Genomic DNA, 57671 nt, shown 5'->3' with positions numbered 1-57671 from the left:
ATTTCAGTGAAAACCCGATCAGTGAAACGCTTACAAAACGGCTGAATTACAATGTAGGCATTGACAATGACACTCGTGCCATGGCATATGGCGAATATATGAAGGGTGTGTCGGAAGGGGAACAGAATGTCATTTTTGTAAATATTTCCTGGGGGTTGGGTATCGGTATTATTATCGACGGGAAGCCCTATTACGGGAAATCAGGTTTTTCCGGTGAATTCGGCCATTTTCCGATTTTCGAGAATGAGATTCTTTGTCATTGTGGGAAAAAAGGATGCCTCGAAACAGAAGCATCCGGTGTGGCAATACACAGAATGGTGATGGAGCGTATCGCAAAAGGAGAAAGTACTCTCCTCACAGAGCAGATAAAAGATATCAATAAACTCACCCTTACCGACATTATCAAGGCTACCAATATGGAAGATCCTCTCTGTATCGAGATCGTGGAGGAGGTGGGGTATAAATTGGGAAAATATATTGCCGGCCTCATCAATATCTTCAATCCGGAGCTGGTGATTATTGGCGGACAAGTAGCCGAAACAGAAGGGTTTATCATGCTACCCATACGGAGTTCCATCCGAAAACACTCCCTGAATCTGGTAAATAAGGATACCCGCATCGTAACATCAAAACTGAAGAACAAGGCCGGGATCATCGGTGCCTGCATGATTGCCCGAAGCCGCCTGTTTAACGAATAAGTTCAATTACATTAGACTATTTCTCGCAATGGCATAGCTCAAGCAAGCTTGGCTCTGCCCATATTGCTTAACGAAATAGTTCCAACTCTTCTATCAGATGGCCGGCTCCTGCGAACTTATCGATGACAAAAAGCACATACCGGATATCTACGATGATACTTCTCTGGTAATCGGGTAAATACTGTATATCCCCTCCTACTCCTTCCCAGTTCCGGTCGAAATTGAGGCCAATCAATTCTCCTTTGCCGTTCAACACAGGGCTTCCGGAATTGCCTCCTGTAGTATGGGTGGTAGCTGCAAAATTAACCGGCATATTACCATCAGGCAGGGCATAATTGCCAAAATCCTTTTCCCGGTAAAGAGTTTTCAGCTTTTCTGCCACCACAAACTCCCAGTTATCGGGATCCTCTTTTTCCATCACACCTTTCAAAGTGGTCTGATGGGCATAAGTGACTGCATCACGTGGATGGTAGCCTTTCACCTGTCCGTATGTCAAACGCAGTGTCAGATTAGCATCAGGAAAATGGGTATAGGACCCATCCATAGCCAGAATGCCTTCCAGATACGTGCGGCGTGCCAACGAAAACGGCACATCATAATTACTGAGTTGATCACTGAGCGAAAGTGCCTCTTCGGTTACCGAGCGTGCAAACCAAAACATGGGGTCATTTCGCAACTGCTCTAACTTTTCCTTATCGGAGACAAATGCCAAGGGGTCGGAACAAAACGAGTCCCAGTTCCCGCGATTCCCGAACAGGGAATAAGTAAAAATATAATCCACAAACGCCTCCACTTCGCCACGGAACCGGGTATAGAGAAGATCGAAGAAAAGGGGTTGCTTTTCCCTTTCAACCAGCCGGGTGTACTCAGTGATCATGGCTGTCGATATCTTTTTATCTACAGCAATATTATAATCTTTATCAGCAAATAAATTATAATCCTGTTCCAATTGCGAAACCGCTCTCTGCATATCTTCCTCTACACCATCCACAACTTGCAATAATATATCCCATCCTTTTAACGGCACATTGGCAAATTCCACTGCCCGTATAATCCCTTCATTTAGCATCCAGCTTCTGTAACGGAGATCGGCTCTTTCTTGAACCATTCGTTCAATCTCTTTCAAAGCTCTAATATACTGCTGCTTTTTATTCTTTTTTGCCCATTCCGACAGACGATTCTGCTGTTCCAATTTCAATTGCTCAAAATCGCGCATATCAATTGCCCAATTGGTTCCGATAGCATTCTTATAAGCATTGGTGGAGCCGGAATACTTAGCCGCATATTGGATCTTCACTGCCGGGTCGCTCAGCATCTCTTCCAGCATGGCATTCTGGCGTACCTCCCGCATATCGATCCGCACCCGGTTGTCGATATCCCTTCGTTCGGCCACCTCCCACGAAGTATAATACTTGTGGGTTGTACCGGGAAATCCCATGATCATCGCAAAGTCGTCCTCCTCAACTCCTCCGGTGGAAATTTTCAACCACCGTTTCGGTTTTAACGGCACATTCTCGGGCGAGTAATCGGCAGGATTTCCCTTTTTATCGGCATACACACGGAACAATGAGAAATCACCCGTATGACGGGGCCACATCCAGTTATCGGTATCGGCGCCAAACTTGCCGATGGAACTCGGCGGAGCACCCACGAGACGGACGTCCGAATAGATTTTTTTAGTAAACATAAAATACTGGTTACCATTAAAGAATGGTTTTATCTCCACCTCGATACCTGGAGCAGACAAAAGCTCCCCTCCTGCTCTCTCCCGTGCAATGCGGTTAAGATAAGAGGGTGACAGAAAGAAAACAGCATCGGTATCCTGCTCTTTATCCCTTTCAAGGCACTGTTTCACATAATCGGTCACATCTTCCATCCGGTCGATAAAGGTGACAGTCAGCCCGGGGTTAGGAAGTTCCTCGGCTCTTGTCATTGCCCAAAAGCCATCATCCAGATAATTATTCTCTAAAGAACTGTGACTCTGTATCTGTCCATATCCGCAATGATGATTGGTAAGTACCAACCCCTCTGACGAGATTACTTCTCCAGTGCACCCTCTTCCAAAAAAGACAACCGCATCTTTCAACGAAATACCATCCGGGTCATAAATATCGTAATCCTCCAGTTCCAAACCGAGTTTTTGCATCTCGGAGAACTTTTGCTGTTTCAACAGATGGAGCATCCACATCCCCTCATCGGCAGATGCGGTAAAGACAAAAGAGTAACACAGGGTCAGATATAACACCAATTTCTTCATATGATTATATATTTTTTATACACAAGAACCAAGAGGCAAGACTTGGAATTTGGAATGTCGAATCCGGGATTAAAAATCTCCCCGTCTCCCCAGTCTCCCATTATACATATTGGCACATTAATTTTCCGTTTGGGCCGATAAAGTTAAGAAAAATGTCAATAAGAAGGGTTAACAATGTATGTTTTTCCCTATCTTTGGAGTGTAAGGCTGAAGCTTAATTCTTATAATTCATTGCTTCCAGTTCTAAATTCCTAGTTTTTAGTTCTCATTTCTTATTTCTAAAACAAAATGCATTACGAAACACTTTTCCAGGAAATTCACCGTGAATTACAATCTATAGAAGACACCGGAGAGGCAGCCAATTACATCCCTGAATTAGCGCATATAAATCCCGATCAGTTCGGCGTACATCTTACCACCATCGGAGGTGAAGAATTTGCTTTTGGGGATGCCGAAAAGCGTTTTTCCATTCAGAGTATTGCCAAAGTGTTCACCTTCGTACTTGCCTATTCCCGAATAAAGAGCAGTATTTGGGAACGAACCGGACTGGAACCGGCAGGCACACCCTTCAACTCATTGGTTCAGTTGGAGTATGACAAAGGTATACCGCGTAATCCGTTCATCAACGCCGGCGCCATTGTAATTTGCGATATTCTTGCAAGTGAGTTGGCCTCTCCCAAAGAAAATATACTTTCGTTTATCCAACGGATAACAGGTATAAACAGTATCGATTATAATCCCAAAGTAGCTTTATCGGAGAAAAAAACGGGTTACAGAAACTATGCCTTGGTCAATCTTATGAAATCATTCGGAAATATCAAAAATGATATTGACAGGGTGATGGATATATATTTTCATATCTGCTCAATAGAAATGAGCTGCAAGGAACTCTCTCAGTCATTTCTTTTTCTTGCCAACAACGGAATTGTCCCTTATTCAGGCGAACAGATACTCTCTGTGAGCCGGACCAAAAGGGTCAACGCTCTTATGCAGACTTGCGGATTTTATGATGAAGCGGGCGAATTCACCTTTAAAGTCGGCCTACCCGGAAAAAGCGGTGTAGGGGGAGGCATCGTAGCCGTCCATCCTGAAAAATATGTCATTACGGTATGGAGTCCCCGCCTCAACAAAAAAGGAAATTCATATAAGGGTATGCTGTTTCTGGAAGAATTCACCACCAAAACCAGCTCTTCTATATTTTAATGGAAAGGAGTGTGATTTACCCAACTCTCGCAAATAGGAATAGTTAATGTATGCAACTAAATTTACATGCGAGAGTTAAGAGATTTATCAATTCTTAAATTTACAAAAAAGGACAGTGAATCATTGGGCTTTAACCTGAAAAGGGTTATTTTTGCGGTCGATTGGAAAATAAGCACTTAGATGAAGATAAACTTAAAGGAACGAACTCCACAGCTGATTGCCGTAATAGGTGTACTCGTCATAGTGATGGCTATTCTCATCGGATTCCTCATTACCAGGAATACACAGATGAGTGAAATGCAGGAACAATTCACCATCGACAAACAGGAACTGGAAGATGAATACGAAGCTATTTCACTGCAATACGAAGGGTTCAAGTTCAGTGTCCAGAACGATTCCCTGTTGTACAAACTGGAGAATGAACAAGCCAAGGTACTTCGTTTACAGGAAGAGCTCCGCATGACCAAAGCAAGTGACCAGGCCGAGATCAAACGGTTAAAAGATGAACTGGCCACATTGCGCAAAATTCTTCGTTCTTATGTACAACAAATTGATTCACTCAACAGGCTGAATGAACAACTTCGTGCTGAAAACCGACAGATTACCGATCAATACCAAAAAACCACACAGACCCTCAGAAAGGTATCCCAGGAGCGGGAGCAACTCTCAGAGAGAGTATCGCTGGCAGCGCAATTGGTAGCCACCAACATTAATGCCAAAGCGGTAAACGACAGAGGCAGGGAACAGACGCGTCTGAGCCGAAGCACACAATTCGTAGTATCTTTTACCATCGCCCGCAATATCACCGCCGAACCGGGTGAACGTACCGTCTACGCCCGCATAATGACACCCGACGGGTCAGTCCTTTCAAAAAGCCCATCCAACACTTTTCCTTATGAAAACGGGAATATTCTCTTTTCCATGAGACGAATTGTGGAATATGGCGGGGAAGAGATGCCAGTCACTATGTACTGGGATATTGAGGAATTCCTGATGCCCGGCACTTATAAAGTCGATATTTTTGCCGACGGACATCATATCGGTTCGTATAGTTTCGATATGAAAGATTAGCATTTTTCGTCGTTTTAACACTCCGATAAATTTCTTTAACGGAAAATCATGCAGCATTTCCGGAATACAGGCATCTATATTAGTAATTGCCCCCTTTCCGGTAATAACAATGAACAGATGAAAAATGCTTCCTGTTTGATACCTTTGTGTATACTATTCGGATTGATCGTAACGGAATTACATGCACAGGATTTGAATGATGAAATGAAAAAAAGACTTCGTCAGTCACTCATTACGCCCGAAAAACAATCCGGACAGCAACAATATCAACATTCTCCCCAGATATTACCGGAGCAAGACAGAGAAATCCTCAAAGTATCTCCAACAACCAGGCTTCCCACAAGAGGAGACAAGATACAGTTACTTAATCCCCCGGAAAAATACAAAATACACATAAATACGACTGTCACCAATGCTCCTCCAATCAATCAACGACCGGCAGGATCGGTTCGGTATGAGTTTGTTGGAAAGAATATGCAAATAATCCCCACCGGCGGCCAAATAGTGAAACCTTCCGGCCGGGATTTCGATCCAATACGTACCCGTAACAGGAAAAGGCACGAAAGAACCGATCGGCTGGTTAAAGCCTATAATAACAAGTAGGGTAAAACGGGATCATGGGATAGCGTGAACCGCCTGGTTTATTGCAACATCCCCAGAAAAGTCTGTTCGTCAATAATTTTCACACCTAATTTTTCCGCTTTTTCTAATTTGGCCGGTCCCATATTCTCTCCGGCAAGAATGTAGTCGGTATTTTTCGAAACTGACCCGCTGTTCTTTCCCCCGTTTTGCAGGATCATAGCCTTGTACTCATCCCGCGAATGGAGTTCGAATGTTCCGCTGATGACGATAGATAATCCTTTCAATTTATCGGTCTTTGCAGCCAGCACCTCTTCGCTCAATGCAAACTGTAACCCATATTGCCGTAACCGTTGAACGAAATTGGAATAGAGAGGATTGGCAAAGTAAGCGGTCACACTTCGGGCGATCCGCTCGCCAATTTCATCCACAGTGATCAGTTGCTCCACAGTCGCCTGAGCCAACTGATCGATATCCGGAAATGCCTGTGCCAGTTTCTGGGCTACGGTCTCACCCACAAAGCGGATGCCCAGGGCATACAGAACCCGTTCATAGGGTACTGATTTCGATCTCTCTATACTTTCCAGCAGATTATTGGCGCTTGTTTCTCCCCAACGCTCCAAATAGACAAGGTCTTCGAACCGCAACAGGTAAAGATCGGCAGCATCACAGATCAACCGTTTCTCATAGAGCAGATTGATAGTCTCCGGACCTATGGTGATATCCATGGCTTTACGGGTGACAAAGTGTTCGATACGCCCCTTTATCTGCGTAGGACATCCCTCACTGTTGGGACAGTAATAGACGGCCTCGTCCTCATTGCGCACCAAAGGGGTTCCGCAATCAGGGCATTTGCGGGTAAAAGTAACCTTATCACCCAATAAGAAACGAGCTTCCTTATCTACACCGGTAATCTTGGGAATGATTTCTCCTCCTTTCTCCACATAGACCCTGTCGCCAATATGCAGGTCAAGGGCAAGGATCGCATCTTCATTGTAAAGAGAAGCTCTTTTCACTGTAGTGCCGGACAACAATACCGGCTCCAGATTGGCAACAGGAGTAACGGCGCCTGTCCGTCCCACCTGATAGGAAACCGATTCTAGGCGTGTAACCGCCTGTTCCGCATTGAATTTAAAAGCGATAGACCATCGGGGAAATTTGGAGGTAGCCCCTAAATTCCGTTGCTGTGTCAGTGAATCTACCTTCAGTACAACTCCATCGGTAATCACCGGAAGTGTCTTTCGTGCAACATCCCACTCTTTCAGATAAGTGAAGATCTCCTCCAGAGTACTGCATTTTCTCATAGTGTCGGATACGTTCAACCCCCATTTGCGAGCCAGGGTCATATTCTCAAAATGGCTGCGAGACGGGAGGGAATCACCCAACATTGAATAGATATAGGATTCCAGCTTACGGGAAGCCACCACCCGGGAATCCTGCATTTTCAGGGTACCCGAAGCGGCATTGCGCGGATTGGCAAACAGAGGTTCTTCCTGTTCAGCCCGCTCTTTGTTCAGTGCATCAAAAGAACTCCACGGCATCAATATCTCACCCCGAACCTCAATATAAGGCGGTACATCATCACCTTTCAACACCAATGGTATATTGCGGATGGTCCGCACATTGGCAGTCACATCATCACCTTTCCGTCCGTCACCACGGGTCACCGCCCGTGCCAGCCGGCCGTTCTCATAGACCAGGGAAATGGAAGTACCGTCAAACTTCAGCTCGCATACTATCTCGAACTCTTCGTTCAACGTCCGCTTCACCCGGTTGTAGAAATCAGCCACCTCTGCCTCCGAATAGGTATTCTGAAGCGAAAGCATGGGAAAACGATGAACCACCTGTGTGAAATTATTGTTAATATCGCTTCCCACCCGTACTGATGGCGAATTAGGGTCATAATATTCAGGGTATGCTGCTTCCAATTCCATCAGTTGTCGCATCAACCGGTCAAATTCAAAATCGGAGATCGTAGGTTGCGATAATATGTAATAATTATAATTATGCTCGTGCAGCTGGGAGCGAAGTGATTCAATCTGCTGTTTGACTGATTCCATTTTTGATAGTTTTTATTGACAAAGATAATGCGGAGAAAAATTCATTCCAAAGGAAAAAAGGGATTAGCGGAAGATCTCCATCCATGGATAATCCACTTTCTTCTTCGCAGGTTTGTAGAAATTACCAATATTCGCCGTAATGGAAAACACTTGCTGAAACAATACATGTCCTTCTGAAAAATGAAGGTTGCAGTTGATCCGTGCAGAGACATGATGCGACTCCAGCAGACGTATATACCATTTGCTTTGGAGGTAAGTAGAACCTCTCAGGAATGGGGTGCCCCAATAGAGATTTCCGCCATATACGGGGAATAAGCGCATCCGTGCATCTCCGGTATACAACCTGTTCTCCGTACCGATCCCGTACAATTCGGCATCAGCCCTTGCGGTAAAGCCTACCGGTTTATAACTCTCTTCCGCTTCCCGATCCCTTTCGAATCCGGCAAAAATACCGGCGGACAATAATCCTTTAAAGCTGTTTGCCGCCTCATATTCCAGCCCCACCGATGCCATACCCTGTATTTGTTCGCTTACGCCATAGGCTGGATTTTCGGGAAAGGTACCTGCATAATGAAAAAGATAAGACTGAAAATCGCCGAAGAAGATTCCTCCGGAGATTTTTCCCGAGAGACCCAGATAAAAACTTTCCCGGGTATCCGCCGCCGCATGCCCGGTCCAGTCCATCCATGCATTAAAGAAGTTATCGTCCTTTCCTATCTGCAAAAAAACACCCTGCATAAGCGGCATAAAATAATTCACCGAATCCCTGAAAAAGAGGTCGGAATAGTTAGATAGCACCTCTTTTCGCGGAAAAGCTCCCGCCCGTAAAAGTATCCCTGGCTTTTTATATTGGTAATAGAGCGTTACAACCGTTTTATTGACGGCTTTTTTCATTCCGGGAATCTTGAGCAGGTCTATGCCCGCATAAATGGTATGCGTTGAATCCCATGTGACACCTCCCAGCGTATTCAGCCATATCCCGTGTAAAGTCTGCGGAGCGGCGAAAGAAGACCTCTCATATTCCTGATTATCGAAAAAATAATCAAGTCCTACCTTCCAGCGGTACTCTTGCGCATGTAACGCGGATATCACAAATAATATACATATTACAAAGGCAAGTCTTTTCCACATACCCTTATTGATTTACCGATAGTATTGATATATGCTGACTTATTGACTGATTGACGTCCTAATTTATTCAGATCATCCCACCGGGCCATCTTATCTCCTTTCCGATGGTAAAGATAATATAAATTCAGAAATTTAAATCTTCCTTTCCTTCCATTTGCCACTACGCAGGTAAATAAACGAAAGCGTAAGCAAGAAGAGCCAATACACATGTTCCGTTGTCCATGCCACAGCCACGGAAAAACGCATGTGAATAATGACAAACCACATATATGAGAGATAAAAAAACAGTGTGATAATCTCAAATTTAAGGGCGGTACGGGTATTTCCTGTGCCCGATACGGAATTAAACAGTACCGATCCCATACTATAGATAGGTAATGATGAGATAAGCACATAAAACGGCAAAACGGTATCATTGATAAGGGAGGGATCATCCGTATAGATACGGATCATCATCCTCGGAAAGGCAGAGACAATACCTATCACGCAGACCATTACTCCCAGACTTATAAAAGCTATTCGTTTTATCAGATTGATCACCTCATCTCTTTTGTCCGCTCCGATGGTATTGCTCACCAGCGTACTCGCCACGGTCCCTAATGCTTGCGAAGGGATTGTAAGAATAGTGTAAAAACTCCGCACGATATTGGTTACCGCCAGAGGTCTTTCTCCCATATAATTCTCAATAAACACAAAGAAAAGCATCCAGGTGACAATGGAAAAAAGATACTGCACCATCATGAAGACAGAAATATCCAGCACTTTTTTAATTACAGACCATTGAAACCTGATTTTCCTGAAACCGTATTTATCAAGATCAACCGTTTTGCGTGTATAAACAAGCAGAAAAACGGTAGAAGCAAATTCTGCAATTACCGATGCGATAGCTGCCCCGGCAATTCCCAACTCGGGCATTCCCAGATTACCGAAAATCAGACCATAGTCAAATATCACATTCGTCCCGGCCATCACCACAGCATTGACAGTAAGAACTTTGGTACGTGCGGTGCCGATATAGAACGCCCGGAACATAAGATTGACAAAGGCGAAAATAATACCGAAAACACGCCATTCAAGATATTCCGTTACGGCCCCGGCAACATCGGCCGACTCAAACATTGCCGGTATCCAATGAACAGCTCCGTAGCGCAGCAGAGGTATCAGCAATATAGCCGGGATAAGCAGGAAAATAGCTCCCTGAATAACAATATCTCCTATCTTGTTGTAATTCTTCTCACCATTTCTCCGCCCGATAAGGATCTGGCTCCCCATACTGAATCCGAAACCCAGTGTATATAAAGCGATATAAATGATCCCTGCCAAAGCTGATGCACCCAGTTCCACTTCTCCTACACGACCGAGAAAAGCGGTGTCAATCACCTGAATGATGTTTTGCGCAAGCAAACTTAACAGGATGGGCGTACTTATTTTGATGATGTGCTTATTAGAATACACCTATTTTAAACTAAAAAGCCGCCGATTGCTCTGGCAACCGGCGGATCTGTATGATTATCGACAGGATTATTTTTTTATCCGGTTGTTACCGTCAAGATTAATGACTGCAGGCTGGAACGTTTTTGCCTCTTCGGGCGACAGCAACGCGTAGCTCATGATGATGATCACATCGCCTTTCTGTACTTTCCGGGCAGCAGCTCCGTTCAGGCAAATAATTCCTGATCCGCGTTCACCACGGATCACATAGGTCTCAAAACGCTCGCCGTTATTATTATTCACTACCGCCACTTTTTCATGTACGATCATGTGGGCCGCATCAATCAGATCTTCATCGATCGTGATGCTTCCTTCATAATTCAAATTGGCATCGGTTACCGTTGCCCTATGTATTTTGGATTTCAATATTTCTAACCACATATATGCTTATCTGTATCTTATATTATCAATCAGGCGCACATCACCGCAATAGACGGCAATTGCTCCCACAATATTTCCGGAATCCTGCCAGGTAGAGACCGGTTGTAATGAATCCCCATCAACAATCCCGAAGTATTCAACACGTAAGTCAGGTACATTGTTTATTGATCCGGTTACGAAGTGAATGATCTGATCCGGTGATTGTTCTTCAGTTAACAGGGTACTCTCCCGCATGATACGGTGTATTTCCGAAGCATGCTCCCTCTGTTCTACCGACAGCCGCTGATTACGGCTACTCATAGCCAAACCGTTCTGTTCCCTGACAGTAGGGACTCCCACGATCTCCACGGGTAGCTCCTGCTGCTTAACCATCTCCCTGACAATAGCTAATTGCTGGAAGTCCTTTTCACCGAAGTAGGCTTTATGAGGCTCCACAAAAGCAAAAAGTTTACTTACTACCTGGGCCACACCATTGAAGTGACCGGGACGGAAGGCACCCTCCATCACTTTGTCGAGCAGGCCAAAATCAAAGATCCGGATATCCGGCCCGGGATATATCTCTTCCACCGAAGGGGCAAACACAACATCAGCTCCGGTACTTCTCAGCAGTTCATAATCTTCTTCAGGAGTACGGGGATAAAGCCTCAGGTCTTCCTGGTTATTGAATTGCGTGGGATTGACAAAAATACTTACCACGCAGATATCATTTTCCGCTGCACAACGTTCCACCAAGGTGATATGTCCCTTGTGAAGCGCACCCATGGTAGGCACAAAGCCAATGGTTTTTCCCTTCTGCCGGTACTGTTGAAGCAGTTCCTTCAGCTCTGCTATAGTATGAATAACTCTCATTAATCTGATTTTACAGTGCAAAGCAACAAAATATTTGCCACATACAGAAAAAAACCGTGCCAATTCTCCATATAACAGAAAGCCAAAAGATGTTACACAACTCTATATAAGCCGATTACAAAATAGATGCATTTTCATTTTGTATTTATGTGGATTTTTTTTATTATCTTTGTACTCAAATTTAGATAATTAGCTACATGTCCCAGAAAAAAGTTTTGTACGTTTCACAGGAAATTTATCCTTATCTCGAAGAGACTAATATTTCAAATACTTCACGTTATCTGCCCCAGGCCATACAGGAGAAGGGTAAAGAGATACGTGCTTTTATGCCTAAGTACGGGAACATCAACGAACGCCGTAATCAACTTCATGAGGTGATCCGCCTCTCGGGAATGAATCTCATCATTGATGACACCGACCATTCCCTCATTATAAAGGTGGCCTCCATCCAGTCGGCCCGGATGCAGGTCTATTTCATTGATAACGATGATTATTTCCAGAACCGCGAAACACTCATCGATGCGAAAGGAATAGAATATGACGACAACGACGAACGGAGTATTTTCTTTATCCGGGGTGTGATGGAAACCATCAAAAAGTTGCGTTGGGTTCCTGACATCATCCATTGTCACGGGTGGTTCAGTGCATTAGCCCCACTTTATATCAAGAAAGGATATGCCGATGATCCCTGCTTCAAGGGTGCAAAAGTAATTTACTCCCTGTATGACGAATCTTTTGACAAAGCTTTCCAGAATGGTTTTGCAGAAAAGCTCCGGTTTGACGGGATTGGCGATCCCGAAATCGAAAAAATAAAAGAACGGGGTTTAATTGATTACACAAATCTAATGAAACTGGCTATCGATTTCTCTGATGGTGTTGTTCAAGGCAGTGAAAAGGTAAATCCCGAAATCATCCAATACATTCAGGAGAAAGGAGTGAAGTTCCTGCCTTACCATTCTGATTTTGACAAAAGAGTGGAAGAGATCGACGCATTCTACGAGGAAATTGACAGCTGATCCGGTTAAAATCCCTAATGAATTTATTTTTTTACCGCATCTATATACAAATATCTTTAAAAATAAAAAGAAAGCGTTTCGACGGTTTTTATTTGCCACATTTTTTTCAGATATTTGCGTCATTGAAAACAAACTTGATTGAACGAATGAAATTCAAATTCCTGTGCCGAGCACTTGTTATTGCCGTTATCGCCCTGTCCGCCATTTCGTGTAACGACAATCTTGATCCGATAGGATTTACCATACAACCCGACCAAGATCGTCTTGCGATAGGCACAGATACACTGGAGTTACAGGCACGCACCGTTCAGATAGATTCCATATTTTCCAAAATACAATATCCTGTATTGGGCGAATATACCGATCCTGTTTTCGGTACTATTAAGTCCGAATATATCGGAGAGTTCTATTTTCCCGAAGGGACACAATTCCATGACGGTGCTTCCATTGACTCGGTGAGAGTGCAGCTCGCTTACACCACGATGATGGGAGATTCATTGTCGCCGATGGGGTTGTCTGTTTATGAGGTGACAAAATCGCTAAAGGGGATAAACAATTATTCCCATGTCGACCCCGCGGAGTATGCCGATATGTCGGCGCCTCTGGGCACACAAACATTTACCGGAAAGAATTCAACCTACAGGACTGAAACCACCAGTTCAGGAAGTTCTATCAAGGTATATGAGATCAATGTGATGCTCCCGAACGCTTTGGGTGAAAAATTTCTTGCCGAATATAAGAAGGATGGGCATGGACAACTGGTGAATGTGGATGAATTCAGAAAATTCTTCCCGGGATTGTATTTTACCACCACTTTTGGAAAAAGTACTATCATCAGTGTGAGCCTTACCTCTCTTATGGTACATTATCAGTATCTGGACAAAGGCGGCTCCTCAACGAATGAGGATACTGTCCGTACAAGCGCCATGCGCCTGAACATCACTCCTGAGGTCACCCAGATCAACCATATTCAAAACAAAAACGACCAATTACTGGAAGAGAATCCTGACTATGCGTATGTCAAAAGTCCTGCCGGGCTAATGACGGAGATTACTTTTCCCCTCTCGGAAATGGATGAGAAGTTGCAATCACAGGCCCTGAATCTGGCAAATTTTACTGTATATGCCATGCCTGAGCCCGATGAGGACACTATGGTGAAATTGAGCCCTCCGGACTACCTGCTACTGATAAATAAAGATTCGTTGGCGGGATTTTTTGAAAACAGAAAGCTCATCGACAATGTAACCAGTTTCCTGACGTTGAGTGGTTTTGACTCTTCCACCTACTCTTACAGCTTCGGCAATATCTCCACGATGGTAAACCACTATAATGAGAAGCACAAGGGGGAACCCTTTGATCTGGTTTATTACCTGATTCCTGTGGATGTCACTTTCGCGACCGATAGCTACGGATATGCAACAACAACTCCAATCTCAATTAACCACCGCATGTGGCCGACAGCAGCCAGATTGGATAAACGCAAAGGGAATCTGAAGCTGGATATGATTTTCAGTAATTTCTAAAACGAGCCGTTTTATTTTTATTGGCACATTGGCATATTTAACTACGCTTCACTCCGTTGAACGTTGTTTGTCTCATCCGGTCTTACAAGGTATTCACTTCGTTGCGATTGGGACATTAAAATAAAAGTCCCTGTTCCTCTCCTTTTTTTCGTCCCAGATGTCGGTATGCCAGATCGGTTGCTTCCCTGCCTCGTGGGGTACGTTTAATAAATCCTTCTTTGATAAGGAACGGCTCATATACCTCTTCGATGGTGCCGGCATCATCTCCCACAGCCGTAGCAATCGTAGTAATCCCTACCGGTCCCCCTTTGAACTTATCAATGATAGTCAGTAAAATTTTATTGTCTACCTCATCCAGTCCATATCTATCGATATTAAGTGCTTCCAGTGCATAAGACGATATCTGCCTGTCTATTTTCCCATTACCTTTTATCTGGGCAAAATCACGTACCCGCCGTAATAGTGCGTTAGCCACACGGGGTGTCCCCCTGCTTCGGGAAGCAATCTCTAACGCTGCCTGGCCATCACAGCTAACCTGCAACAAGTCGGCCGACCGCAGGACGATCCCGGTAAGGGTTTCCAGATCGTAATACTCAAGGTGCATATTAATCCCAAAACGGGCCCTTAACGGGCTGGTCAGCAAACCGCTGCGGGTAGTAGCTCCCACAAGTGTAAAAGGATTCAGGTCAATTTGGATAGAACGCGCACTGGGACCTTTATCAATCAGGATATCAATCCGGTAATCTTCCATGGCACTGTAAAGATACTCCTCCACTACGGGAGAAAGCCGATGAATTTCATCTATAAAAAGCACATCATTCTGCTCCAGCGAAGTAAGCACTCCGGCCAGATCACCCGGCTTATCGAGTACCGGGCCGGATGTCACCCTGAATCCCACACCCAACTCATTGGCGATAATATTCGAAAGGGTTGTTTTACCTAAACCGGGAGGGCCGTGCAACAACACATGATCGAGCGACTCGCCACGCAAACGGGCTGCGCTGACAAATATTTTCAGGTTCTCCACGATCTTTCCCTGTCCCTTGAAATCGCCAAAGGTCAATGGACGCAAACTATTCTCAAATTCACGCTCGGTCTCCCTGAAATTGCGGTTACTATGTATATCAAAAGTATCTTCCATCATTGTTACTGCAAAAATAACTATTTATCGGGAGTTTTGGAAATTGCAGCCACATTCCGTTTTAATCCGGAGAATTTGGCCCTTTTCACGGCTGATTTACGGAATATCCGGCGATAATCCTCCTCATCCATCTCAATTAGTTTTTTCAGATCGAGCGATAAAAATTCATCCAACGGCATAAATTCAGGAGTACTATGTGGCCTGGAGTACCGGTTCCATGGACACACTTTCTGACAAATATCGCAGCCATACACATTATTGCTTAACAAAGGAGCTATGTCAGAAGAGATCTCTCCCTTATTCTCAATGGTCTGATACGAAATACATTTATTTGCATTGAGATAATGGGGTCTCTCTATGGCGCCGGTAGGGCAGGCATCCAGGCAACGGCGGCACTTCCCGCAATTTTGTGAGACAGGAGAATCATAATCCAACTCCATATCGATAATAAGTTCGCCGAGGAAAAAATAAGACCCCTTACCGGGAATGATGAGCAACGTATTTTTCCCGATAAATCCCAATCCTGCCTGTGCCGCCCAGAAACGTTCCAGTACCGGAGCCGAATCAGAGAAATAGCGCCCTGTAACCTCCGGATACCGGGATTTTATAAATTCGAACAAACGGCTCAATTTCTCGCGTACCACATCATGATAGTCTTTGCCATAAGCGTAATAGGCAAATTGCGGCACCTCTTCGGGCAGTTTCTCGTGTGGATAATAGTTCAATGCTACCGAAATAATGGATTTGGCACCGTCCACCAGTAATATGGGATCAAGCCTTTTGTCGATATTGCGGGCCATGTACTCCATACCCGCATTGCCGTTTTCTGCCAGCCACTGCATATACCGCTCCTTTTCCCCGCTATCGGTAGCGCGGCAGATACCACAGGCATCAAAACCCAGCGATAACGCATATTGTTTGATCTCTTCGGAAAATGTCATAAAACGGAAAGAACTCAAGCGAGCGTAAAATCAAGCTGCTTCCTGTCGAGATTGGCTCTTGCCACCTGAATGGAAACAGGTTGGCCGAGACGATACTCTCTTCTGGTACGCCGGCCGACTAACCGGAAATTCTTTTCATCCAGTTCGTAGAAATCGTCATCCAACTCGCGGATAGGGATCATACCTTCACACTTATTCTCATTGATCTCCACATAAATCCCCCATTCTGTCACACCGGAGACTACGCCATCGTACACTTTACCGATCTTATCGGCCATGAATTCCACCTGCTTGTATTTGATAGAATCCCGCTCGGCGTTGGCTGCTACCTGCTCCATCTGTGAACAGTGCTTGCATTCTTCTTCCAGCGGCCCCTGATCTACACTTTGTCCTCCCTCCAGATAACGTTCCAGCAGACGGTGCACCAGCATATCGGGATATCTCCGGATGGGAGAAGTAAAATGGGTATAATAATCGAACGCCAGACCGTAATGTCCTACATTCTTGGTGGAATAGATTGCTTTGGACATAGTACGGATTGCGATAGTCTCAATCAGGTTCTCCTCCGGGCGTCCCTGCACCTTATCCAACAGGGAGTTGATACTCTTCGCCACCTCCACTTTTGAGCCGTCGGATTTTATCTTATGTCCGAAGCGCAGGATAAATGTATTGAATGTATCCAGTTTTTCCGGATCAGGGACATCGTGTATGCGATAGACAAAAGTTTTGGGTTTCTTCCCTTTGGGTACTATGCCGATAGATTCGGCCACGTTTTTATTAGCCAGCAACATAAACTCTTCGATCAGATGGTTGGCTTCCTTCGACTCCTTGAAATAGACTCCCAGCGGTTTTCCTTTCTCATCGAGATTAAACTTTACCTCATATCGCTCAAAATTGATAGCACCATTGGCAAACCGCCTCTCACGTAACTGCCTGGCAAGATGATGCAATTGAAGTATCTCTGCCGAGAAATCACCCTTTCCGGTTTCGATCACCGCCTGTGCATCTTCATAGGTAAGCCGGCTGTCCGACTTGATCACAGTCCGTACGATACGTGATTTTTTTATCTCCGCCTTATCGTTGAGCGTGAAGATAACCGAAAAACACAATTTCTCTTCATAAGGGCGTAACGAACATATTCCGTTGCTCAACCGCTCCGGCAGCATGGGGATCGTCCTGTCGACAAGATAGATGGAGGTCGCCCGGTTTTCCGCCTCCCGGTCGATCAGGTCACCCGGTTTCACATAATGGGTCACATCGGCAATATGTACTCCCACCTCCCACTGGTTGGACGAGACTTTGCGAAGGGAAAGGGCATCATCGAAATCTTTGGCATCTTTCGGGTCGATAGTGATGGTGAATACATCACGAAAGTCTTCCCGCCTGGCAATCTCCTCTTTATCTATCTCTTCAGGGATCAGATCAGCAAATTTCTCCACTTTCTCCGGATAGCTGTAGGGCAGATCATATTGGGCAAGAATGGCATGCATCTCAGTATCGTTATGTCCCGGCTTGCCCAGCACATCAATCACTTTTCCTACGGGATTATTGGCTTTTGCAGGCCATTCGGTAATTTCCACCAACACTTTGTCGCCATTCCTGGCACCGTTAAGATCCTCTTTTGGAATAAAAATATCGTTCGACAGGAACTTACTATCCATCACCAGGAAGGCAAAGTGTTTCTGCACCTCCAGTATTCCCACGAAACGGCTTTGGGCACGTTCCAGTATATCTACTACTGTTCCTTCTGTATCAGCCCGTTTCCGCTTTGCCAACAGTTGCACGCGAACCCTGTCGCCATTCATCGCATGCTTACTGTTGCGTTCGGGTATATAAATAATATTTCCGTCATCGTCAGGCACAAAAAAGTTTTTGCCATTGCTCCGTCGTTCAAAACGGCCTTCCAGCATCAATCCCCGGTTATTGATACGGTATCTGCCGCGGGATGTTTCCAAAAGTACATCCGCATCACGCAGCTTGTCGAGTACACTGATCAGCACACGTCGGCCTTCTTCCCCACGGACATCCAAAGCAGCTGCTATCTGCTTATAATTAAATTGCTTATCATTATTCTGGGAAAGAAAATTGGTTACTAAAGGGATCAACTCCTTTTTTTTGGGTTTATTTACGGAAGGTATAGGTGTTGTTTTTTTACTCATAATTTATTTACGTCAGTTTCTACTTAAACAATTCAATCGCATTTTAGTTAAGAAACTGTTTAAATTTTATTGCTATACTATTTTGAATCTATTTTGGGATAGATTTTTTATTTTTTTCTTGCGGATTTAGCGGGCTAAATCAAAAGGAAAAAGTGAAAAAGATGCGCAAAAGAGACCAAAATAGTAGCAAAGAAAAATAGACAGTCCAATTATAAAAAATATTTCGGTAAAATTTAAACAGTTTCTAAATACAAAGTAATAAAATATTTCATAGAAAACAGAGCCAAGAGCCAAGAATCAAGACATTTTAATCATATCCTTGTGCGTGTGAACTTATCTCATAAATATTACATACGATAAAACAAAATTAAATCGTTTCTTCATTTTCAAATCCTGAAGTAATCGCTATTTTTGTATAAAAGATAAGGGAGATAGTATGCAAAAAAGAAAGATACTCATCACCGGTGCCAGCGGATTTATAGGAAGTACCGTTGTTGACAAGGCGCTGGAACTGGGATATGAAACCTGGGCCGGAATACGGAAGAGCAGTAGCCGGCAGTATCTGCAGGACGAACGCATTCGTTTTATCGACCTGCACTATGGCGATAAAACGAAGTTGAAGGAACAACTCCGGAATTTTACAAATGAGTATGGACATTTCGATGACATCATACATATTGCGGGACTGACAAAGGCACGCCGCAAATCGGATTTCGATAAAGTAAATTGGGAATATACCAAAAATTTCGTAGAAGCACTGATAGAGACGGATAATGTTCCCGATTCTTTTGTATTTATGAGCTCCCTCGGGGCTATGGGCCCCGGGGATGAAGTTGGGTATACTCCCATGTGTGCCGATAAGACTCCCACCCCTAATACAGCTTACGGAAGGAGCAAACTGAAAGCCGAAAACTGGCTGAAGGGTATCGACGGATTTCCTTATCTGATTTTACGTCCTACCGGTGTCTACGGCCCCCGCGACAGGGATTATCTTATCCTGATGAGAGCAGTAAAAAATGGATTAGACGTGGGAGCAGGTTATAAAAAACAACTCCTCTCTTTTATCTATATCGAAGATCTGGTAAATATAGTTTTCTCCCTGATTGAAAAAGGGATTCGGAGAAAAGAGTATCTCGTCTCCGACGGAGATATGTATACCGACAGTGAATTCAACGCCATTGTACGGGATGTATTGCATAAAAAGAATGTATTGAGGTTAAAAATCCCACTCTTTCTGGTAAAGCCCGCAGCATTTATAAGTGAAAAAACCGCTGCTATTTTTGGTAAAGCTACTACCTTTAACAGCGATAAGTATAGGATTATGAAACAACGCAACTGGGCTTGTGAGATTGCTCCATTGAAAGAAGATATCGGTTTTCAGCCTGTATACCGGCTGAAAGAAGGGGTTGAGAAAACGATCGAGTGGTATAGGAAAGAAAGATGGCTGTGAAAAATGTGCCAATGTGAATGGATATGTCAATGAGACTAATAAAATAAAAAAGAAGTCAGAAGTGAAGAAGTGAAAATTTCATAATCTTGAATTTTGAATCTTAAATTTTGAATTAAATAAATATGAAATACAAACTATTGGTTCTTGATGTGGACGGCACATTAGTGAACAGTAAAAAAGAATTATCCGCACAGACTTTGACCACCCTGTTGAAAATACAACATGCGGGGATCCGCATTGTATTGGCTTCGGGGCGATCTCCATACGGACTACGACATCTGGTTGAAAAGCTGGAAATGAAAAAATGGGGTGGCTATATCCTTCCTTACAACGGAACTCAAATTGTGGATGCAGGGAGCGGTGAGGTGCTATTCGAAAAGCGGATAGATCCGGCAATGCTGCCCTATCTCGAGAAAAAGGCACAGAAGAATGGTTTCGCTATTTTCACCTATCACCAAAATCAACTTATCACTACGGATCCGGAAAACAAACATATCCAGGATGAGGCGGCGCTCAACGGTATGGAGATCGTAGCAGTGGAAAACCTTTCTGAAGCGGTGGATTTTTCGCCTTCTAAATGTGTACTGGTCAGCGATAACGAGACAGCATTGGTAACCCTGAAAGATCAATGGAGAAAACGCCTGGCCGGCGTCCTGGACGTATACCGCTCTGAATCATTCTTCCTTGAAGTCGTGCCCAAATTTGTCGATAAGGGAAATACATTGGGTGTCCTAATTGAAAAGTTAAAGATTAGTACTGAAGAGGTAATGGCGATCGGCGATGGCAGACGGGATTTCTCGATGCTCCAACTTGCCGGTTTAGGTATTGCTATGGGAAATGCGCAGGACTCGATCAAGGCATGTGCCGATTATATCACCGAAAGTAATGATAATGACGGAGTCGCTATTGCAGTCCAGAAATTTATCATTGCCGCAGTCCGTCCAGCAGATATTCCACCGGACAAATTGAATGCCGGCAACCGGAACACCTTGATGGGTAACCTGGGCATTCAATATACCTATGCCTCGTCAGGCAGGATCGAGGCAGTGATGCCAGTCGATGAACGTACCCGGCAACCTTTTGGAGTACTGCATGGCGGTGCCACATTAGCGCTAGCCGAGACTGTAGCCGGAATGGGATCGATGCTCATTTGTGAACCGGACGAAATTATTGCAGGGATGCAGGTCAGCGGCAACCACATCTCTTCGGCCCACGAAGGTGATACGGTACGGGCTGTGGGAACAATTATCCACAAAGGACGTTCATCTCATGTATGGAATGTAGATGTTTTTACTTCGACCAACAAACTAATCTCTTCCATCAGGGTTGTCAATAGTGTATTAAAAAAGAGATGACAGAACAACATAGTTACCGTATTTTAGATGTACTGATCGAACAGGACGCCTATTTCGCGATTTTCAGGCTGCCGCACGAAACAGCACCCCGGTTTGTGATGCAAACGTCCGGTACCCCCTCTATCCTCAGGGATATCGAGGAACTGAACGAGCAACAGGGATTTGTGATCGCTCCTTTCCGGACAAACGCAACATCTCCCCTCATAGTGATACGGCCGGATCGTACCACTTTTCCGGAAGTAAATATCTCTATCCGGAAAGATGGGCAGGAAAAAGCATATCTCCAAAAGCATATAAGCAAGAATAAAGTTGAGTACAGCTACCTCTTCGACCGATTCCACAAACCATTGGCAAACGGGGAATTGAAAAAACTGGTACTGTCGAGAAGCAAGATCATCGACAGAAAAGACACATTTTCTCCGGGACGTTCTTTTTTCAATGCCGTGGAGAAATATCCCCATTCGTATGTTTACCTTTTCCATACACCTCAAAGCGGCACATGGCTGGGAAGCACACCCGAAATACTGCTAAGAGGGGTAAGAGATGAATGGCATACAGTCGCCCTTGCCGGAACCCGCTATCCCAATTCGGGCACTGTAACGTGGGATGACAAGAATCTAAGAGAACAGCATCTGGTCACGTCCTATCTTCTAAAACAACTTTCCTCCTTTCATATCACACCGGAAATAAACGGGCCTTACACAATAAAAGCCGGAAATCTGGCACATCTGCGGACAGACTTCAGTTTCAACTTGCCGGAAACACCAAAGCCTGGTACATTACTAAAAGCGCTCCACCCCACGCCGGCAGTATCGGGACTTCCGAAAGATGAAGCCTACCGGTTTATTCAGTATAACGAAGAGCAAGATCGTCTTTATTATTCCGGATTCCTCGGCATGCTCGACACAGAAGGAGAAACCGACATATATGTAAACCTCAGATGCATGCATATTGAGAAAAATTTGCTTACTTTGTTTGCCGGCAGTGGTTTACTCGTATCTTCATCTTTGGATGACGAATGGGAAGAAACCGAACATAAGTTGGAGGTGATGTTGAATATACTTCAATAAAGGCATGTATTCCGAAAAAAGAAATGTTTTACAATTGGTAGCGCTGCTCAAAGCGCATGATATTACCCATATCGTGCTGTCTCCCGGCTCACGGAATTCACCGCTTACCCATTCTTTTGCGACAGACAGGGATTTCACCTGTTACAGTGTTGTAGACGAAAGAAGCGCCGGTTTTTTTGCCTTGGGCATCATACAGGCTATCGGGAAACCGGCAGCCGTCTGCTGTACATCGGGAACGGCAACACTGAACCTCGGCCCGGCTGTGGCTGAAGCCTTTTATCAGCAGTTACCCCTGTTAGTGATCACTGCGGATCGCCCTGCCGCATGGATCGGGCAGATGGACGGGCAAACCATTCCGCAGAGCGGCCTGTTCAGAGATCTCACCCGCCAGTCGGTTCAACTCCCCCAAATAGCAGATGAGGAGGAAGAATGGTATTGCAACCGGTTGATCAATGAGGCTATACTCAGCCTGGATAACGAGGTAAAAGGTCCCTCACATATAAATATCCCTTTAGGTGAACCTCTGTTTGGCTTCAATACACCAACCCTCCCTCTTGTCCGTGTGATCCGGCAATCTGCACCCGGCTACATGATCCATAAGGAAGATAGATATAGAGAACGATTCGGCAGTTATTCCAAACGGATGGTCATTGTCGGACAATTGCTGCCGGGCAATGGCTTAACCGAAATATTGGAAAAACTCCGTAAGGAATGGGACGTTGTAGTGCTGGCGGAGCAGTTATCCAATATCCCCGTAAAAGAGACTTCAGTTTTTGACACGGTACTTTATGCGGCATCGGAAAAAGAATTAGAAGAGTTAACACCTGATCTGGTCATCACATTAGGTGGACATATCGTTTCCAAGCGGCTGAAACAGTTCATCCGCTCAGCCCGTATCCGCGAACATTGGCATATTTCTCCCTCCGGCGAGGTCACAGATACATTTCAGCGGGTTACTGATATTGTAAGGAGCGATAATGAAACATTTCTGCTCTATCTGACAGAGAGACTGCCCTGTTTGGAGGAAAAAGAATTTAGCAGGGTAAGAGAGTTCGATGAGACAAAAGATTTTAGGGAAATAAAAAATTCCAAAGAGGCAAGAGGTTTCCGGGACCTTTGGGAAAGAGCCTGTGCATCCGTATCGGAACCGGACGTGGCCTTCTCCGATCTTTATGCAGCCGGTGCATTGATGCATGCGTTGCCGAAAAACTCTTCCTTACAGTTAGGAAACAGCAATAGTGTGCGTCTGGCACAGTTATTCGATATTCCCTCGTCGGTAAGAATGTTTTGTAATCGGGGAACCAACGGGATAGAAGGCTCACTCTCCACAGCGGTCGGATATGCTTCGTCGTCGGGTAAACTCACTTTTCTGTTGATTGGCGATTTAAGTTTCTTCTACGATATGAACGGACTTTGGAATAATTACAGCACCCGCAATTTACGCATCCTGCTGAATAATAACGGCGGAGGAGAGATATTCGGTATGCTTCCAGGACTGAACAAGTCGGAAGTATTGCATGAGTATATTGCTGCCGCTCATACAACCGAAGCAAAGGCCTGGGCAGAACAACAGGGATTTCTCTATCTTTCTGCCCACAACGCCGGGGAATTGGAACAGCAATTGCCACTCTTTACAGATACTGACAGCGAAAAACCGGTTCTATTGGAAGTGTTTACTTCCATGGAAAAGAATGCAGAACAAATACGATTATATTATCATCAGCAAAAAAGACGTTTTAAGTTAGATGACTAGAAGTCAAACCTGTGCAGTTTATACTAAAGTGACAAAACGACTAATTTTAATAGAACTATGACAAATAGAGAATGGACAACCATCAGGGAATACGAAGATATTCTTTTCGATTTTTATAATGGGATCGCGCGGATCACGATCAACCGTCCGCGCTACCGCAATGCTTTTACACCCACTACCACCGGTGAAATGAGCGATGCCCTGCGCATCTGCCGTGAAGAATCGGATATCAGCGTGGTGGTAATCACCGGGGCAGGTGATAAAGCCTTTTGTTCGGGAGGCGACCAGAATGTAAAGGGAAAAGGAGGATATATCGACAAAGATGGTATACCACGTCTAAGCGTGCTGGATGTGCAAAAGCAGATCCGGTCAATCCCCAAACCGGTAATCGCAATGGTCAACGGATACGCCATCGGCGGAGGACATGTACTCCATGTAGTTTGCGATCTGTCTATTGCATCGGAGAATGCCATCTTCGGGCAGACCGGCCCACGCGTGGGAAGTTTTGATGCCGGCTTCGGATCCTCTTACCTCGCCCGCATTGTGGGACAAAAGAAAGCCCGCGAGATATGGTTTCTTTGTCGCCAGTACAACGCACAGGAAGCGCTCGAAATGGGGTTAGTGAACAAAGTCGTAACGTTCGACCGATTAGAAGACGAGGTGGTGGAATGGGCAGAAACGATGATGCAGCATAGCCCATTAGCGCTCCGCATGATCAAAGCAGGGCTGAATGCTGAACTCGACGGACAGACAGGCATACAGGAGTTAGCCGGAGACGCCACCATGCTCTACTATCTGACCGACGAGGCACAGGAAGGAAAACAGGCGTTCCTGGAAAAACGGAAACCGAACTTCAAACAATTTCCCAAACTTCCTTAAAAGCTCACCCTTGTGCTCAGTATAAAGATTGTGCTACGTATGCTGAAGAAACAATAGGACGAACTTTTGAAACAAAATCAATGTTCCAAATAAAGATCATCCCCTACACCCTCCTGTTCAAACGGCCGGCCGGTACCTCAAGAGGGATTTATACCGAACATAGGGTATGGTATGTCATTTTTCAGGATAGAGAGGACGGTTCTCACTACGGGATAGGAGAATGTGCGCCACTCCACGACCTTAGTTGTGATTATACTCCGGACTACGCAGAGACGCTGGCCGCTTTCTGTAAAATAACGGAAGAAAAACAGCAGGTCGACACGGAATTATTGCGTAATTACCCATCAATTCTTTTCGGATTGGAGACGGCTATGCGGCACTATCAACAACGGGCATGGCAGTTATGGGATGCACCGTTCAGTCGCGGAGAAGATGGTATCACCATTAACGGGCTTGTCTGGATGGGAGATCATGCCTCCATGATGGCACAGATAGAATCCTTATTGTCAAGAGGGTTCCGTTGTATCAAACTCAAAATCGGGGCGATCGGTTTCGAGCGGGAGCTCGATCTGCTGCGTTTCATTCGAAGTCATTACACCTCAAAGGAAACGACTTTGCGCGTGGATGCCAACGGGAACTTTGAATATAACAGGGTATTGGACAAGCTCCATCAATTAGCCGAACTCGATATCCATTCCATCGAACAGCCTATTCCGGCAGGACAATGGCAGAAAATGGCAGGATTATGCGCCTCCACTCCCCTACCCATCGCACTGGATGAAGAATTGATTGGAGTAAATGATCCTTCCCAAAAGAGAATATTGCTGGAAACAATCCGTCCTCAATATATTATACTAAAACCATCCCTGCATGGAGGTATAGCCGGATGTACCGAGTGGATCGGAATAGCCGGAGAAATGAATATCGGATGGTGGATCACCTCGGCATTGGAATCGAATATAGGACTCAATAGTATCGCACAGTGGTGCTCTTTATTCAACAATCCGTTACCACAAGGACTAGGTACAGGCACTTTGTACACGAACAATATCCCCATGCCTTTGGAGATCAGGGGGGATCAGTTGTGGTTCGGGAAGGGAACCGGGGAGACTGAGGGACTTGGAGAATTACTAATTACCAATTACTAATTACTAATTACCAATTACTAATTACCAATTACCAATGAATTCTAAACTTCTTACTTTAGACTTCTCAACTTCAGACTTCTTCTAATTTCTAACTTCCAACTTCTTATTTCTAAAAAAATGTCACAAATAAGCATAGAAGGCATAATTTACACTCCGGCAGATTTTACAGGTGACCAAATAGACGATTTTGCCGATAAATCGACCTTTCGCCGGCAACTATATCTGTTCCTGAAAGAGTGGTTCTCTAATTCTCCCACACTCCGCTTGCATACTTCCGGATCAACAGGGAAACCCAAAAAAATCGTTGTACGGAAAGAACAGATGCTGCAAAGCGCTAAAAGCACCTGCGGTTTCTTCGGTTTGGGAAAAGGAGACAGGGCTCTACTATGCTTGCCTTTAGAGTATATCGCAGGGAAGATGATGGTTGTCCGTGCCCTGTATGCGGGGTTGGACATCTACCCGGTTGAGCCGTGCGGACATCCTCTTGCCCATACAGATATTCCGTTTGATTTTGCAGCCATGGTACCGCTACAGGTGTACAACTCCCTTCAAACCGAAGAAGAAAAACGACGTTTATCCCGGATCAAACATCTGATCATCGGCGGAGGGGCAATAGATCAAACTCTCGAAAGAGAACTAAAAATGTTTCCAAACGCGATCTACTCTACCTACGGCATGACCGAAACCCTTTCACATATCGCCCTGCGCAGGATCAGCGGAGCCCAAGCCAGCAGCTATTATACTCCTCTTCCAACTGTCGGGCTGGCATTATCCGAAGACAACAGATTAATAGTAGATGCTCCTTTGGTTACAAATGAACCATTCATAACCAATGACATTGCCGAACTTCGCCCGGACAGTAGCTTCCGCATTATAGGAAGAATCGATAACGTGATCAATTCCGGCGGCATCAAAATACAGATAGAGGAGGTTGAGCAGGTTTTACAGCCTCATATCACCGGGAATTTCGCGATTACTTCCATCCCCCACCCTAAATTAGGCGAAGCGATTATTCTTATGATAGAACAATCGGATGATCCGGGTTACGTGGAAAAAGCCATCAGACAACTCCTTCCCCGTCATCAGCAGCCATTGCTTATCCATATTGTTGAAACCATTCCACAAACAGGGAACGGCAAAACAGACCGCTTGGCGATGAAGCAACTCGCAAAAAAGATTAATCTATCGTCACCGACAACAGGATATATCCATTAATTTTGTATTTTTGCCTATGATTTAAATAATAAAAGGATAAAATGAAGATAGCGCTTATCGGTTACGGAAAAATGGGGCATGAGATCGAAAAAATCGCCCGTGAAAGAGGTCATGAGATAGTATGCATCATCGATATGGACGAGGAGGAAAAGTTCGATTCTTCCGAATTCAAGGGTGCAGATGTAGCGATTGAATTCACCTCTCCCGAAAGTGCTTTACGCAATTATCGACAAGCATTTGCCGCCGGAATACCTGTGGTGTCGGGAACAACGGGATGGCTTGCACACCTCGATGAAATCAAAGAAGCATGTGGGAAAAACGGGAAAACATTTTTCTATGCTTCTAACTTCAGCTTGGGTGTTAATATCTTCTTCGCGTTGAACAAATATCTTGCGGGACTGATGAACCACTACCCCGGTTACGATGTACGTATGGAGGAAACCCACCATATCCATAAGTTGGACGCGCCAAGTGGGACAGCTATTACCCTGGCAGAAGGTATCCTTGCCAATATCGACAGGAAAGAAGGATGGGCTTTGGATAACGATGCACTGGACAAAGATACTTTGCGTATCGATGCTTTTAGGGAAGGAGAAGTACCGGGCATCCATTCGGTGATTTATGAATCCGACGCAGATCTTATCCGTATCACACATGATGCAAAAAACCGGAAAGGTTTCGCCCTCGGAGCAGTACTCGCCGCGGAGTTTACCAAAGGGAAGAAAGGTTTCCTTACAATGGAAGATATGTTAGATTTAACCCACTAATTTTTAAACTCAATTGAATATGACTATAGAAGCAAGAAAAATATCACTTGTTCAAGAGTTTCTAAGAATTGATAATGAAGACATTATTAAGGCTTTGGAAGATTTACTTCATCAATCAAAGATAGAAGCTTTTAAAAAGAATTTCAACCCAATGTCTTTAGAGGAATTTAATAGTGAGATAGATAAAGCTTTAGATGACGAAGAAAATTATCGCCTGACAAGTGTAAAAACATTGAAGAAAAAAATTCAAAAATGGAGTTAGAGATTTTTTGGTCTCAATTCGCCGAAGATAAATTGCAAGATATTTTCGACTATTATAAAGACAATATCGGAATTAAAGTAGCAAGAAAAATTGTCGACAAAATCGTTGACTCGACCATTAATTTGGATAAAAATCCAAGAACGGGTGCTATCGAGCAACTTTTAAGAGACAGAAAGCAAGAATTCAGATATTTGGTCTCTACAAATTATAAAATTATTTACTATATCAACCTTGAAACTAAGCGTATTGTAATTGCAAATGTGTTCGACACAAGACAGAATCCGGATAATATGATTAATGAAATTGAAATAAAATGAGCAATAAACCTTCTCAAAATCAACAGGCTAAAAATGCCACAACGCCCCATTCCAGTTTAGCCACGAGGTTTTCAAATGCCTCACGCCGGCAATGGGTATGGTTTGCCATATGGGTAATAGCTACCATACTGTTCTCCCTATGGGCCGGTTCACCCTGGATATTGCTTTTTATCTTGCTATTCTTTGATATTTATATCACCAAATTCGTACCCTGGTCGTTCTGGAAACAGTCGAAGAACAGCGCCTTCAGAAAAACCATGGAATGGGTGGATGCTATCCTGTTTGCGTTGATAGCCGTCTATTTCATCAATACCTTCTTTTTTCAGAATTACCAGATCCCCACTTCATCACTTGAGAAATCCCTGCTGGTGGGTGATTTCCTGGCTGTAAGCAAACTGAGTTACGGTCCCCGTGCACCCATCACCCCGTTGTCGTTCCCACTTGCCCAGCATACCATGCCGGTAGTCGGCGGAAAATCATATATTGAAAAGCCGCAGTGGAAATACAGGCGTTTAAAAGGATTTGGCAAAGTGAAAAGAAACGATATCGTGGTATTTAACTTCCCTACCGGCGATACAGTAGCACTGAACCGGCAGTCGGAAGATTTCTACTCGCTAGTAAAAAGGAATCCCAATGGTATCAACGGTGTCCGGGCTGATAAACGCACCTACGGAGATATTATTTACCGTCCGGTGGACCGACGGGAGAATTATGTAAAGAGATGTATAGGTCTTCCGGGGGAGACCATCCAGATGAAAAACGACTCTGTATTCATCGACGGTACTTTCCTCCCTAACCCCCGCCTCTCTCAACACTCTTACATGATACATACCGACGGGACTATCATTTCTCCCGATGTTTTCAAGGAGTTAGGTATCAACAAAGCCGATTATTTAATATATGATGCTTACGGGCAGATAGTAATCCACTCGCAGGACCTGACCGGAGCAGATAGTCTGAGTATGGCCTGGAGCGGATTGCATCCACGCAATGGCAATAATGGAAGAGTTTATTTTAATATAGCTCTTACTGATGAAATGGTGGTGCAACTGAAAGCCAAACCGTTTGTCTGGGATGTAATCAAAGAGAAGGAACAACGGGGAATGGGCTACTATTACCCAATCAACTATGAGACCGGATGGACGCGCGATACTTTCGGCCCGTTGTGGATTCCCCAAAAAGGTGCGACCATCAATTTCGATACTGATACTGATTTCAAGGTAGCCGCATACGAACGGTGCATCAAGAATTATGAGGGCAACGACTTTGCCTATCGCGACGGTAAAGTATTTGTCAACGGGCAGGCAGTCGACTCTTATACTTTCAAGTTCGACTATTATTTTATGATGGGAGACAACCGCCATAACTCCGCCGATTCCCGCGTATGGGGATTTGTCCCTGAAGACCATATCGTAGGTCAACCAATCCTTATCTGGCTATCTCTGGAAAAAGACAACAACTGGTTCAACGGTAAGATAAGATGGAAAAGGTTGTTCCGTAGCGCCAAGATACCGGCATGAAAATAATGTGTTGATGTGGAGATTTGATGATTTATTGATTTATTTGTGATGATACTGCTGTCATCTTTTTACCTGGCGCCGGTCGAGTATTATGCAGCACTTTTTCATGCCGAAAATGCGATTATCGAGATTCAGGACAATTACCGGAAGCAGTCATATCGTAACCGTTGCATCATCGGCGGGGCAAACGGTCCCTTGGCCCTGAGTATCCCGGTGGAGAAGCCGGAAAAAGGAAAAAGCCGGATGAAGGATATACGTATCGCGGAACATGGCGACTGGCAGCATTTGCATTGGAATGCCATTGTTTCGGCGTACAATTCTACTCCCTTTTTTCAATATTTCGAAGAGGATTTCCGACCTTTCTACGAAAAAAAACACCGATTCCTGCACGATTTCAACGAGGAACTACGTCAGCTTATCTGTAGTTTTATCGGCATTGAAACACCGTATAGCTATACTTTGGAATATGTGAAAGAACCTCCTCCAAATATAATAGATCTGCGCGAAACCATAGATCCAAAAAAGACCTCCTCTTGCGAAATACCTCAATATTACCAGGTTTTTGCCGAAAAACTGGGATTTACTCCAAATTTGAGTATTATCGATCTGCTTTTCAACCTGGGCAACGAAGCAAGACTTTACCTGATAAATATTCATACCACAAAGCCTTAAAACACAATATTTAACACCACCCTCCTCAATTGAAAAAGAAAATCAATAACTGTAACATTAAAAAATTTAACATTAATAATTTGTACATAATACTTTTTTACTATCTTTGCAGCGTTAAATATAGTGAGAAATATCAATTATAAATCAACATTATTTAATATCAATAAGAGAATATCTAAAAAGACTCAATTTAATGTGCGCATACATTAAAAATAAATCTAAATTAAATTTACATTTAGCAACACATTTGTTGTATGCTAAAGTGTATACATATTTTCCCCCCCCCCCCCATTAACATTAATTAATACAATAAGATTAATATTGGAGTATATTGCATCTACTCCAATACTGGTTGTGTTCCGATACTTGCGGAATACTATACCTTATTTCTCTAAATATACCTTTTCGTTCATTCATCTGCCTCTTTTATTTAATCAACTTTTTACTCTTTTTTCCAAAAAGATATTTTCAATCCTACTAAATACTCATTCAAATGAGGTCCTGTACAACGTCCAACGTTCTTCAGGATTGTTAAAGTGGTGGCTGATTCCAACATTACAAGACGACCTCACTATTTATCGAAAAGGATATTCAATATTATGGAGAGGAAACGATAACGTTTCGCATACTCTGAATTATTTATTTCTTAACTAAAAATACGAGATATGAAAAGAATTCATTCAGCCTATTTAAGTATAATAATTGCTTTATTATTAAATACGATATCATGCAGTAAAAAGTTTGAAGACTGCAATGAGTCTTTGTATTTGAAAAATAATTCACAATCTTCAATTTATTATGCTACTACACTAAAAGACGGTTTTCTCAACTATGACCCGTCGAATCCGACGTATGCATCAGATTATAAAATAGGCGTCGGCCAAACCCAGAAAGTCCGAATAGGCATCACCCTTTCATGCTGGGAACAAGTAATAGAAAGTGCTGACGGGTACTTGTATATATATATTTACGACGCTGAGACACTGGAATCTGAAGGATGGGATAACACAAAAAATAAACCATTAAAAAAATACAATTTAACGGCTAAAAATCTCTCTCAAATGAAGTGGACAGTCGTTTATCCATAATAATATCATTCCATTTTAAAAACATTATTGCATGAACAGAAAAATCAATCTTAAACAAAATCTGAAAAAGATTTACGTATCAAGCCGAAAACGAGAGCTATGGCTTTCATTGCTTGTGATAACTCTTTCACTTTCTGCTCAGAATGCTGTAGCAAATTCTTCAGGGATTTCAGCAAATAATCTCGAAGTACAACAGCAGAGGAGGGCAATTACCGGTATCGTTTCGGACTCGAATGGAGAACCCTTACCGGGTGTAACTGTGCAAGTGGTAGGTCGGGAAGGTGGTGTAATAACCGATATTGACGGACGATACACTATCAATGCAGCCCCTGAAGAATCATTGAGGTTCAGTTATGTTGGGATGAGACAGGTTACAACAGTAGCGGGTAACCTTACCACCCTTAACATCACTATGCAGGAAGATGCCGAGTTATTGGACGAGGTTACCATTACCGCTTTTGCTACACAAAAAAGAGAGAGCGTAGTTTCTTCCATAGAGACCATTAATCCCAGAGAACTCAGGATTCCTTCGAGTAACCTTACAACTGCTCTGGCGGGACGATTGGCAGGAGTGATTTCCTACCAGCGAAGTGGGGAACCGGGCAATGACAACGCACAATTCTTCGTACGAGGGGTTACCACATTCGGTTACGCCAGCAGCCCGCTCATCCTTTTGGATGGTTTTGAAGTAAGTTCTTCTGATCTGGCACGAGTAGACCCCGATAATATCGAACAATTTGCTGTATTAAAAGATGCTACCGCAGCCGCTTTATACGGATCGAAAGGTGCGAACGGTGTAATTATGGTTACTACTAAAAGAGGGGTAGCCGGAAAACCCAAGATATCGATTCGTGCCGACGGCCGTTTGTCCGCCCCCACCCAAGTGCTGGAAACCGTGGATGGTCCTACTTACATGAGACTATACAACGAAGCACAGTTCAACGACAACCCGTTGCTCGAACCCTATTACAGCGCGCAAAAAATACAGAATACCATTGATAATCTGAATGAATACGCCTATCCGAATCTCGACTGGTATGATATCATGTTCAAACCCCATACATTCAACCAGCACTATAACATGAATGTGAGTGGAGGAGGCTCTGTCGTAAAATACTACTTATCAGTATCTTACGATAAGGACACCGGCATTCTGCGGGATAATAAGTTGAATAATTTCAAGAATAATATCGACATCGACCGATTCAATATTCTTGCTAATATAACTATGGACCTTACGTCCACCACTAAGATGGACATCAATATGAATTCCATTTTCGAGAACTTCACAGGCCCGCTCGATAACACGAATGATATCTTCGCCAGTGTGGTAGCCTCGAATCCGGTGGAGTTTCCTAAATATTACCTGCCCGATGAAAAAACTGCCTATGTGAAACATACGCTGTTCGGTTCAGATGCTACCGGTACGATGATCAACCCCTATGCACAAATGGTGCGTGGTTATAAAGACGGTTCTCTCGGGCGGATTACTTCACAATTTTCATTAGATCAGAATATGGATGCCGTTTTGGAAGGATTGATGGCAAGAGCCAAAATATCCATTAAGAACGACAACCGGTATGAGAATTACAGGAGTTACGTTCCGTACCTGTATAATATAAAAAGCTATGATGAGTTTAGCGACACTTACGTACTACAAGAGGTACGCAGAGGGACCGATGCTTTAGGTAATCCCAATATCACCCGTGATGGTGAATTCAAAGTATATATGGAAGGCGGACTCACTTACGCCAATACGTTAAACGATTTACATGACGTAAGCGGATTGTTGATCTATACGCAGGAGGAAGCAAAAAACACCGGAATCTATCTACCGCAGGATATGACCATCCAAAGGACGTTACCTCAACGGAACCAAGGATTACGGGCACGTGTTAATTATGGATTCAACTCAAAATATCTTGCTGAACTAAGCTTAACCTACACCGGTTCGGAGAAATTCGACAAATCACACCGCTGGGGGATATTCCCGGCTTTTGGGTTAGGGTATATCGTGTCGAACGAACCGTTTTGGTCTCCACTTGAGAATACTATCTCCAACTTTAAATTGAAATATTCCTGGGGAAAAGTAGGTAATGACCAGATTGCCGGAGCTGCGGATCGATTCTTTTTCCTCTCCGACATTTCTACCGGAGCAGGCGGATACAGTTGGGGAAGGGATTTCAACACCAATTATGGAGGATTTAACATCAACCGTTATGCCAATCCCATGATCACATGGGAAATTGCACAAAAACAGAATATAGGTATCGAGGTAGACCTGTTCAAGAACCACGCAGTGAAATTGATCCTGGAATATTTTACAGAAAACCGGAAACAGATCTATCAGGCACGTGCTAATTTGCCTGCAACCATGGGGTTGACCAGTGCCGTATATGGTAACGTGGGAGAGGTGAAGAGCGGCGGATGGGACGGATCTATCGACGTAAATCATTCGTTTAACAAGGATCTCTGGATTCAAGGACGTTTCAATTTCACCTTCGCACAGAATGAATATGTCCAAAACGAAGAACCTGAATATCGCTGGCCCTATTTGAGTGACATCGGGTGGCCCATCAATACATGGAAGGGATACATCGCCGAAAGGTTGTTTATCGATCAGGCCGATGTGAATAATTCGCCTGTACAGGAGTTGGGAAGTGTTCCTCAACCGGGAGACATCAAATACAAAGACATCAATGGCGACGGAAGGGTAAATTCCGACGACCAGGTGCATATTGGTTATCCGACCGTACCTGAGATCACCTACGGATTCGGATTGTCCGGAGGTTATAAGAATTTCGATATCTCCTGCTTCTTCCAGGGACAAGACAGGGTCTCCTTCTTTATCGACCCGAATGCAAGAAGATACGATCCCGACCGATTCGGTATAGCACCTTTCGCCGGACATAGAGGGGCTCTTAAAATTATCGCCGAGGATCACTGGAATCCGAATAACCCGGTATCGCATGCTTTCTGGCCGAGATTGTCCGCCACCATCAACCAGAACAATAGCGTGCAGAATTCAACCTGGTGGCTCCGCAACGGACGTTTTTTACGGTTAAAAACAGTAGAAGTGGGATACACACTACCGAATAAGTGGATCGGATCAGTACCTTTCAGCATGGTTCGCCTCTATTTCACCGGACAGAACCTGCTCTCCATTTCCGATTTCAAACTCTGGGATCCGGAAATGGCAGGAAACGGGCTGGCTTATCCATTGCAGCGCGTGTACAACGTCGGGTTAAACATAACATTTTAATTATTAAAAGAGTAATCATATGAAATCAAAAATAATTGCCATAAGCTTTATTTTAAGCTTATCCGTCATTCTGACGAATTGTAATTATCTGGACATTATCCCGGATAACACGGTACAGGTGGGCAGCTTGTTCGAAAACCGGGATAAGGCGCTCAATGCACTATCCACCTGCTACAGATATATGCCGAATCATGAAAAACTTCACTACTCCATGTCCCTTGCCGGCGATGAATGGGTGGGACGTCTGGATGCCGACCATGGTGAAAACAGGGGATTGCTGAGAGGGATGCAACTGATGCGTGGATGGAACAACTCTAACGATCCCATTTTAAATTACTGGGCAGAGGGTGGAGGAGCTACCGGTCTATATCGAGGCATTCGTGTATGTAATATCTTCTTCGAAAATATAGACAATGTTCCGGACCTGACACCTGCTGAGCGTAACGACTGGGTAGCACAGGTGAAGATACTGAAAGCCTATTACCATTATTACCTGCTCAGGCTATACGGCCCGATTGTTATTGCCGATAAAAATCTGGAACCGTTCTCTTCTGTAGAAGAGGTAAGGCAGGAAAGGCAAACGATAGACTCCTGCTTCAATTACGTGTTGAATCTGATCGATGAAGTATTGTATGACGAGAGTGGAAGCCCGAGATCTGAACTCGCCGTTGAGAGAGAGAGTGCCTATTACGGACAGATAGACCAGATCAATGCCCGCGCCATTAAGGCCCAGGTGCTCCTCACCAGGGCAAGCCCACTGTTTAACGGCAACTCCGAATATTTCAGTAACTTCAGGAATAAAGCGGGAGAAACCTATTTCCCTATGCAATACGATCCTGAGAAATGGAAACAAGCATTGGATGGCATCAAAGAAGCCATTGATTTCGCCGAAACCCGTGGCAAGAAGTTATATACATTCAACGGGCAACCTAAATTTTGGGATGTGGACAACTTTGAAACTTCAGAAATCATACAATATGCTTATAATAAGCGTTTCGCCATTGTCGATTCTTGGAACGACGAATTGATCTGGGGATATTCCGGATTGGATTATGAAGGACAGGGAGGGTTTGCCCACGCTACCAATATGCGCTCTGTAGCCGACCCCACGCAGGCCGGATACGCATGGCAATGGTTGGGTGCCGACTACAGAATGGCTGAACTTTTCTATTCAAAAAATGGAGTACCCATTGAAGAGGATAAAACTTACGAATACGACAACAGACTCCAGATCACTGAAATTCCTGATGACAATTATCATAAGGGATACATGCAGGCCGGTCAGCGAACCATTAAATTACATTTGAACCGGGAACCGAGATTTTATGCATGGATGGTCGTAGACAGAAGTATTTGGCGTACACATGACCTTGCCAACGATGTAAAAATGAGATACAACGAATTCCCGGGAGGTAGAGGTTCTCAACACACAACCGACTTTTACTGGACAGGTATCGGGGTAAAGAAACTGGTGCATCCCGAGTCGGGCACCGGTCACTGGGCACGTGTGGTAAAATACCCCTATCCCATTATCCGATTATCGGATCTGTATTTAATGTATGCCGAAGCATATAACGAGTATCACGGACCGGGAGCACCTGCATACGATTACCTAAACAAAGTGCGGGCCACAAGCGGACTGAAACCGATAGAACAAGTATGGAGTGATGCCAATATAGTAAGGACGCCAGACAAACACCTCACGAAAGAAGGGCTGCGCGATATCATTCAACGGGAACGCCTGATCGAGCTATCCTTCGAAGGGCATCGTTATTTTGATATTTTGCGCTGGAAACAGGCAGACAGGTACTTTTTATCGCCTGTCAGAGGATGGAACACTACAGGTGTGGATCCGGAACAATTCTACGTGCTAACAACATTACAACCACGCAGATGGCAGACACCCCGCGACTACCTGATGCCCATACCCATTTCAGACTTAAATAGAAATCCGAATTTAGTGCAAAATCCGGGATGGTAATCTATTAAAATATAAACAATTATGAGACGAATATATTATTTTTACACTTCTATCTTATTATTTGCAGCGGTTTTTATCATGAACAGCTGCCAGGACACTGCGGTGGGAGACACTACTCCCCCGGGGCAGGTTACAAACGTGATTTTCACGCCGCAATACGGTGGAGGTTACTTCACTTACACCATTCCATCCGATGCAGATTTTCTCTATACCCGGGCAGAATACATCATTGACACCGGGGCGAAAATATCCAAAACCAGCAGCGTCTATTCCGATACACTATTTATCGACGGGTTCGGACAAGAAAAGGAGTACGATGTACAAATTTTTTCGATTGACAGAAATAATAACCAATCCTCACCCGTCACTATGAAAGTGGTACCGTTAGAACCTACCACACTGGCAGTATTGGAAACCGTTCAGGTACAGCCCGGATTTTCCTCATTGGTGGTTGACTGGGAAAACGATCAGAAAAAGAACATAACCATTTACGTAAATGTAAAAGTCGGGGAAACGGAAGCCACCAAAATTTATGCTTCCAATCTTGAGAAAGATCGTTTTATGATTGATAATCTGAAAGGAGAACCACATACGGTAAATGTATATATCAGAGATACTTATGAGAATCAGACGGAAGTGAGGAATTTTGGGGAAATCACTCCTCTTATGGATGGAGCGATCTCGAAAAAACAGTGGTCTTTCCTTCGTGATCAGTTATTGTATGGTAACCGGTGGGATTATAACAGCAGTCCTAATCCTTTTGAACAGAAACCGTTTGAGGAATATGCAGGCACCTATCGCAAAGACAGCATGATGAATGCACCCATGTCTCATGTAGAAGGCCGTATTGAGAAATTCTGGGATAATGAGTATGATTATGAGCCTAAACTCAACCTCAATTATTTCAATACAGGGCAAGTCAGCTACCCGTTTTCCTATTTCATAGACTTGGGACGTGAAGTAAAAGGAAGCCGTTTTAAAATATGGCAACGCGATGCGTGGGGTATGTTATACGGCGGAGAGAATGTGGAGATATGGGAGATATGGATCAGTGACGATAAAGATCCGACTGACGGTGTCTTTGACGGATGGGAATATGTGGGAAGATACCGGATTACCCAGCCCTCGAATGTAATTGAAGCAAGAAACGAAGCCCGTAACGGACATGAGTACATGTTTTATCCTGATAATCCACGTTTTACCAAATCTTTCCGTTATCTGCGGTATAAAGGTATCAAGGCTTTTGGAGGTGGAAATTCGGGATGTACTTCCGAAATCACCATTTTCGGTACGGAAGCTGACGGATCCATTATCGAAGATCCTGAAACATTGACAGGTGTTTTAGAAGGATGGGAATAAATCAACGGTACATTAATTTTCAAATTAATAATACAGATGAAAAAAATAAAATCAATAATAACATTAAGTATTCTCATTGCTTTCGTGGGGAACTACGGATGCGACAGTATGGAGGATAATTTTAAGCAATATCTCGAAGAATATAACTATTCCGGCAAGATCGACAGTTTGCGCGTTTATCCCGGTTATGAGAGAGTAATATTGGCATGGGATAATCCAAAAGATCAAAAATCAAAATCGATCAGGGTTGTATATGGTAGCGACAGCACTGTTATATCGTTTGACACGTTGGTAGATTCTATCAGTATTGAAGGATTAACTGCGGGGACCGGTTACGAGTTCATTGTCTACACAATGGATGCTCATAACAACCTGTCTGTGCCGACCTATATTACTGCTTTCCCTATTTCACAAGCCTTTGTCGAAAGTTTAACACCGCCAATGGTGGTTGTCCAGACAATCGGTCCCGATCAATACATGTCGATCATGGGAACCTCAAACGTGTTGATGAATTTCTCGGGTCATGTTGAATATACGGTTACCGGACCGGATGATTTCTCTTTATCAGACGAAATCTACTTACCTGAGTTGGCAGGGAAGCCTCAAGTTGATATTCCTGTCGCCGACCTTATATCTTTACCGTTTCTACCTATAGGGGATTATACATTTAATATTAAAGTCTCTGTATGGCCTCTTCAGGGCAATCTGGTTTCTGTTGACGAAGTATGGCTTTCCAACACTCAGACAATTACGGTAGAACCGGTAAAAATCAATCTGATGACAATTCCCGGAACCGTATCCGACCAGCATAACACCGGAGGCGGCGAAGGTATCCAGATGCTGGTCGATGGCAACCCCAACACCAAATACCTGTGCGGGACTCAGCTTACATGGATGATGTGGAAGATGGATCGGGAATTCATCGCCAACACCTATGAAATGACATCAGCCAATGATGCAGAGGGTCGGGATCCGAAAAATTGGGTAGTGGAAGGGTCAAACGATGGCAGCAATTGGACTGTGCTCGATCAACAATCCGAGGTCAAGTTTACAGCGCGCTACCAAAAGAAAACATTCACGTTCTCCAATGTAACACCCTATTCTCATTACAGATTGAGGGTTACTGCAAATAACGGAGCCAGTATATTCCAATTAGCAGAATGGACATTATTTTACGATAGCAATCAATAAAATATAGGACAAAATACAGACAGAATCAGGTAGGAGAAGACTATTTCGTTTTCTCCTATCTTTTTTACATAATCATCCCTTCCTGCTTTATTTCAATTCATCACCATTTTTTTCTATTTTTGTAGCCGGAAAAAACAGGGTTTTACTTTCGGTAGGATATATCAGGAAATGAACACCTTCGGAACTTGAATAAAAAATTATGATGCATCACAAGACAAGAGTACGCTTTGCACCCAGCCCCACAGGACCGCTGCATATCGGCGGGGTACGTACGGCACTATACAATTATCTCTTTGCCAAACAACAGGGCGGAGATTTTATCCTGCGAATTGAAGATACTGACTCTTCCCGGTTTGTGCCGGGTGCAGAAGTGTATATCCAGGAAACATTCGACTGGTTGGGTCTTCCGTTTGACGAAAGCCCACTGAAAGGAGGAAGCTACGGGCCCTATAAACAGTCTCAACGAAAAGAGATCTACAAACAATATGTCAATGCTTTGCTCGATAAAGAAGCAGCCTATATCGCGTTCGACACACCGGAAGAGTTGGAAACCCAAAGGGCGGAGATTGCCAATTTTCAGTATGACGCTTCTACCAGGGATAGGATGCGTAACTCGCTTACCCTCCCGGAAGAAGAAACAGAGTCTTTGATAAAATCAGGCACGCAATATGTTGTCCGCATCAAAATAGACCCTGATCAGGAGATTATCGTCGATGATATGATCCGTGGTAAGGTAGTTATCAACTCCTCAGTACTTGACGATAAGGTGATCTATAAATCGGCCGATGAACTGCCCACCTATCACTTAGCCAATGTGGTGGACGACCATCTGATGGAAATAACCCATGTGATCCGTGGTGAGGAGTGGCTTCCCTCGGCTCCTTTGCATGTATGGTTGTACCGGAGTCTGGGCTGGGAAGAAGATATGCCGCAATTCGCCCACCTCCCGCTCCTGCTCAAACCGGAAGGAAACGGCAAACTGAGTAAACGTGATGGTGATCGTCTTGGATTTCCCGTTTTTCCATTGCAATGGACAGACCCGCAGACAGGTGAAGTATCGTCGGGATACCGCGAAAGCGGCTATCTAGCGGAAGCGGTCATTAATTTTCTCGCTTTTTTAGGATGGAATCCGGGTACGGAACAGGAGTTATTCTCCCTTGATGAACTGGTACAGGCATTTTCTTTCGACAGATGCAGTAAGAGCGGAGCCAAATTCGACGTGGAAAAAGCCAAATGGTATAACCACCAATATATCCTCAAAATGTCCGACCATGACCTGGCTGAACTGTTTATGCCTGCTTTACAGGAAAAAGGGATCTCCACATCCATGGAGAAAGTGGAAAAAGTAGTCGGATTGGTAAAAGAGCGTGTACATTTTATCAGTGAGTTGTGGGATCAATCATCCTTTTTCTTTGTCGCACCCAAGGCCTACGATGAAAAAACGGTAAATAAACGCTGGAAAGAAGAGACTCCTGCGCAGATGAAGCAATTAGCAGCATTGCTTGAAGGAACAGACGACTTCTCTGCAAAAAACCAGGAGAAAACTGTAATGGATTGGATCCAACAGAACCAATTACATACCGGAAACGTTATGAATGCATTCCGGTTGGCCATCGTAGGTGCCGGAAAGGGACCGCATATGTTCGACATTACCGAAGTGATTGGTAAAGAGGAAACACTCCACCGTTTGGAACAGGCAATATCTACTCTGCCGTAAAGGTAAATTTAATTCTGTATAACAGCAATGGATATCGATTTTGTGATTACCTGGGTTGATATGGACGACCCGCAATGGAAAGCCGATTTCACCAAATATTCGGGTAAAATCGACAACTCGAAGAATGAGGTTTCGGAAGCCCGTTTCCGTGACTATGGCTTTCTGAAATATTGGTTCAGAGGGGTAGAGAAATTTGCGCCATGGGTGAGGAAAATACATTTCGTCACCTGTGGTCAAAAACCGGAATGGCTCAATGCCGATCATCCCAAATTGGCACTGGTAAATCACAGTGATTACATCCCCGCAAAATACTTACCCGTATTCAACTCCTCGCTCATAGAGATATATCTTCATAAAATCCCAAATCTGGCAGATCGTTTTGTTTACTTCAATGATGATTTTTTCATCATCGACCATATCGGAGAGGATCGTTTTTATACCAATGGGTTACCCAATGATATTGCCGCATTCCGCTACAATTCAGGAATGGGATTATGGTCGAAATGCCTGAAGAACAATATCAGGATTATCAACGAAAGGTTTGATAAACATGAAGTGCTACAACGCGATCATGATAAATGGTTCCATCCTTCTTACGGAAAGAAAGCCAATCTGACGCGATTACTGAAACCTTACGGAAAGTTTGTGACGCTTATTACTCCACATAATGCCCAGCCCTACCTCAAATCGACTTTTGAAGAGGTCTGGGAATACGCCGGAGACAAATTGACCGCGGTATCGACTAACCGCTTTCGCAGTCCCGAGGATTACACCCAGGAGTTATTCCGTACCTGGCAGATCTGCCGTTCAAACTTTGAACCTTACAACACCTACAAGAATACAAAGATGTTCCCGCTCGTACTTCGGTCGAAGAAGGCTATAAAAGCCATCTACGATCAGAGTTACAAGTTGATCTGCCTCAATGACAATGCCCATATAAGGAACTATACACAGGTTATGCAGGAGATAGAAAAAGCTTTTGAATTTATCCTGCCGGAAAAATCCCGGTTTGAGTTATAGTCATATCCACACTCTGTGCTATGGAGAAAGAACCATTAATTTCTGTTATTATCCCTGTCTATAACGGGGAGAAGTATATAAGGCCATGTATAGAAAACATACTTAACCAATCGTATAAGAATCTGGAGATTATTGTCGTAAACGACGGTTCCTCCGAATGGAGATGCTATCAATCTTTTCGTAACTGACACCACTTTACGCCGTTTTTTAATCAAAATAGAAAAGCACTTATTTATCTCTTTGCATATTATTATCTTTGTATGTCGTTGTAAAGGCGAGCCGCAGAACAAAGTAATCCATGCGAATCGAATTAGCGACTGGTCGTGATGGTATGTACCGGAAAATTGACCGTTTAAATGGGATGGAAAATCCGACACTGAATTATTAGATATGATAAAAAGAAAAAATACAGTTTTGTTAATGACAGGTGCAATTGATATTCAACACAGCCAAGTCCCTTTTACCCAGATTACCGATACACAAACACGCCTCGAACAGTACCTTCGTTCGATTGACTATGCCATCAGGAAATACCGTAGCATTCATAAAGTGGTTTTTGTTGAAAACACAAACTTTTCATACGATTACACGGCATTAAGCCGTTTAGCCGGAGACCACCGGAAAACGCTTGAAGTGCTTTCCTTTCAAGGAGAAACGGAAAAAACAGTTTTACACGGCAAAGGATTCGGTGAAATGGAATGTATCAACCATGCACTGGAAAACAGCCGGTTATTGAAATCGTCGGATGCTTTTGTCAAACTAACCGGCCGGCTTAATGTATTAAATTTCGATTGCGTGCTGCATTCGGCCTATAAGCACAATTCTTTTTATGCAATAAACACAGAGAAAATCCCTTATGTGGAAACAATCATATATCGCGCAGAGAAAACATTCTTTCAAGAAAACCTGCACGACGCCGGCAACCTGGTTTTCGACAGGGAAGGGATATACATAGAGCATGTTTTCTACCACAGGCTTTATGAATTGGCAAGACACTCCTCAATCGGATCATTCAGAGCGTACAGGTTCCTGGAAGGCCTTTCGGGCTCCTCGGGGTACAGCTATGCAACGAGGTGGTCAGATAAAATCACAAAATCGAAACATGCTTTGCTTCGAAAATTCGATATCAATCGACACCGGCAGTTCCCACATAATCAATGGCGGTTTCAAACTTTTCCATGACGCCTTTCCATTGATAATTTCTTTCAACGTACGATTTACCGTTTTGCGCGATAAGCTGCCTGTCGCTGCTTGATAGGTTGAGTATCCTGTTTATCTGTTGGCTGAAATCTTCCCCCTCGTAATAAACGAATCCCGCTTGGCTCTGTTCTATATGGGATCTCAGCACCTCGCAATGGCCGTTGACCAGAACCGGTTTTCCCGCCGACATTGCTTCCAGCGTTACCATCGACAGGCTTTCGTTACGGGAAGGGACGATCACTGCCTGACAATGCTGCAGGTAGGCCAGTTTCTGCGCCTCGTCTAAGAATCCTGTAAAAATAATATTATTGCATTCTACCGGGTTGTCCATATGATTCTTGCCGATCATTACGAGTTTTGTACCGTTACATTGCGACTTGTTTATCCGGAAGAAATAATCCATCAGTTCCAGGCACCCTTTACCGATATCTATGCGTCCGATATAAACAAAATAGGGGAAAGCGATTGGCGGCGGCATATTTTCCTCCAATACCGGGCTGTCGAAACCGACGCCTGTAATGTCCGATCTGATAGTTCGTGTATCAGGATGGACAGATTCTACCAAACGTTTTTCACTCTCCGTGCTATACATGATAAAGCCCGGCAGGGAGAACATTTTTCTGAAACCTGACAGATAAAGCATCGGCTCATCATATGCCAATGGAATGAGGATACTTTTACCGGATACTTTGTGCAATCCAAAATAATTTGGATAGAACAGGTAATTAAAAAAAATAAACGCCTTATACCTGTCATTCTCCCGTTCTATATACGAAATCATCCCCTTGCAGACAGGATTTTCATTCTCTATCCAGCGTTCAAATATCCGGTCGTGATCTTTCCTTCTCCTGTATCGGATGCGCCTGAACGAAAGGGTGATGATATTGCTTAACGTATATCCTGTATTGTAATACTTGTAATTTCCGCGGATATAACGGCCTAACCATCGAGGTGTTTTCGGCTCTCCTCTCCCATATGTAAACCGCAATACACGTATGCCGTCTATTATTTCCTCACCTGCCGAATAATGGTCATCCCCGGCAGTATAGCTTACAGAACAGGAGGTGAGGACAGCCACTTCATACCTTTCTGTCAAATGTTCAGCTAGCAACCGGACATATACTTGCTCCCCTCCGTCGGTCTCCTTGCCGTATCGCTGTACGACTATTGCTATTTTATCCATTCGTTTCAGTTGTTATTCGGTCGAATTCTCTTTTTCCGCAATTTATGTTTTATAATCCTGAAATTATACCTGAAACGCACTACGATTCCGAAGTTCTCCATGATAAGCTTTCTTTTGTCCCGCAGGAATACTTCATCCTCACCATATGACGATACTCCCGTATTATTAAAGTAGGCTATAATGTATTCCCGATATTCAAACTCATAAGATTTGTCACGATGTAATTGCATATTAAGTGCATAATCTGCTGATACTTTATATTTCGTGTTGTATCTGTATTTTTTGAAAACACTTGCAGGATAAATAATCGCCTGATGAAAAATACCACCTTTAGCCTGTTCGTAATCCGAAACAAAACCTCTTGATTTAATGCCTTCCCATAAAACATTAGCATAATAAACCTTATGCTGGTCTTTTAGCTCATTTTCCACAAAGGTAGAGAAGTCGGACAAAAGCCTGTCGTCAGCGCCAATGAAATAGACCCACTGACCGTGGATGTATTCCAGCGCCTTGTTCATGGCGTCATATATTCCCTCATCCGGCTCACTTTTCCAAAATGCGATCCTCTCTCCATACCTTTTTAGTATCTCTTGGGTTCCATCGGTACTGTTTCCGTCAATTATGATCAGTTCGACGTCGTCCGCGCACCGTTGTTCGATAATACTATCAATACACCCCGATATGCAGGAAGCGGCATTGTATGTAACGCAAATAATACTGACAAACGGTTGTTTTTTCATACGAATTTGAACGAATGGGGTATGATCCTTCTCTTTTGGCGCAATCATGTAAGGATTATTCAGCAGCACTTACAAAATCAATTGCGGCATCAAATTTTTTCATGATATTCCTCCATTGAAAATTTTTTTCCACATAAGACTTTCCTTTTTGCGCAATATCCTGCTTATCCCGGTCAGACAAATTCAATATTTTATTTATCTGTACAATAAAATCTTCTTTATTATAGTACACAAAACCCGCTTCACTTCGATCAATATGGGACTTTAGTACATCACAACGACCGTTAGCCAAAACCGGTTTTCCCGCCGACATAGCTTCCAATGTGACCATCGACAGGCTTTCGTATCGGGAGGGGATAATCAGAGCCTGACAGTGTTGTAAATAAGATAGCTTTCCCTCCTCATCTATAAATCCGGTAAAAATAATATTATCATTCTTTACGGTGGTTTTCAGATGATTCTTACCGATCATTACCAGTTTTACTCCCGGTTTATTCATCCTGGAGAAATAATCTATCAACTCCTTACACCCTTTATTTACATCTATACGTCCGATATAAACAAAATATGGAAAACTAATTGGCGGTTCCTTCTTCTTATCCAATATAGGATGATCAAAACCTACACCGGCAATATCCGATCTAATTTTTCGTGTAACGGGATAAGTTGATTCCAGTAAAATTTTTTCACTCTCTGTGTTATACATAATAAATCTCGGCAAAGAAAACATTCTTCCAAAACCTGAAAAATAAAATAATGGTTCATCATGTGCTGTAGGAATAAGAACACTCTTTTCTGCCGCTTCCTGTAACCCAAAGAATGTAGGATAAAACAAATAGGAAAAAAATATAAATGCTTTATATTTATGTTTCTCCTGTGCTATATATGACATCATTTTTTTGCTGACCGGACCATGCTTTTCTATCCAAAGATCAAATATCTGTTCGTGATTTTTTCTTTTTCTGTATCTAAAACGCCTGAATGAAAGGGTAAAAATATTACTTAATTTGTATTTTGTATTATAATACAACAGGTTTCCTCGGAGATAGCGAGATAGACGACGAGCCTTTTTACGGTCTTCGTTTTCATTTATAAATCGTAATACCCGTACCCCATTTATCATCTCCTCTCCTGAGGGATAATGGTTATCCCACTTATGATAATCCAAGGAACAGGAAGTGAGAACATCTACTTCATATCTCTCTTTTAACCGTTCTGCGAGTAATCGCGCGTGTAATTCTGCTCCTCCGTTAACCTCTTTACCATATCGTTGTACAACTATTGCTATTTTATCCATAATTTCTTTACCCCGTGCTATTTATTTTCACTATAGTTTTACTATATTTCAAAGGAAGATTTCTCGGGAAAAAGAGTCTTCAGGAAAGGGTCCACTCTGGCCCTGTCCGCATCGGTAGCACGATGACTATCGTTAAGACAAAAAAGAGAAGGATCATATCTTTTAATAAAATACATATAATCGGGTTTGTGCAATCTTATCCGGCACGACTCTTTTCTGCCCACATAACGCAGTTTAGCATGCTGTATGGCTAAAGCATAGTAAAGGTAAATGATCCGTTGAATATCATTCTCTTTTCTTACATGATTAGTTAATGTTTTCGATATTTCTTCTCTAAAATCTATTTCAGCAGCATTGCGGTAATCTGATTTCAAATAAGAATCGACATTATGGTGAGGCATTGCAGAGAAATATTTCCCAAATTTTTCTTCTATTAATAATGCCGAATGGTGTATCGTTTTGCGATAAATATTGGTAGGAATAGAGAACGTTTTTTTCAAACTGTTTATCCATTTACCAAAAAAATACCGTTGTAAACGCACGACCGGAAATTCTTCCGAGGTGAAAAAGAAATCGGGAGAAAGGGGTTTGTTAAAGAACATATCGTCGTTCGCATACAGAAAATGCTCTCCCAAACCGGGAATCTTCCAGATAAAATGTTCAACAATCACCGAATTGTAGCAAGGTAACGCTTCAGGAGGCAATATCTGCTGTACATCAATAATCTCTACTTTTTCATTTTGCAGATCCAGCCATACAGGCGTTTGTCCATCGGTAACTATAAAAATTCTACGAACCCATGGAACATTTTTCTCTACAGAGCGTAAAGAATACTTTAACTCCCCATTGTCGGCAAAACGCCCTTTTGAGGTAGCTTCACCATTAGATGCAATTTCAATACCAAAAAATCTATTTTTTCTGGCTATCCATTCGGGGTCACTTCCGTTTACCCAAAGATAAACCAAGTCTATATCAAATGGTTCTGTAAATTTCCTCATAATCGTGAAAATGTTGATCTTCGGAAAACTTTTCAGCATACGATTTTTCAATTTCTGCTAGTCCGGGGGTTTTATAAAAATCATTCAAACCTCTCTCTATAACCTGTTTCATGGACTCTGGCTCAAAATTATCCCAAAAATAGGCATAAGTGGAACCTATCTCCTTTAAACTGGTCTCCTGAGATGAGAAAACAGGTTTTCCAAACTGCATAGCCTCGATGACAGGTATCCCAAATCCTTCCAAGAGTGAGGGAAAAAGAAATGCTTCACAGTTCCGGTACATCCATATCTTTTCCTCATGCGATATTGCCTCATGCAATGTTACATTGGTAATACCCTCATTTTCTATCCGTTCTTTGATATGTACGGCATAGGCATTGTTCTTTTTTTTAGCTCCGCTACCCACAATATAGAGATGTTTTTCGGGCATCAGTTTCATCAGGTCAAGCAAAACATGAAAGTTTTTTTTCTGCTTGATAACCCCTAATGTAAAAAAAAATGGTTGAGTTATATGAAAATTGGGCTTTAAGGCAAGATCCTCATCAAGCAATTGTACTTTATTATATATTACTTTACACTCTTTACTTCTCAACAGTAATTCCTGCTCTACTTCCCTTTTGGTGAACTCAGAGATACAGACAATTTCATCCGCCCGGTCAATTTTTTTCTGAAGTCTTCCGTGTCGCCTGATTCTGGAATTGCCTGTCTTTTCATAAAGATAGTTTAAATCGTGTATAGTCAGAATCAATTTAGTATTGGGGTGGATCGGTTTAAAACGACTTAACTGATGAATGGAATGCCAGACATCAAATTTGGGAAACGTGTAACGACAATGTTTCCTGATCCAGTTCGTAGAGGAAATATACTTCATTTCTTCACCAAAAAAACCTATATATCCTTTAGGTACGAGTAAAGTAAGATCATAAAAGGAGGAACAAGAGTGATAGTTTTTTTTAAAATAATTACCATAACTCAATGCAATCTGTCCTAATCCCGAATAAAGGTTTTTAAGCGAAGAAAGATCAACCAAGAGTCTTTTTTTCATTTTTATAATAAAACGATTACATGACACAATCTATTGTACATTGGTCATCATGCGGATCATAATTTCCATTCAACCTGCAAAAGTAGTTCTTTTAATTCAATTACAAATGTACCGGAGTTTTATTTTGTCGTTGAACTGGTTAAACCGTCTCTCATCTGCACACTGAGAAAGGACCATTACTTTTCAAAAGTAGACTTCTCGGGGAACAGTCCTTCTAAAAAAGGTTTTATTCTTTCACGATCCTCATCCTTAACCCTCTGGTTATCATTCAGGCAAAAAAGATCCGGTTGGTATTTGTTTAATCGGCGTTCATAATTAGACCTATAAACACGTAGCCGGTGTGACTCTTTTCTCCCTACATATTTTAGACGTCCTTTGCCTGTTGCCAATGCATAATATGAAAAAGCTGAACGATGCAAATCACCATACATTCTAATGTGGCTCGATAGTGATTTTTGGGCTTGGTCCCTGAATATCCGCTCAACGGCATCCTTGTAATCGGATTTGACATAAGCATCCACATTGTGATGCGGTATACCGGAATAATATTTCCCGAATTTTTGTTCAACCAATGAAGCCCCGTCCAACACCTTCGATATATATTGCCCCAGCCGCCGTCGATAAAGTCGTTTCACCAGATAATGCCATTTTCCGAGAAGCTGCTTTTTCAACCGGACAAAAGGGATACCCTCTTTATCGAAGAAATAGTCGGGAGAAAGCGCTTTATTAAAGAACATGTCATCGTTTGCAAACAGGAAATGTTCGGCAAGACCTGGAATTTTATAAAGGAAATATTCAATGACACTTGAGTTGAAACAGGGTAAAGCTTCTTCAGGAAGTATCTCCCTATGATCAATGATACGAATTTTAGGATGATCTCTTTGTAACCACTCAGGACACTGATCATCGGTGACGATATAGATTCGTCTCACCCACGGGACATATTTTTCAGCAGATCTCAATGAGTATTTCAACTCATCATTATTCATATACCTCCCCTTATTATTCCCTTCCGAACGATCTGTCAATTTTCCTGTAAACTGTTCTTTTTTCTTTGACCACTTAGGGTCATCCCCATCTACCCAGAGATATACCAAGTCTATATCAAATGGCTGCATAACTTTATAATTACGGTACTGGCATTCTGACTGTGCCAAATTACAAAAATAGTTCTTTAATTCAATATCGGAAACATTATATTGCACTTCCTTTGGTGAATTATATTGAATTTCTCTATCCCCAGCAGATACTCGTAAACAATTAAAACAATTTCCGGTTTTAATTGTTGTATAAAAAATCCACGATCTACAAAATCAGCACACAAAGGAATGAACAACAGGTCATCCAATAAGAAAAAGGTGAGAATCAAGACAAAAATATTCGTGCCGTTAGTCTTTATTATCGCCGTTCTTTTTATTACCTATTTTTTTCCCCGCCAAGGAAGTTTCAAGTATAACTTCAACGAAGGCAGGCCGTGGCAATACGGATTGCTCACCGCTCCGTTCGATTTCCCTGTGTATAAACCTGCTGCACAACTGAAAGCAGAACAGGATAGTATCCTGGAATATTATGAGCCTTATTTTGTGGTTGATGAGGAGATCCAGAAGAGTGCTCTCGCCGAATTTGACGCGGATGCAAACCTGAAAGCCAGGCTTGCTGAACTTGCTCCCGAATATAAACTCTATATCCGAAATAAATTAAATGAGGTATATAATAACGGCATTATGCGTTCGGAAGATTATGACCGGATATACAAATCACGTACGCAGGCATTGCGAATAAAAAAAGGCAATGTGGCCGAGTCCAGAAAAGTGGAGACTTTCTTTACTATTCGTTCTGCCTATGAGAAAGTGCTGAATGATGCTCCATCAAGTATCGATGCCAATATCCTCAAAACCGCCAATATCAATGAATATATCCGCGAAAACGTATTGTATGATGCAACTACATCGGAGAAGGCTCAAAACGAATTCATTCAACAGGTCGACATAAGCCATGGCATGGTCCAAAGAGGGCAACGTATCATTGATCAGGGTGAGATTGTCGACTCACAGACATATAACATACTCTCCTCCCTGAAACGGGTAACGGAAGAGCGAAGCGGAGGGACCACAAGAAACAACTGGATGCTGCTGGGACAGTTTATGCTTATATTGTTCATGTTTGGTTCATTCTATACTTACCTGCTCTATTTCCGACCGGCAGAATACCGCAACCGGAAACATGTGGTTTTTATGGTGTTGCTGATAGCTTTCTTTGTATTACTTACAGCTATTACCGTCAGGTTCGAACTTTTCAGCATTTACATCGTCCCTTACGCCATCGTCACCATCCTTATCCGTACTTTCATAGACTCACGTACGGCATTGTTTGCCAGTCTCACTACCATCATTATGAGTTCACTTATGGTACCGTTTCCTTTCGAATTCATCGTCATCCAGATCGCGGTAGCCATGGTATCCATATTTATGTTGAAAGAGTTGTCGGAACGTTCGCAGCTAATCAAAAGTTCGTTCTTTATCCTGCTCACCTATATTGTGGTTTATATCGGATTGGAATTGTATCAGGAAGGCAATGTGAATGAAATCAACTGGGTGGTACTGGTCTATTTCCTTATCAACTTCATCTTTATTATGTTCTCCTATTCGCTGGTTTATCTGGTGGAAAGATCATTCGGATTTATTTCCGGTGTTTCATTAGTAGAACTCTCCAATACCAACAAGCCGCTATTGAAAGAACTGTCTGAAAAAGCACCCGGCACTTTCCAGCACTCATTACAGGTGTCCAATCTGGCAATGGCGGCAGCGGCAAAGTTAGGAGCGAATGCATCCTTAATAAGGACAGGAGCGCTGTACCACGACATTGGGAAAATGGCCAATCCAGCCTTCTTTACGGAAAATCAGGCACCCGGTATGAATCCTCATGCGGGGTTACCTTTCGAAGAGAGCGCACGCATTATCATCAATCACGTGAAGGATGGATTGAAGATCGCACAAAAGTATAATGTCCCGCAGCAGATTGTCGATTTTATCGAGACCCACCACGGGACAAGTATGCCCAAGTTTTTTTATATCTCCTGGAAAAATGCCAATCCTGGCAAAGAGGCTAATGAGGCAGATTTTCGTTATCCAGGACCCAATCCGTTCTCGAAAGAGACTGCCATTATGATGATGGCCGATGCGGTAGAGGCTTCATCACGCAGCCTGCCTGAATATACGGAAGAGTCACTCCGTAACCTGGTTGACAAAATTATAGACGCTCAGGTGGCCGAAGGTTATTTCAAATCGGCACCTATCACTTTCAAAGATATACAGACTGTGAAAGATGTTTTCGTGGAAAAACTTGTCACGATGTACCATTCACGAATTGCCTATCCCGAATTAAAACGGCCGGAGCAATAATAAGAATTATTCCCACTCGATGGTTGCGGGGGGTTTCGATGAAATATCATACACAACGCGGTTGACCCCTTTCACCTTGTTAATGATCTCATTCGATACTTTCGCCAGAAATTCGTAAGGCAAATGTGCCCAATCGGCCGTCATGGCATCTGTCGATGTCACGGCCCGCAATGCGACCGTATTCTCATAGGTGCGCTCATCCCCCATCACACCGACCGACTGCACCGGCAATAAAATAGCTCCTGCCTGCCATACCTTATCATACAATCCGGCTGAGCGGAGATTTGATATAAATATATCGTCGGCATCCTGTGCTATACGCACCTTTTCAGGGGTAATATCTCCCAGGATACGGATACCCAGTCCCGGTCCGGGAAACGGATGACGATGGATCAGATGAGGTTGCATACCCAACTCTAACCCTATCTTGCGCACTTCATCCTTGAACAAAAGCTTCAATGGTTCACACAATTTCAGGTGCATCTTCTCAGGTAATCCGCCTACGTTATGGTGACTTTTAATGGTAACACCGGTAATAGAGAGCGACTCGATGATATCGGGATAGATGGTACCCTGTGCCAGCCATTTGATATCTTCCAGTTTATGGGCTTCCCTATCAAACACATCGATAAATCCTTTCCCTATAATCTTACGTTTACGCTCTGGGTCAGTCACGCCTTCCAGTTCTTTGTAGAAATAGGTTTTTGCATCTACCCCGATTACGTTCAATCCCAGATGTTCGTAGTTCTCCAATACGGTTTCGAACTCATTCTTCCGCAACAGGCCGTGATCCACAAAAATACAGGTAAGGTTCCTGCCAATGGCTTTGTTGAGCAATACGGCCGTGACCGACGAATCCACACCTCCCGAAAGGGCAAGGATCACTTTGTCGTCACCCAGCTGCTCCTTTAATTCCTGTACGGTGGTTTCAATGAATGAGGCAGGTGTCCAGTCCTTCTTCACGCCGCAAACAGCGAGAAAATTATTCAATATTTCCGTTCCGCGTTCCGTGTGAAACACCTCGGGATGAAACTGCACTCCCCAGGTTTTTTCATTATCTACCCTGTAAGCGGCCAAAGCGACGTCATCGGTTGAGGCAATCACCCGGAAGCTGTCCGGTATACGAACAATTGTATCTCCGTGCGACATCCATACCTGACTCTCCTGCGTAATAAATCCTAATAAAGGATCATCTTTATCTCCAACACGTAAACGGGCACGGCCATATTCACGGCTATCACTCTTCTCAACTGCCCCTCCTGCCGATTGCGCCATTAACTGCGCACCGTAGCAGATGCCCAATACAGGATAACGACCACGGATCTCATTTAAATCGGTTTTGAAAGCTTCGGTGTCATTCACCGAGAAAGGACTCCCGGAAAGGATCACTCCCTTTACCGAGTCATCCCCGAAAGGGAATTTATTGTAAGGCACTATTTCGCAGTAGGTGTTCAATTCTCTCACGCGGCGACCTATCAGCTGCGTAGTTTGCGAACCGAAATCGAGGATGATAATTTTTTCGTGCATATCGTATAACCGGGTTGGAACGCCGACAGAGGGGCGTCAATTCAAAAATAGAAGTTTTCAGGATGCAAAGATAAGAAAAGAGCATGGAAAAACGGCAAAATTCGAATGAATTGAATAGGTGTTAGTGAGTGAGGCCAGTCAATACGAAAGATATAGAGAATGTTCGACAGGATAAACAAACGTTAAATTGATTCCATAGGAATTGTCATTCGACTGAAAAGGTTATATTTGTGGATAGAAATAGAGAAAACGATAAACCATTGAAATAATGAGTACTGCCGAATTAAAAATAGATTTAATAAACCGCATTGCCAGCACAGATGAACCCGGCATCATAGAGGAGCTTCGCAAAGTACTCGATTTTGAGCTTGAGAAAGAGACGTACCAACTAACTACAGAACAAGAGCAAAGAATTAGTGAAGCAAAGGCCGAATATCTCGCAGGGCATATCTTGCCGGAACAGCAGGCAAATGAAATAATTGAGCGATGGTTACGCGAAAAATAGTTTGGACTCAAAAAGCTAATCAGGAGCGAAAAGAGATTTTGGCTTATTGGATAGAACGGAATCAGTCTAAAGCTTACAGTATAAAACTGAATAAATTAATAAAGGAAACGCTGCGATTAGCTGCCCAATATCCTAATACGGGGAGAAAAACTACGCTAAAAAATGTGAGGGTAAAGATTGTTCGTGATTATCTGTTATTCTACGAAATAAATGAAACAACTCTTGTTGTCTTAACAATATGGGACAGCAGGCGGGATGAAAAGACATTGAATATAAAATAATTTTTATTTCAGGACAACTCAAAAACGTGTAATCCAATTCAAAAAGGGGTTGCACATTTTTTTTACTTGTCGGTTGATAACGAATTATCCAACAAAAAACATTAAACGACAAGCATTATAAAGCATAAATTCATTTCACAATAAATATTTATTGTTTTTCGATATATTTTTATTGTTATGTCAAATTAATATTCTATCTTTGCCGCGTCAATCTTTTAAAACATACCGAACATGAAACGAGTTTCTGGTAAAAATTCACTTGCACTTCTTTGTATTCTGGCAGGTATTGTCTATTTGTTGATCTTGGTTCCTACTGTCATTGAAGGTGTGGAAGGAGGCATTCAGGGGGCGAAAGAGGGATTTAAATCATCTCAGAAAACAATTGATGAAGATCTTTACAACGACTTCTATTCAGAGTCATACTTTTTAAGACTGAAAATAAAAGACAAGAAGAATTATTATCCCGATTCGATTTTAAATACCACAACCAATGAAATCCTCCCGGCCAGATTTGGAACCGTCCATGTGTTCTATCAATTCAAAGAAAGCCAACCATTATGGAGTATTCTTTTTCTGATGTTCCTAATGTTTGCAGCCTTACCGGTTATGGCTTTACTGGTCTTTATCCCTGTCCTTTTTTACAGGTTGATCTTCTCTCTATACCGAAATCATGTTTTCACAACAGAAAACGTAAAAAGAATACAAAAAATAGGTCTTTTCTGTATTATCGTATATGCCTATTTCTTTTTGTTTGGCCTACACCTGTATATTCAGGCAAAGACCGCCATAGATTTGGAGAAATATAAAATAGCTTTTCCAGAGTTGGCAAATGAAATGTTACTATTCGGAGTAGTCGCACTGATTGTCGCGGCCGTAATGAAACGCGCCATCGCGATAAAGGAAGAACAAGAATTAACTGTTTAGAAAAAGACTCATGCCTATTATTATAAACTTAGACGTGGAAATGGCCAAGAAAAAAATCTCCCTGAACGAGTTATCGGAACGGGTGGGAATCACTCCGGCCAATCTTTCTATCCTGAAAACAGGGAAAGCCAAGGCCATCCGTTTCAGTACGCTGGAAGCCATCTGTAAAGAGTTGAATTGCCAGCCGGGGGATATTATGGAGTGGAGAGATGAATAATTTTAGCGAAAGAATAATCTTTTAAAACATACACAAATGAAACACTTAGAACGTGCCTTACAAGGCAAAAACGGTATTGGCCGGTACATTTTAATGGCCGTAATTGTAATGGTTGTAGCACAAATAGCTGCTATTCCCTTGTTTTTGATAATACTTCCTGCTATCCTGTCGAACGGGGGAAATATCAGTGACCTCTCGGCCGCCATTCAAAATCCATCCGACTACGGTATTTCATCTAATCTTTTTCTACTGGTGATGCTGGGTACCTTCGCTATCACATATTTTCTGTTTGCCGTACTGGTAAAACCGCTACACGGGCGTACGGTGCGCGAGACCATCAACGGCCGGAAGCAGATACGCTGGGACCGTATCCGGATGGGAATCATCGTCTGGGGAATCATCATTCTCGCAGATACTGCCATCAGCCTGTTGGTCTCTTCTCCAGGCGAATATGAATTCAGGTTCAATGCAGGCGCTTTTCTTCCGCTACTACTGATCCTTCTTCTTGTAATGCCTTTCCAGACAAGTATCGAAGAACTTCTATTCCGCGGTTATCTGGCACAAGGTGTGGCACGATGGACTAAAAGCCGCTGGTGGGCACTGATCATCCCTTCTGTACTGTTTGCTCTGATGCACCTCGCTAATCCGGAAGTAAAAGAGTATGGCTTCTGGCTCTCTATGCCACAGTATCTTATCATGGGGTTGATGCTGGGGCTCATCTCCATCCTCGATGATGGCATTGAACTGGCTCTCGGCATTCATTTCATTAACAATGCACTCACCGCCCTGCTTGTCACACACGAAGCATCGGCATTACAGACCGATGCGTTGTTCCTGTTACACGATCTCGATCCCGTAGCAAGCCTTATCTCCATTTCAGTCGCTAGTATATTAGTGATTTTAATTCTGCAACGCATCTATAAATGGGATTTTGGCATTATGAACAGAAAAGTTGCAGCTGTACCGCCCCCTCCCCCACCTGTAGAGGTTGAGACGATTGGACAAAGCCCGGCAACCTAAATTATCTCGCTGAATATGGAGCAAAAATGAAACAAATTATTATCTTTGAAGATTAGTTTGTAACGCTGTATGAAACGAAATAACTTTTTTTCTATCTGTATATTGATGTTTTTTTGCTTTTGTGCAAAAGCGCAAACGCTTGACGATGCCAAGAGCTGGTATCTGGAAGGCCGTTATGCCGAAGCGTTACCCGTTTTTCAGACAGAATATCTCAATAATCCCAATAATGCGTCTATCAATCAATGGCTGGGTGTAAGCCTCTATGAAACCGGAAGAATACTCGAAGCACAAAAGTACCTCGAATTTGCCTCCGGACGGAAAATTACCGATGCCTACATTTACCTGGGTGAACTTTACGCAAAATTGTATCGTTTTGAAGATGCCGAAAAAGAGTTCGACAAATACCAACGGGCCAAACGCAGAGATAGCGAGGCATTGGAGATACTGGATCAGAAACGGGCAAATGCGGAAAGGCTGCAAAGAGCTGTCAACCGCACGGAAGATCTGCAGATCATCGACAGTCTGGTGATTTTGAAGTCAGATTTTCTGTCGGCTTATAACCTGAGCGCCTCATCAGGTTCATTAATGCCGGTACAGGAATTTTTCCCCGGCCGGTCAATGACGGATGAAACACTCTATATGAACGAGCGGCAGGACAAGATCTACTATTCCGAAGGCGATGCTGTAACCGGTACTGATCTTTATACAATGGACAAATTGCTCGACACATTCGGAAATGAGAAAAGATTGCCGGGAACCATCAATAAAGAGGGCAGCCAGGCATTTCCATTCGTATTGAGTGACGGG

General features: G+C 43.2%; 49 protein-coding genes and 1 pseudogene (2 of these 50 cut by a window edge). 34 read left to right on the top strand and 16 right to left on the bottom strand.

What is annotated here, in order from left to right; genetic code table 11:
- Positions 1 to 698: the 3' portion of an ROK family transcriptional regulator gene (locus U2P89_RS06175; protein WP_322190930.1), read on the top strand. The gene continues 508 nt to the left of window position 1, outside the view; only the last 698 of its 1206 coding nucleotides appear in the window; its start codon lies beyond the left edge, outside the window; it ends in the stop codon at positions 696 to 698.
- A 67-nt stretch (positions 699 to 765) separates the two neighbouring features.
- Here U2P89_RS06175 and U2P89_RS06170 read toward each other — a convergent pair whose 3' ends face one another.
- Positions 766 to 2955 carry a S46 family peptidase gene (locus U2P89_RS06170; RefSeq protein ID WP_322190929.1) on the bottom strand — a complete coding sequence of 730 codons (2190 nt, stop codon included), beginning with the start codon at positions 2953 to 2955 and terminating at the stop codon, positions 766 to 768.
- Between the two features lie 288 nt (positions 2956 to 3243).
- On the opposite strand from U2P89_RS06170, the gene U2P89_RS06165 reads away from it, so the two are divergent.
- From U2P89_RS06165 to U2P89_RS06155, 3 genes are all read left to right on the top strand, one after another.
- Complete coding sequence (locus U2P89_RS06165; protein ID WP_092026601.1) at positions 3244 to 4158, top strand: glutaminase; 915 nt, start codon at positions 3244 to 3246, stop codon at positions 4156 to 4158.
- 180 nt (positions 4159 to 4338) lie between these two features.
- On the top strand, positions 4339 to 5229 hold the full coding sequence (locus U2P89_RS06160) for a hypothetical protein (protein ID WP_091905689.1): 891 nt from the start codon (positions 4339 to 4341) through the stop codon (positions 5227 to 5229).
- A 48-nt stretch (positions 5230 to 5277) separates the two neighbouring features.
- On the top strand, positions 5278 to 5832 hold the full coding sequence (locus tag U2P89_RS06155) for a hypothetical protein (RefSeq protein ID WP_091905692.1): 555 nt from the start codon (positions 5278 to 5280) through the stop codon (positions 5830 to 5832).
- Positions 5833 to 5870: 38 nt separating this feature from the next.
- Here U2P89_RS06155 and ligA read toward each other — a convergent pair whose 3' ends face one another.
- The 5 genes from ligA to panC form a co-directional block, all read right to left on the bottom strand.
- Positions 5871 to 7868: an NAD-dependent DNA ligase LigA gene (ligA, locus tag U2P89_RS06150; RefSeq protein WP_322190928.1), complete on the bottom strand. Its 1998-nt coding sequence runs from the start codon at positions 7866 to 7868 to the stop codon at positions 5871 to 5873.
- Positions 7869 to 7931: 63 nt separating this feature from the next.
- Positions 7932 to 8999, bottom strand: coding sequence for a hypothetical protein (locus U2P89_RS06145; RefSeq protein ID WP_322190927.1), 1068 nt, complete (start codon positions 8997 to 8999; stop codon positions 7932 to 7934).
- 132 nt (positions 9000 to 9131) lie between these two features.
- Positions 9132 to 10454, bottom strand: a complete 1323-nt coding sequence (locus U2P89_RS06140; RefSeq protein WP_322190926.1) for an MATE family efflux transporter — start codon at positions 10452 to 10454, stop codon at positions 9132 to 9134.
- A 66-nt stretch (positions 10455 to 10520) separates the two neighbouring features.
- Positions 10521 to 10871, bottom strand: coding sequence for an aspartate 1-decarboxylase (gene panD / locus U2P89_RS06135; protein ID WP_322190925.1), 351 nt, complete (start codon positions 10869 to 10871; stop codon positions 10521 to 10523).
- 6 nt (positions 10872 to 10877) lie between these two features.
- A complete protein-coding gene (gene panC, locus U2P89_RS06130; RefSeq protein ID WP_322190924.1) occupies positions 10878 to 11720 on the bottom strand; it encodes a pantoate--beta-alanine ligase in 843 nt (280 codons plus the stop codon).
- Between the two features lie 197 nt (positions 11721 to 11917).
- On the opposite strand from panC, the gene U2P89_RS06125 reads away from it, so the two are divergent.
- Both U2P89_RS06125 and U2P89_RS06120 read left to right on the top strand, forming a co-directional pair.
- Positions 11918 to 12736 carry a glycogen/starch synthase gene (locus tag U2P89_RS06125; protein WP_313381215.1) on the top strand — a complete coding sequence of 273 codons (819 nt, stop codon included), beginning with the start codon at positions 11918 to 11920 and terminating at the stop codon, positions 12734 to 12736.
- Between the two features lie 146 nt (positions 12737 to 12882).
- Positions 12883 to 14259 carry a DUF4270 domain-containing protein gene (locus U2P89_RS06120; RefSeq protein WP_175456700.1) on the top strand — a complete coding sequence of 459 codons (1377 nt, stop codon included), beginning with the start codon at positions 12883 to 12885 and terminating at the stop codon, positions 14257 to 14259.
- A 115-nt stretch (positions 14260 to 14374) separates the two neighbouring features.
- Here the strand turns inward: U2P89_RS06120 and ruvB are convergent, their stop codons facing one another.
- From ruvB to rnr, 3 genes are read right to left on the bottom strand one after another with little or no spacing between them, the layout of a single operon-like run.
- Positions 14375 to 15400 carry a Holliday junction branch migration DNA helicase RuvB gene (gene ruvB / locus U2P89_RS06115; RefSeq protein WP_091905874.1) on the bottom strand — a complete coding sequence of 342 codons (1026 nt, stop codon included), beginning with the start codon at positions 15398 to 15400 and terminating at the stop codon, positions 14375 to 14377.
- Between the two features lie 20 nt (positions 15401 to 15420).
- The gene (gene queG / locus U2P89_RS06110; protein ID WP_091905876.1) at positions 15421 to 16341 is read right to left on the bottom strand and encodes a tRNA epoxyqueuosine(34) reductase QueG; all 921 of its coding nucleotides are present in this window, start codon (positions 16339 to 16341) and stop codon (positions 15421 to 15423) included.
- A 14-nt stretch (positions 16342 to 16355) separates the two neighbouring features.
- Positions 16356 to 18500, bottom strand: a complete 2145-nt coding sequence (gene rnr / locus U2P89_RS06105; protein WP_091905706.1) for a ribonuclease R — start codon at positions 18498 to 18500, stop codon at positions 16356 to 16358.
- Positions 18501 to 18936: 436 nt separating this feature from the next.
- On the opposite strand from rnr, the gene U2P89_RS06100 reads away from it, so the two are divergent.
- The 21 genes and pseudogenes from U2P89_RS06100 to U2P89_RS06000 all read left to right on the top strand — a co-directional run bounded on the left by U2P89_RS06100 (position 18937) and on the right by U2P89_RS06000 (position 43708).
- On the top strand, positions 18937 to 19950 hold the full coding sequence (locus U2P89_RS06100) for an NAD-dependent epimerase/dehydratase family protein (RefSeq protein ID WP_322190923.1): 1014 nt from the start codon (positions 18937 to 18939) through the stop codon (positions 19948 to 19950).
- Between the two features lie 122 nt (positions 19951 to 20072).
- Positions 20073 to 21305 carry a Cof-type HAD-IIB family hydrolase gene (locus U2P89_RS06095; RefSeq protein ID WP_322190922.1) on the top strand — a complete coding sequence of 411 codons (1233 nt, stop codon included), beginning with the start codon at positions 20073 to 20075 and terminating at the stop codon, positions 21303 to 21305.
- A complete protein-coding gene (locus U2P89_RS06090) occupies positions 21302 to 22375 on the top strand; it encodes an isochorismate synthase (RefSeq protein WP_092026620.1) in 1074 nt (357 codons plus the stop codon). The genes U2P89_RS06095 and U2P89_RS06090 overlap by 4 nt, the downstream gene beginning before the upstream one ends.
- 4 nt (positions 22376 to 22379) lie before the next feature.
- Positions 22380 to 24128, top strand: a complete 1749-nt coding sequence (menD, locus tag U2P89_RS06085; RefSeq protein ID WP_313381228.1) for a 2-succinyl-5-enolpyruvyl-6-hydroxy-3-cyclohexene-1-carboxylic-acid synthase — start codon at positions 22380 to 22382, stop codon at positions 24126 to 24128.
- A gap of 57 nt (positions 24129 to 24185) precedes the next feature.
- Positions 24186 to 25007, top strand: coding sequence for a 1,4-dihydroxy-2-naphthoyl-CoA synthase (menB, locus tag U2P89_RS06080; protein ID WP_322190921.1), 822 nt, complete (start codon positions 24186 to 24188; stop codon positions 25005 to 25007).
- An 80-nt stretch (positions 25008 to 25087) separates the two neighbouring features.
- Complete coding sequence (locus U2P89_RS06075) at positions 25088 to 26155, top strand: o-succinylbenzoate synthase (RefSeq protein WP_091905720.1); 1068 nt, start codon at positions 25088 to 25090, stop codon at positions 26153 to 26155.
- A 117-nt stretch (positions 26156 to 26272) separates the two neighbouring features.
- A complete protein-coding gene (locus U2P89_RS06070) occupies positions 26273 to 27370 on the top strand; it encodes an AMP-binding protein (RefSeq protein WP_175533535.1) in 1098 nt (365 codons plus the stop codon).
- Positions 27371 to 27411: 41 nt separating this feature from the next.
- Positions 27412 to 28137: a 4-hydroxy-tetrahydrodipicolinate reductase gene (gene dapB / locus U2P89_RS06065; RefSeq protein WP_091905726.1), complete on the top strand. Its 726-nt coding sequence runs from the start codon at positions 27412 to 27414 to the stop codon at positions 28135 to 28137.
- Positions 28138 to 28156: 19 nt separating this feature from the next.
- A complete protein-coding gene (locus U2P89_RS06060; protein WP_091905729.1) occupies positions 28157 to 28399 on the top strand; it encodes a hypothetical protein in 243 nt (80 codons plus the stop codon).
- A complete protein-coding gene (locus U2P89_RS06055) occupies positions 28390 to 28716 on the top strand; it encodes a type II toxin-antitoxin system RelE/ParE family toxin (RefSeq protein ID WP_091905732.1) in 327 nt (108 codons plus the stop codon). Before U2P89_RS06060 ends, U2P89_RS06055 begins: the two co-directional genes overlap by 10 nt.
- A complete protein-coding gene (gene lepB, locus U2P89_RS06050; RefSeq protein ID WP_091905735.1) occupies positions 28713 to 30236 on the top strand; it encodes a signal peptidase I in 1524 nt (507 codons plus the stop codon). Before U2P89_RS06055 ends, lepB begins: the two co-directional genes overlap by 4 nt.
- Before the next feature lie 48 nt (positions 30237 to 30284).
- Positions 30285 to 30908 carry a WbqC family protein gene (locus tag U2P89_RS06045; protein ID WP_322190936.1) on the top strand — a complete coding sequence of 208 codons (624 nt, stop codon included), beginning with the start codon at positions 30285 to 30287 and terminating at the stop codon, positions 30906 to 30908.
- A gap of 665 nt (positions 30909 to 31573) precedes the next feature.
- Positions 31574 to 31996, top strand: a complete 423-nt coding sequence (locus U2P89_RS06040; protein ID WP_019537983.1) for a hypothetical protein — start codon at positions 31574 to 31576, stop codon at positions 31994 to 31996.
- 31 nt (positions 31997 to 32027) lie between these two features.
- Positions 32028 to 35258 (top strand): TonB-dependent receptor, encoded by a 3231-nt coding sequence (locus U2P89_RS06035; RefSeq protein WP_322190920.1) that lies wholly within the window; start codon positions 32028 to 32030, stop codon positions 35256 to 35258.
- A gap of 19 nt (positions 35259 to 35277) precedes the next feature.
- Positions 35278 to 37239, top strand: a complete 1962-nt coding sequence (locus U2P89_RS06030) for a RagB/SusD family nutrient uptake outer membrane protein (RefSeq protein WP_019537985.1) — start codon at positions 35278 to 35280, stop codon at positions 37237 to 37239.
- 21 nt (positions 37240 to 37260) lie between these two features.
- Positions 37261 to 38598 carry a DUF4959 domain-containing protein gene (locus U2P89_RS06025; protein WP_019537986.1) on the top strand — a complete coding sequence of 446 codons (1338 nt, stop codon included), beginning with the start codon at positions 37261 to 37263 and terminating at the stop codon, positions 38596 to 38598.
- Between the two features lie 36 nt (positions 38599 to 38634).
- Positions 38635 to 39789: a DUF4998 domain-containing protein gene (locus tag U2P89_RS06020; RefSeq protein WP_322190919.1), complete on the top strand. Its 1155-nt coding sequence runs from the start codon at positions 38635 to 38637 to the stop codon at positions 39787 to 39789.
- Positions 39790 to 39988: 199 nt separating this feature from the next.
- A complete protein-coding gene (gene gltX / locus U2P89_RS06015; RefSeq protein WP_091905738.1) occupies positions 39989 to 41506 on the top strand; it encodes a glutamate--tRNA ligase in 1518 nt (505 codons plus the stop codon).
- Positions 41507 to 41533: 27 nt separating this feature from the next.
- Positions 41534 to 42526: a Stealth CR1 domain-containing protein gene (locus U2P89_RS06010; protein ID WP_091905741.1), complete on the top strand. Its 993-nt coding sequence runs from the start codon at positions 41534 to 41536 to the stop codon at positions 42524 to 42526.
- Positions 42527 to 42546: 20 nt separating this feature from the next.
- Positions 42547 to 42684, top strand: a pseudogene (locus U2P89_RS06005) (glycosyltransferase family 2 protein); the annotation flags it as partial.
- Between the two features lie 262 nt (positions 42685 to 42946).
- Positions 42947 to 43708 (top strand): hypothetical protein, encoded by a 762-nt coding sequence (locus tag U2P89_RS06000; RefSeq protein ID WP_322190917.1) that lies wholly within the window; start codon positions 42947 to 42949, stop codon positions 43706 to 43708.
- On the opposite strand, the gene U2P89_RS05995 is transcribed toward U2P89_RS06000, so the two are convergent.
- From U2P89_RS05995 to U2P89_RS05970, 6 genes are all read right to left on the bottom strand, one after another.
- Positions 43653 to 44909 (bottom strand): glycosyltransferase family 4 protein, encoded by a 1257-nt coding sequence (locus tag U2P89_RS05995; RefSeq protein WP_322190916.1) that lies wholly within the window; start codon positions 44907 to 44909, stop codon positions 43653 to 43655. The two genes, U2P89_RS06000 and U2P89_RS05995, sit on opposite strands and share 56 nt — an antisense overlap.
- 5 nt (positions 44910 to 44914) lie before the next feature.
- On the bottom strand, positions 44915 to 45649 hold the full coding sequence (locus tag U2P89_RS05990; protein WP_322190915.1) for a glycosyltransferase: 735 nt from the start codon (positions 45647 to 45649) through the stop codon (positions 44915 to 44917).
- Between the two features lie 55 nt (positions 45650 to 45704).
- Complete coding sequence (locus U2P89_RS05985) at positions 45705 to 46946, bottom strand: glycosyltransferase family 4 protein (protein ID WP_322190914.1); 1242 nt, start codon at positions 46944 to 46946, stop codon at positions 45705 to 45707.
- Positions 46947 to 46987: 41 nt separating this feature from the next.
- Positions 46988 to 47944, bottom strand: coding sequence for a Stealth CR1 domain-containing protein (locus U2P89_RS05980; protein ID WP_322190913.1), 957 nt, complete (start codon positions 47942 to 47944; stop codon positions 46988 to 46990).
- Positions 47919 to 48989 carry a glycosyltransferase family 1 protein gene (locus U2P89_RS05975; protein ID WP_322190912.1) on the bottom strand — a complete coding sequence of 357 codons (1071 nt, stop codon included), beginning with the start codon at positions 48987 to 48989 and terminating at the stop codon, positions 47919 to 47921. Before U2P89_RS05975 ends, U2P89_RS05980 begins: the two co-directional genes overlap by 26 nt.
- A 176-nt stretch (positions 48990 to 49165) precedes the next feature.
- On the bottom strand, positions 49166 to 50107 hold the full coding sequence (locus tag U2P89_RS05970; RefSeq protein ID WP_322190911.1) for a Stealth CR1 domain-containing protein: 942 nt from the start codon (positions 50105 to 50107) through the stop codon (positions 49166 to 49168).
- Positions 50108 to 50317: 210 nt separating this feature from the next.
- On the opposite strand from U2P89_RS05970, the gene U2P89_RS05965 reads away from it, so the two are divergent.
- The gene (locus U2P89_RS05965; RefSeq protein ID WP_322190910.1) at positions 50318 to 52390 is read left to right on the top strand and encodes an HDIG domain-containing metalloprotein; all 2073 of its coding nucleotides are present in this window, start codon (positions 50318 to 50320) and stop codon (positions 52388 to 52390) included.
- 6 nt (positions 52391 to 52396) lie between these two features.
- Here the strand turns inward: U2P89_RS05965 and guaA are convergent, their stop codons facing one another.
- Complete coding sequence (gene guaA, locus U2P89_RS05960) at positions 52397 to 53917, bottom strand: glutamine-hydrolyzing GMP synthase (protein ID WP_322190909.1); 1521 nt, start codon at positions 53915 to 53917, stop codon at positions 52397 to 52399.
- Positions 53918 to 54185: 268 nt separating this feature from the next.
- Between guaA and U2P89_RS05955 the strand changes: the two genes are divergently transcribed.
- The 6 genes from U2P89_RS05955 to U2P89_RS05930 all read left to right on the top strand — a co-directional run.
- The gene (locus U2P89_RS05955; RefSeq protein WP_019538004.1) at positions 54186 to 54422 is read left to right on the top strand and encodes a hypothetical protein; all 237 of its coding nucleotides are present in this window, start codon (positions 54186 to 54188) and stop codon (positions 54420 to 54422) included.
- Positions 54404 to 54703: a type II toxin-antitoxin system RelE/ParE family toxin gene (locus U2P89_RS05950; protein WP_322190908.1), complete on the top strand. Its 300-nt coding sequence runs from the start codon at positions 54404 to 54406 to the stop codon at positions 54701 to 54703. The genes U2P89_RS05955 and U2P89_RS05950 overlap by 19 nt, the downstream gene beginning before the upstream one ends.
- Before the next feature lie 231 nt (positions 54704 to 54934).
- Entirely contained in the window at positions 54935 to 55627 is a 693-nt protein-coding gene (locus U2P89_RS05945; RefSeq protein WP_322190907.1) for a DUF2975 domain-containing protein, read from the top strand.
- Positions 55628 to 55637: 10 nt separating this feature from the next.
- The gene (locus U2P89_RS05940; RefSeq protein WP_019538007.1) at positions 55638 to 55844 is read left to right on the top strand and encodes a helix-turn-helix domain-containing protein; all 207 of its coding nucleotides are present in this window, start codon (positions 55638 to 55640) and stop codon (positions 55842 to 55844) included.
- A 36-nt stretch (positions 55845 to 55880) separates the two neighbouring features.
- Positions 55881 to 56864, top strand: a complete 984-nt coding sequence (locus U2P89_RS05935; protein ID WP_322190906.1) for a type II CAAX endopeptidase family protein — start codon at positions 55881 to 55883, stop codon at positions 56862 to 56864.
- Positions 56865 to 56933: 69 nt separating this feature from the next.
- Positions 56934 to 57671, top strand: partial view of a tetratricopeptide repeat protein gene (locus U2P89_RS05930; RefSeq protein WP_139233474.1) — the 5' portion only. The gene runs 684 nt beyond the window's last position; 738 of the gene's 1422 nt are visible here — the first part of the coding sequence; its start codon is at positions 56934 to 56936; its stop codon lies beyond the right edge, outside the window.

The organism is Proteiniphilum sp. (genome assembly GCF_034331125.1).
GTDB classification, from domain to species: domain Bacteria; phylum Bacteroidota; class Bacteroidia; order Bacteroidales; family Dysgonomonadaceae; genus Proteiniphilum; species Proteiniphilum saccharofermentans.
Note: the sequence above shows the minus strand (reverse complement) of the source record. Positions and strands in the feature narration are given on the sequence as shown.

Coding starts and splice junctions, on each gene's coding strand:
- U2P89_RS06000 (WP_322190917.1), top strand. CDS start 42,947: ATGACAGGTGCAATTGATATTCAACACAGCCAAGTCCCTTTTACCCAG.
- U2P89_RS06045 (WP_322190936.1), top strand. CDS start 30,285: ATGATACTGCTGTCATCTTTTTACCTGGCGCCGGTCGAGTATTATGCA.
- ruvB (WP_091905874.1), bottom strand. CDS start 15,400: ATGGAAGATACTTTTGATATACATAGTAACCGCAATTTCAGGGAGACC.
- U2P89_RS05965 (WP_322190910.1), top strand. CDS start 50,318: ATGAACAACAGGTCATCCAATAAGAAAAAGGTGAGAATCAAGACAAAA.
- U2P89_RS05980 (WP_322190913.1), bottom strand. CDS start 47,944: ATGAGGAAATTTACAGAACCATTTGATATAGACTTGGTTTATCTTTGG.
- U2P89_RS05945 (WP_322190907.1), top strand. CDS start 54,935: ATGAAACGAGTTTCTGGTAAAAATTCACTTGCACTTCTTTGTATTCTG.
- dapB (WP_091905726.1), top strand. CDS start 27,412: ATGAAGATAGCGCTTATCGGTTACGGAAAAATGGGGCATGAGATCGAA.
- U2P89_RS05995 (WP_322190916.1), bottom strand. CDS start 44,909: ATGGATAAAATAGCAATAGTCGTACAGCGATACGGCAAGGAGACCGAC.
- U2P89_RS05990 (WP_322190915.1), bottom strand. CDS start 45,649: ATGAAAAAACAACCGTTTGTCAGTATTATTTGCGTTACATACAATGCC.
- U2P89_RS06160 (WP_091905689.1), top strand. CDS start 4,339: ATGAAGATAAACTTAAAGGAACGAACTCCACAGCTGATTGCCGTAATA.
- U2P89_RS06060 (WP_091905729.1), top strand. CDS start 28,157: ATGACTATAGAAGCAAGAAAAATATCACTTGTTCAAGAGTTTCTAAGA.
- U2P89_RS06010 (WP_091905741.1), top strand. CDS start 41,534: ATGGATATCGATTTTGTGATTACCTGGGTTGATATGGACGACCCGCAA.
- rnr (WP_091905706.1), bottom strand. CDS start 18,500: ATGAGTAAAAAAACAACACCTATACCTTCCGTAAATAAACCCAAAAAA.
- guaA (WP_322190909.1), bottom strand. CDS start 53,917: ATGCACGAAAAAATTATCATCCTCGATTTCGGTTCGCAAACTACGCAG.
- U2P89_RS06095 (WP_322190922.1), top strand. CDS start 20,073: ATGAAATACAAACTATTGGTTCTTGATGTGGACGGCACATTAGTGAAC.
- U2P89_RS06120 (WP_175456700.1), top strand. CDS start 12,883: ATGAAATTCAAATTCCTGTGCCGAGCACTTGTTATTGCCGTTATCGCC.
- U2P89_RS05950 (WP_322190908.1), top strand. CDS start 54,404: ATGGTTACGCGAAAAATAGTTTGGACTCAAAAAGCTAATCAGGAGCGA.
- U2P89_RS06040 (WP_019537983.1), top strand. CDS start 31,574: ATGAAAAGAATTCATTCAGCCTATTTAAGTATAATAATTGCTTTATTA.
- ligA (WP_322190928.1), bottom strand. CDS start 7,868: ATGGAATCAGTCAAACAGCAGATTGAATCACTTCGCTCCCAGCTGCAC.
- queG (WP_091905876.1), bottom strand. CDS start 16,341: ATGACATTTTCCGAAGAGATCAAACAATATGCGTTATCGCTGGGTTTT.
- U2P89_RS06145 (WP_322190927.1), bottom strand. CDS start 8,999: ATGTGGAAAAGACTTGCCTTTGTAATATGTATATTATTTGTGATATCC.
- panD (WP_322190925.1), bottom strand. CDS start 10,871: ATGTGGTTAGAAATATTGAAATCCAAAATACATAGGGCAACGGTAACC.
- U2P89_RS06055 (WP_091905732.1), top strand. CDS start 28,390: ATGGAGTTAGAGATTTTTTGGTCTCAATTCGCCGAAGATAAATTGCAA.
- U2P89_RS06070 (WP_175533535.1), top strand. CDS start 26,273: ATGTCACAAATAAGCATAGAAGGCATAATTTACACTCCGGCAGATTTT.
- U2P89_RS06170 (WP_322190929.1), bottom strand. CDS start 2,955: ATGAAGAAATTGGTGTTATATCTGACCCTGTGTTACTCTTTTGTCTTT.
- U2P89_RS06155 (WP_091905692.1), top strand. CDS start 5,278: ATGCAGCATTTCCGGAATACAGGCATCTATATTAGTAATTGCCCCCTT.
- U2P89_RS06125 (WP_313381215.1), top strand. CDS start 11,918: ATGTCCCAGAAAAAAGTTTTGTACGTTTCACAGGAAATTTATCCTTAT.
- menB (WP_322190921.1), top strand. CDS start 24,186: ATGACAAATAGAGAATGGACAACCATCAGGGAATACGAAGATATTCTT.
- panC (WP_322190924.1), bottom strand. CDS start 11,720: ATGAGAGTTATTCATACTATAGCAGAGCTGAAGGAACTGCTTCAACAG.
- U2P89_RS06100 (WP_322190923.1), top strand. CDS start 18,937: ATGCAAAAAAGAAAGATACTCATCACCGGTGCCAGCGGATTTATAGGA.
- U2P89_RS06075 (WP_091905720.1), top strand. CDS start 25,088: ATGTTCCAAATAAAGATCATCCCCTACACCCTCCTGTTCAAACGGCCG.
- U2P89_RS05955 (WP_019538004.1), top strand. CDS start 54,186: ATGAGTACTGCCGAATTAAAAATAGATTTAATAAACCGCATTGCCAGC.
- U2P89_RS06020 (WP_322190919.1), top strand. CDS start 38,635: ATGAAAAAAATAAAATCAATAATAACATTAAGTATTCTCATTGCTTTC.
- gltX (WP_091905738.1), top strand. CDS start 39,989: ATGATGCATCACAAGACAAGAGTACGCTTTGCACCCAGCCCCACAGGA.
- U2P89_RS05985 (WP_322190914.1), bottom strand. CDS start 46,946: ATGGATAAAATAGCAATAGTTGTACAACGATATGGTAAAGAGGTTAAC.
- lepB (WP_091905735.1), top strand. CDS start 28,713: ATGAGCAATAAACCTTCTCAAAATCAACAGGCTAAAAATGCCACAACG.
- U2P89_RS05975 (WP_322190912.1), bottom strand. CDS start 48,989: ATGAAAAAAAGACTCTTGGTTGATCTTTCTTCGCTTAAAAACCTTTAT.
- menD (WP_313381228.1), top strand. CDS start 22,380: ATGTATTCCGAAAAAAGAAATGTTTTACAATTGGTAGCGCTGCTCAAA.
- U2P89_RS05970 (WP_322190911.1), bottom strand. CDS start 50,107: ATGCAGCCATTTGATATAGACTTGGTATATCTCTGGGTAGATGGGGAT.
- U2P89_RS06035 (WP_322190920.1), top strand. CDS start 32,028: ATGAACAGAAAAATCAATCTTAAACAAAATCTGAAAAAGATTTACGTA.
- U2P89_RS05935 (WP_322190906.1), top strand. CDS start 55,881: ATGAAACACTTAGAACGTGCCTTACAAGGCAAAAACGGTATTGGCCGG.
- U2P89_RS06025 (WP_019537986.1), top strand. CDS start 37,261: ATGAGACGAATATATTATTTTTACACTTCTATCTTATTATTTGCAGCG.
- U2P89_RS06165 (WP_092026601.1), top strand. CDS start 3,244: ATGCATTACGAAACACTTTTCCAGGAAATTCACCGTGAATTACAATCT.
- U2P89_RS06090 (WP_092026620.1), top strand. CDS start 21,302: ATGACAGAACAACATAGTTACCGTATTTTAGATGTACTGATCGAACAG.
- U2P89_RS05940 (WP_019538007.1), top strand. CDS start 55,638: ATGCCTATTATTATAAACTTAGACGTGGAAATGGCCAAGAAAAAAATC.
- U2P89_RS06030 (WP_019537985.1), top strand. CDS start 35,278: ATGAAATCAAAAATAATTGCCATAAGCTTTATTTTAAGCTTATCCGTC.